The following is a 52,411-nucleotide window of genomic DNA, read 5'->3' as shown; positions in this document are numbered from 1 at the left end:
TGGCTTTAATACGTAAACTAAGCAAGTGAGCCGTGGTTTTGGTCACACTTTACAGATAAAAAGCAGGGAACCTTTGGCTTTAATACGTAAACTAAGCAAGTGAGCCGTGGTTTTGGTCACACTTTACAGATAAAAAGCAGGGAACCTTTGGTTTTAATACGTAAACTAAGCAAGTGAACCTTGGTTTTGGTCACACTTTACAGATAAAAAGCAGGGAAACTTTGGCTTTAATACGTAAATTAAGCAAATGAGCTGTGGTTTTGATCACACTTAATGCAAAGAGCCTTTAGATTTTATACATAACTTATGGATTTTAACGGCCCATTTATCTGTTCTATATACGATAAGAAAAACTTTTGCGTCCATACGTACATCAGGAAATCTTGCCGGCAGCCTTTTATCTTTACAGATCATCAAATATTCCGATGTTTTCCTGAGAATGTGCAAACGACAAAGACACTGGAATTAAATAAAGTGATAGAGAGATAAAATACTTGCATTTTAGCGTGATAATGCGTATAATAGAAAAGAACTGTATAAGTGTATACAATGATACAAAACGGTGACAAGGAGGATCAATCATGGTAAAACTTTACGATGGCGGTGTCTGGTTGGTGAATGGAACTGAGCTTGTGGAAGACGGTCCTGAAGCGGCAGCAGCAGTTGCACAGATGACAGGTGCAGCGTCTCTTGACAAGGAAGAGGCATCCAGACAGACAATGGCTTACTCTATCTTGGAAAAGCACAATACATCCGGAAATATGGATGATTTAAAAATTAAATTCGATAAACTGACATCCCACGATATTACATTTGTGGGAATCATTCAGACTGCAAGGGCTTCAGGGCTGGAAAAATTCCCAATCCCCTATGTACTGACAAACTGCCACAACTCTCTCTGTGCAGTGGGCGGAACCATCAATGAGGATGACCACATGTTTGGTCTGACCTGCGCAAAACGCTACGGCGGAATGTATGTGCCGCCCCATCAGGCAGTTATCCATCAGTTTGCCAGGGAGATGCTGGCAGGCGGCGGAAAAATGATTCTGGGATCGGACAGCCATACCCGATACGGTGCCCTGGGAACCATGGCTATGGGTGAGGGCGGTCCGGAGCTGGTGAAGCAGCTTCTGGGCAAGACTTATGATATACACAGACCGGAGGTTGTGGGCGTTTATCTGACCGGAAAGCCGATGCCGGGCGTAGGTCCCCAGGACGTTGCGCTGGCTATCATAGGCGCAGTGTTTGCCAACGGTTATGTTAAGAATAAAGTCATGGAGTTTGTAGGCCCGGGCGTTGCCGGACTCAGCGCTGATTTCCGTATCGGAATTGATGTTATGACCACAGAAACGACCTGCCTCTCTTCCATCTGGACAACAGACGATACCATTAAGGACTTCTATGAGGTTCACGGAAGAGCCGGGGAGTATAAAGAGCTGTCTCCCGGTGCAGTGACTTACTATGACGGAATGGTCTATGTGGACTTAAGCCGGGTGAAACCCATGATCGCCATGCCGTTCCACCCAAGCAACACCTATACAATAGAAGAACTGAATGCGAACCTGATGGATATTCTGGATGACGTGGAGAAAAAGGCACAGGTGAGCCTGGACGGCAAGATTCCGTTTACCCTGAAGGATAAAGTACATAACGGCAGACTGTATGTGGAACAGGGAATCATCGCCGGATGTGCGGGCGGCGGGTTTGAAAATATCTGTGATGCCGCTGATATATTAAGAGGTTCCAGCATCGGTGCGGATGCCTTTACTTTAAGTGTATATCCGGCCAGTACACCGATTTACATGGAGATCGCCAAGAATGGTGTCCTGGCAGATTTGATGCAGACAGGTGCTGTGGTCAAGACTGCTTTCTGCGGACCGTGCTTCGGCGCCGGGGATACACCTGCCAACAATGCCCTCAGTATCCGCCACTCTACCAGAAATTTCCCGAACCGTGAGGGTTCCAAGATCCAGAACGGACAGATTTCTTCCGTTGCACTGATGGATGCCCGTTCCATAGCAGCCACAGCAGCAAACAGGGGCTATCTGACCTCAGCAGCGGACTTTGATGTTAAATATACAAAACCCCGCTATTTCTTTGACAAAACGATTTACGAGAACCGCGTCTTTGACAGCAAAGGCAAAGCCGACCCGGACACAGAGATACAGTTCGGACCGAATATCAAGGACTGGCCTGAAATGCCGGCTCTCACAGAGAACCTGGTACTGAAGGTGGTTTCTGAGATTCATGATCCGGTTACCACAACAGATGAGCTGATCCCATCAGGTGAAACATCATCCTTCCGCTCCAATCCTCTGGGACTTGCCGAATTTACCCTCTCCAGAAAAGACCCTGAGTATGTACCGCTTGCCAAGGAAATCCAGGCTGCGGAGAAGGCCAGAGAAGCCGGAAACTGTCCGCTGGAAGCTGTACCGGAGCTGAAGTCCGTATGGGAGAAGCTGAAAACGGTATGCCCTGACATGGACAGCTCCAATACAGGTATCGGAAGCACTATCTATGCCGTAAAACCAGGCGACGGTTCGGCCAGGGAACAGGCTGCGTCCTGTCAGAAGGTACTGGGCGGATGGGCCAATATCGCCAATGAATATGCCACCAAGCGTTACCGTTCCAACCTGATCAATTGGGGTATGCTCCCCCTTCTGGTCCCGGCTGGCAGCCTGCCGTTTAAAAAAGGCGATTATCTGCTTCTTCCGGGAATCAGAAAAGCTGTTGAGGAGAAGGCTGAAGAAATCAAGGTTTACGTGGCAGGAGATTCCTGCAGGGAATTCAAAGTGAAAATCGGTGATCTGACAGATGATGAACGAGAGATCATTCTGAAAGGCTGTCTGATCAACTACTACAGAGGTTAACATAAATACCGTGCGGCACAGGATTTATCCGACAAAACCAGATATTTCTGGATTGGAGGATAAAATAATGTGTCGCACGGTGTTTTATTTTGGCAATTTTCAATGTTCAGAATTATTATGCTTTTCGTAAATTGTGTAGTAAATTCATATAAAAACATATAATTTACAGCTTAATAATGTTAAAAATATAACTTATAAAAAAACAAAACTTTTTTCAAAAAATATATTGACAAATAAAACAACCCATGGTAATATATAACCATCAAAAGAAAACACCAACACATTACTACATAACCAATTCTTAAACATAGAGAAGATAAATCTTTTTTAGGAAGTTGGCTACAAGGTACAAAAGATAAAACATTATATCTCCTTAAAGTGTATGGAGAATACATAATAGGAATCAGAGTAATGTTAAAACGTACTACATATGAGAGATCCATAAAGTACAAAAGAATAACAGTACCAAGGATAAAAAGTAATGTAAAAGGTGTTATTTGAAATATTGATAAGGAGGTATATTCCATTGGAAATAGCGAATATCAATTATCAATATGAGAGTGGTAAGGCATAGTTCCCTAGAGAAAGACCTAACTACATAAAGACCGAAGAAGAATCCTATTAAGAGGATAAAAAAGCGGTTAGGTGATATATCAAAAAGTGCCCTCATATTGAACAATTACCACAAAAGTAATAAAAAGGTTTCAAAATATATGTAAAGAAATATATTTTGAAAGAACAAAGTATTTATACATCATTCAAAGATATAAAAAATGCAGAAGATATAATAAGTTGTATTCGTTGAGATTAGCCTGTTGTATTTAAAAGTTCTTGAAAAAGAAGTAAATTATTTTATATCCCGAAGAAATGTATAAAGAAATGTTTTGAAAACAAAATAGCCCGAACTATTTGTTTAGAAGCTTTTTATTATCCATAATAGATTTGATATGAACTTTCAATAAATCTTATCAAACACCGGAATTTAAATATCCAAGAAGAGTGAAGACCATTTCAGAGAAGGCTTTATCAGAGTCCATAAAGGGATTTGGGTAGAACATTCAGATAAGAAATGAAAGGAAGCTCAAAGAGATTACGAATTCAGAGTGAAAGATTTATAAATAGGGAATGAGAAGATTAAAAGGAAGTATAGAAGAATAAGGAAAGAACAAAATAACAGTATTCATTCCGGATTTTTTATCAATACTAAGAAAAAGAAAGGAATAAAAAAATTGAATAACGCAGATCATTAGAACAACCGTTGTATCCGATAATAGAAGATATGACGGTTGTTCATTTTTGCCCATCCATGCTATAATACTCCCAGGCAAGTTATCCCTCTCCACCCACGCCCCGGCCCCGCTGCCCTGCATTCCCCGTCCCTTCAGCCAACAAAATAAATTTAGAAAAAGGAATTTAAACAACCATGAAAACACCCCCCATCTCCCAAATTATCCTACACGAAGACCCCCACATCCTAATCTGCCACAAACCTCCCGGTCTCCCTGTCCAATCAAAAAAAATCAACACCCCGGACCTGGAATCCTCCCTCCTCACCTACCTCATCTCAAAAGGCGAGCCTCCTTATTTGGCTGTTATCCACCGCCTCGACCAGCCCGTAGAGGGTATCCTGGTCTTTGCAAAAAACAAAGCCGCAGCCAAAGACCTAAACGCTCAGGTCCAGAACGGAAGTATGGAAAAATACTACCTTGCCGCTGTCAGCGGCATACCGACGAAAAAAGAATCCCGTCTTGAGAACGAACTTATAAAAGATGCTAACACCAACACCTCCAGGGTGACAAAACAAAAAACACCACAAAGTAAAAAAGCCATTCTGGAATACCGCGTATTAAAAGAAGCAGAGGATTGTTCTCTTCTCGAGATCCATCTTCTGACAGGCCGTCATCACCAGATCCGTGTCCAGATGGCATACGCCGGCCATCCTCTGCTGGGGGATACCAAGTACAATCCTCAGGCAGGAAAAGAAAAGGAATGGCAGTACATCGCGCTGTGCGCATATAAATTAATTTTTACCCATCCAAAGACAAAGAAAAAAATGGAATTCCAGGTAAAGCCCTCTGGAAATTTTCCTATAGTATAGGTAAGAAAAGTTCACACATACTGTTAGAGGAGAACGAAAAAGATAAGGTATGGTGAGCAGAAGATGAGATGGAAGAAAGCGGGTATAACAGTGGGAGTCATTGCAGGTGTATTTCTGGTCATGAAATACGCGGTACCTGTGATGCTCCCATTTCTTTTAGGCTGGCTTCTGGCACTCGCCATACTTCCGGCAGCCAGGTGGCTGGCACGGCAGAAACTCTGCAGAAAACTGCATTTTACAGAAGGCGGTGTGGGCGCAGTGCTGATTCTGCTTCTCTCCGTGGGAGGCATTCTTGGGGTTATGTGGCTTCTCCAGGCTCTGTCTGCACAGATCAGCAGGCTGATAGCGTTCTATCCGGTAATAAAGAGAGAATTCTGCCAGATCATAGGCCAATGCTGCAGACAGGTGGAATACACGGTGGGAATTCCGGCCCGGGAGAGCAGCCAGTATATTTATATGCAGCTCAGTAATATCAGCAGTTCCTTTTTAGATGGCAGTCAGTCCATGGAGGCTGCGGTCGGCTCCATGAAAAAGTGCGTGGTCCTGGTGGGAGGCCTGATTCTGTGCGTAGTATCCGCGGTTTTGATTCTGCAGGAGCACGGGGAGTGGAAAGAACGGTTTTCCGCCTGGCCTGTGTTTGTTAAGGCGAAAGCCCTTTTCAAGGACTTAAAGAGCGGAATTGCGGAATATTTCAAAGCACAGATCAAAATTATGGGAATCATTATCCTCCTCTGTATTGCCGGATTGTTCTTATTGGGAACGCCTCATTTTATCACTGCCGGGCTGGCGCTGGGACTTCTGGACGCACTACCCGTTCTGGGAACAGGTACATTTCTTGTCCCCGCGGCGCTTGTCCTTGCCTTAAGAGGAGACGCGGCCGGTGCAGTCGGCTGTATTGCCCTTTATCTTGTCACAAGCTGCGTCAGGCAGTTTCTGGAGCCCCGTCTGATAGGAAAGAAGGTGGGGGTATCGCCTCTCCTTGTCCTGTTATCGGTATATCTGGGGCTGTTTTTGTACGGAGGAGCCGGTTTTTTGCTGGGACCGCTCTCTGCTCTGGTAATATACGGGATTTTACGTGAATGGAATCTTCTTGATTAGAGCGTGTTTGGAAACTTTATAGATAATATGAATAGAAAAGTTCCTGAAATTTTTACGAAATTATTACAAAAAGCATATGGACTAATAAGTAGTTTCGTGTATAATGGAAACGTAGTTAATAGGAAGAGAAATGCATGTAAAAATCTGGTAAAGCCGTACACAGGTATGGCGTGAACCTTGGAGGAGAGGGCATGAAACGTACAATGGTTGCTTTATTATGCATCGCGCTGGCAGCGGGTTCCCTGGCAGGATGCGGTGGTAATAAGGATAAAAAAGAAGTACCCGTAAACACAGAGGCAAAGGCGGAAGACAAGCCGGAAGTGGGCAGCAAGGGGGACCCTCAGAAAGAAGAAGATACAGAAGAGGAACAGAAGGAAGAGGAAAAAGATAATACAGAAGTTTCCGGTGAGAATGAGAACAGCCAGGACGCAGAGGAAGAGAACGAGGCAGACATGTCTGAGGACCTGACTATGACCACTCTGAAAAGCAGTGCCGGAACCATTGATTATACATCCCTGGAAGGTCTGGAGCTGGAGGCCGGCGGTCATATAGCAGTGGTGGTTAAGAGCACAAAGACAGGCTACTGGGTCACTGTAAAAAAAGGCATGGAAGCAGCCGTCAAAGATTTAAATAAAAAACTGGAATATAAAGGTGACGATAAGATAAAACTATCCTTTGAAGGGCCGTCCGATGAGACTGATGTGGAGAGCCAGATCAATATTATCGACGCGGTTCTGGCTGAGAATCCAAATGTTCTCTGTCTGGCAGCCATAGATATGGAATCCTGTCAGGCCCAGCTTGAAACAGCAGAGGAAAACGGAATCCCCGTGGTTGTGCTGGATTCCGGTGTGGTGACCGGCACCGTAGATTCCGTGTGCTCCACAGACAACAAGGCAGCAGGCGCTGACGCAGCGAAAAAACTTGCGGAAGCTGTGGGCAGCAGCGGAGAGATCGCTGTTATGGCCCATATCGAAAGCTCTGAAAGCAGCCAGGACAGAGTCAAGGGATTTACAGATGAGCTCACAGCCAATTACCCGGATATTAAGATTGTTAATCTCTCCTATGAAAATGAGGAGACATCGGTCAGGGAGATGGCAGCAAAAGTGCTGGAGGATAATCCGAATCTGAAAGGATACTTCTGTACCAATCAGGTCACTGCGGATGATGTTCTGGAAGCGCTGAAAGAAGCAGAGAGAGAAGAAATTGCCGTAGTGGGGTTTGATGCCGGCAAGACCCAAAAAGAAGCGATCAAGGACGGAAGAGAGGCCGGAGTTATCGCACAGAATCCGTATGGCATGGGATATGCCACCGCAGTAGCAGCAGCCAGGGCTTGGCTGGGGCTGGAAAATGATTCCTTTATCAATCCGGGATATCAGTGGATCGATGCTGCCAGCCTGGATGATGAGAAGCTGAAGAACTACTTATACGAGTAAGATAAAGTCAAATTAAACAAAGACATTCGGGGAGATTGTGTAAATTCTATACAATCTCTCTTTTTTTGTCGGGATTACCAAAATAAGGCAACTTTTTTTCGTGTAATTCGGTTAAAAATATTGTGAACAAATTGACAAATTGCATAATTCATAGTAATATTTAAACTATGTGAAGGTGGTGATACTGTGATAGAAGGAACAATCAAAGAAATCCGGGATGCGGAGCAGGAGGCAGCAAACATCGTTGCGGATGCAAAGCGCCAGAGTGAAAAGATTTCTGAGGAGGCAAAACTGGCTTCCGAAAAATTGTATTCCGATATGATTTCCGAAGCGCAGCAGAAGGCGAAAAAATTAAGAGACTCTGCTGAAACATTTGGAAAACAGCAGACGGACGAGGCCCTTTTGGCGGCTGGAAAAGAAATCGAAAAGCTGAAGAGCGCGGCAAAAAGCCGGGAAAAAGAAGCGGTTGATTTGATTATTTCCGAATTAATCTGAGAGGAAGAAAAAGAAAACGAGTTAAAGGAGGGATGAGAGTATGGCAGTAATGCAGATGCAGCGAGTCAGTATCTGCGCGCTGAAAAGGGACCGGAAGGCCATCCTGGAAAAGCTGCAGACCATGGGCGTCATGGAAATGACCCAGGTATTAGACGATGAGTCAGGCTTTGAAAAGATGGATACCCAGGGGGCCAGAAACACTTTTGAGAAAAAAGCGAACTTGGCGGATTTAGCACTGGATATCCTGCAGGAATATGCACCGGAGAAAAAATCCCTGCTGTCCAGTCTGGAAGGAAAAAAACTGATTGAAAAAGAAACTTACAACCAGGTAGCGGTTCAGAAGGAAGAAATGATGGACATTGCTTCCAGAATAACCGGCTGGCAGAAAGAAATCGCGGAGTGCCGTGCAAATATCCAGAAAATGGAGAACCAGATCGAAGCACTGGCTCCATGGATGAGCCTGGATGTGCCCATGAATTTTGAGGGTACCGGTTCAACCAGCGCACTCATCGGTGCTATTTCAGGCGAAATGACACTGGAAGCGGTTTACAGCCTGATTGCGGAGTACGCTCCCGAGGCTGAAGGCGTGGATGTGACAGTCCTTTCTGCGGACAGAGATTCCACTTATATTGTTGTGCTGTGTCTGAAGAAGAACGCACAGCAGGTGGAGGATGCGCTGCGGCAGGGCGGTTTTGCTAGGCCATCTCAGATCGTCAGTGAAATACCGGCGGTCGAAAAAGAACACTTGGAGGCAGAGATCAGTGCGCTCCAAAAAGAAATTGAGGGATGTCAGAAGCATATTATTGAATATGGGGACAAGCGCGCAGACCTGCGTTTGATTTCTGACTATTTCCGTACAAGAGCAGAGAAATACGAACTCCTGGGACAAATTCCACAGTCCTCCAGGACCTTTTTTGTAAGTGGGTATATACCTAAAAAAGCGGTTCCCGCAGTGAAAAAGGCAATGGAAGAGGGCTATGATCTGGTCTTTGATGTGGAGGAGATACAGGAGGATGAGGAAGCCCCGGTGCTTCTGAGCAATAACGCGTTTTCACAGTCTGTGGAGGGCGTTTTGGAATCCTACGGTCTGCCGAAAAAAGGCGAGGTTGACCCAACGACGATCATGTCGTTTTTCTATGTATTTTTCTTCGGTCTGATGCTGTCTGATGCGGCATACGGACTGATCATATTCCTGGCATGTTTTATTGTACTGAGAAAGTACCCGCGCATGAGCCAGGGCATGCATAAGGCGCTGAAAATGTTCATGTACTGCGGTCTTTCCACTTTAGTGTGGGGTGTACTTTTCGGAGGATACTTCGGAGATGCCGTGGACGTGGTCGCGCGAACCTTCTTCCATGTGGATGTACCGGACGGCGGACTGATCAAGGCAGCCTGGTTCGTTCCGCTGAATGACCCAATGCGTCTTCTTATGTACGCAATGCTGTTTGGTGTGATCCATCTGTTCATGGGACTGGCACTGAAAGGATACATGCTTCTGAAAGATAAACAGTACATGGATTTCTTCTGTGATGTTATTATCTGGTATGTATTTCTGATCGGTTTGGTTATGATGCTGCTTCCAAGCAGTATCTTTGCATCCATCTCCCAGCTTCCGGAAGGAACTTTCCCACCGGCAGTTTCGCAGATCGGAAAGGTCATGGCGATCGCAGGAGCGGTAGGACTGCTTCTTATGTCAGGGCGTGCGAACAAGAATATCGCTCTTCGTCTGGCACTGGGCGCGTATGATATTTACAATGTAACAGGATGGCTGAGTGATGTGCTGTCTTACTCCCGTCTGCTTGCTCTTGGTCTGGCAACAGGTGTTATCGCATCTGTGGTAAACCAGATGGCAAGTATGCTGGGCGACGGTATCATTGCCGCTGTCGGTTTTATAGTGATTTTTATTGTGGGCCATTCACTGAATCTGGCTATCAATCTTTTGGGCGCATACGTGCATACAAACCGTTTACAGTTTGTCGAGTTTTTCGGCAAGTTTTATGAGGGTGGAGGAAGACCTTTCAACCCATTTAAATTAACTACGAAATATGTAGATGTTAAGGAGGAAACTTATTTATGAGTCAGTTAGGAATTGTTTACGCATTACTTGGTGCAGCATTAGCAGTATTATTAGCAGGTGCAGGTTCATCTATTGGTGTAGGTATTGCCGGTCAGGCAGCAGCAGGTGTTGTTACAGAAGATCCCAGCAAATTCGCTAAGGTTCTTATCATGCAGCTTCTCCCAGGTACACAGGGTATCTACGGTCTGCTGGTTGGTTTCATCACACTTTCCAAGATCGGTCTGTTAGGCGGAGGTATGCTGGATTTAACACCGCAGCAGGGCTTACTGGTATTAGCAGCTTGTCTGCCGATCGGTATCGTTGGTCTGATCTCCGGTAAATATCAGGGAATGACATCTGCAGCAGCTATCGGCATCGTTGCCAAGAAACCGGAACAGTTCGGTAAAGCTATGCTTTTCCCGGCCATGGTTGAGACATACGCAATTCTTGCTCTGCTGATTTCCATTCTTTCTGTAACGAACCTTTCCTTCTAATTAAAATATGGAGAGAAGTCCCGGCATGGGACAGAAATTACAGGACAGAATAGAAATAGTAAAGGAGAGCTAAAGAATGACTGGATTAGAAAAAATGAAAAGCCAGATTCTGGATGAAGCAAAAAGCTCCGCGAATGATATCATCGACCGTGCGCAGAAGAGCGCAGAAGCAGTTAAGCAGGAGATGAGAGACAAAGCGGAAGCAGAATGCGGACGTATCTCCCAAAAAGCGGATGCTGATGTTGAGAATATCAAGGAACGTGCCCTTTCCTCCTGCGACCTGCAGAAGAGAAAAGCACTTCTGGAGGCAAAGCAGGAAGTGATCTCTGATGTACTGGAGAAAGCTTACGATACACTGCTTTCTGCAGACGACGAGACATATTTCAACATGCTCCGCAAAATGCTGGACAAATTCGTTCTGGCTCAGGAAGGGGAAATCTGTTTCTCACCTGAAGATTTGAAGAGAATGCCGCAGGGTTTTGAAAAAGAAATTTCGGACATAGCTGAGAAAAAGGGCGGAAAACTGGTTCTTTCCAAAGAACACAGAAATATCCGCGGAGGCTTTGTCCTGATATATGGTGGAATCGAAGAAAACTGTACCTTTAAGGCCATGTTTGATTCCAAGAGAGGTGAACTTTCCGACAAAGTTCATGCATTATTATTTTTGTAAGCGATAACCGCAAGAAGGAGGAATTATCTTGATTGATACAAAATATACCTATGCGGTTGCGCGAATCCGTGCGCTTGAGACGGCGTTATTCACTTCTGCCACTCTTGACCAGCTCATGGCCTGCCAGACAGAGGAGCAGTGCCTGCAGCTTATACAGGAAAAGGGTTGGGGCGGCGCGGATACGCCGGTGAATGCAGAGGCAATATTGACCAGGGAGCAGGAGAAAATCTGGGAGAATATCAGGGATCTGGGTGTTGATATGTCCGTCTTTGATGTACTTTCCTATCCCAATATGTTCCACAATCTGAAGGCAGCCATCAAGGATGTGTGCACGGAGGAGAACGGCAAGTCAATGAACATCTACTATGATGACACTGCCATCTCCCCGGATGAAATGCTGGAGATCGTGCGGAGCAAGGATTTTTCCAGACTTCCCAAATATATGGCTGGCGCTGCAAAAGAGGCTTATGAGACACTGCTTCACACAAGGGACGGACAGCTCTGCGACGTCATTGTGGACAAGGCAGCCCTTGAGGCGATCTATGCAGCAGGCAAGGAAGCAAAGGACAGCATTATCAAGGATTATGCGGAGTCTACCGTTGCCATAGCTGATATTAAAATCGCTGTGCGTTCACAGAAAACCGCAAAAAATCTGGATTTTATGAAGCGCGCGATGGCGGAATGTGAGTCACTTAGTGTGGCACAGCTTTCCAAGGCGGCAGTGAGCGGCATTGATGCCATTGTGGAGTATTTGTCGGGAACTGCTTATGCGGAGGGCGGTAAGGCCATTGCAGAGTCCATGTCCGCGTTTGAACGCTGGTGTGACAACCGCATGATGCAGACCATGCAGCCTCAGAAATATCAGTCATTTTCAGTGGGACCTCTGGTTGCCTATGTGCTTGCCAGGGAGAACGAGATCAAAACGGTACGAATCATTTTGTCCGGCAAACGCAGCGGGCTTTCGGATGATTCTATCCGGGAAAGGGTAAGGGAAATGTATGTATAAGATTGCAGTTGTGGGCGATTACGACAGTATTTACGGGTTTGCTACACTGGGTCTGGATATATTCCCGGTAACATCCCGAAAAGAAGCTGAAGAAAAACTGGAGCATCTGGCAGCCAGCAAATATGGGATCATCTATATCACAGAAGCGCTGGCAGCAGAGTGCAAAAAGACGATTGATAAATTTCAGGAACAACTGCTTCCCGCCATTATCCTGATCCCCGGTGTTTTCGGAAACACGGGTGAAGGTGTGCAGGGAGTGAAATTATCCGTGGAGAAGGCTGTTGGCTCGGATATTCTTTTCAGCAATAATTAAAAGGTCCGGTATGCGGCAGCACGCCGCAGCACCCGGAATTTGAGCGGTAAAATACCGCAGATACGAACTAATTTAGAAAGCAGGTGATTCGTTCCGATGAGCAAAGGTACGATTAAAAAAGTTGCAGGACCGCTGGTTATCGCGGAAGGCATGAGAGACTCGAATATGTTCGACGTTGTCCGTGTCAGTAACCAGCGTCTGATTGGTGAGATCATCGAGATGCACGGTGATGAAGCCAGTGTTCAGGTATACGAGGAGACATCAGGTCTTGGACCGGGCGAGCCGGTTGAGTCCATGAATGCGCCTCTTTCCGTAGAACTTGGACCAGGTCTGATCACAAGTATTTACGATGGTATCCAGCGACCGCTGGATGAGATTATGAAGGTGTCCGGCACCAACTTAAAGCGTGGTGTTGAGGTTCCTTCCCTTAAGAGAGATAAGAAATGGAACTTTGTTCCTACTGTTAAAGTGGGGGACGAGGTACAAAACGGTGATATTATCGGTACGGTACAGGAGACCATCGTTGTTAATCACAAGATCATGGTTCCTTACGGGATAAACGGTAAAGTAAAAGAAATAAAAGCCGGTGAATTTACGGTGGAAGAAATCGTTGCCGTTATCGAGACTGCGGATGGTGACAAAGAAGTTGGTATGATGCAGACATGGCCGGTTCGTAAAGGCCGTCCGTATCTGAAAAAGCTGCCGCCGGAGATGCCTCTGGTAACAGGACAGCGAGTTGTTGATACTTTCTTCCCCATCGCCAAAGGCGGTGTTGCAGCCGTTCCGGGACCTTTCGGAAGCGGCAAGACAGTGATCCAGCATCAGCTTGCAAAATGGGCTGAGGCTGACATCGTGGTTTACATCGGATGCGGCGAGCGTGGAAATGAGATGACAGACGTTCTGAACGAGTTCCCGGAACTGAAGGACCCGAAGACAGGACAGTCTCTGATGGAACGTACCGTTCTGATCGCCAATACCTCCGATATGCCTGTTGCGGCACGTGAGGCTTCTATCTATACAGGTATCACCATCGCGGAATATTTCCGTGATATGGGTTACTCCGTAGCCCTGATGGCAGACTCCACATCACGCTGGGCCGAGGCTCTTCGTGAGATGTCAGGACGTCTGGAAGAGATGCCCGGTGAGGAGGGTTACCCTGCATACCTGGGTTCCCGTCTGGCACAGTTCTATGAGAGAGCCGGACACGTGGTTTCTCTCGGCAGTGACCACAGAGAAGGCGCGCTTTCCGTTATCGGTGCCGTATCTCCTCCGGGTGGTGATATTTCCGAGCCGGTATCCCAGGCAACCCTGCGTATCGTTAAGGTATTCTGGGGTCTGGATTCCGCACTTGCTTACAAGCGTCATTTCCCGGCGATCAACTGGCTGACCAGTTACTCTCTGTATCTGGACAATATGGCTGACTGGTTCAATGAGAAGGTTGCTCCTGACTGGATGGAAGACCGTCAGAAGATGATGAGCCTTCTGCAGGATGAGGCTGAACTGGAAGAAATCGTTAAGATGGTAGGTATGGATGCGCTCTCTGCAGGCGACCGTCTGAAAATGGAGGCTGCGCGCTCCATCCGTGAGGACTTCCTGCATCAGAACTCCTTCCATGAAGTAGATACCTACAGTTCTCTGCAGAAACAGTATCTGCTGATGAAACTGGTTATCGCATTTTATGAGCAGTCCAAGGAAGCGCTTGACAAGGGTGCTAATATCCAGGGGCTGATCAAGATGGATGTCCGCGAAAAGATCGGACGTTTCAAATATGTGACAGAAGACAAACTGGACAAAGAATATAAGGCAACAATGGACGAACTTGCTGCTGACATTGCCAATGTATTTGGGAAGGAGGACTTCTAATGCCGAAAGAGTATAGAACCATACAGGAAGTTGCCGGCCCTCTGATGTTGGTGCGCGGTGTTGAAAATGTACATTTTGATGAATTAGGTGAGATTGAGCTGGCAAGCGGTGAGACACGCCGCTGCCGTGTACTTGAGATCAACGGAAGTGATGCCCTGGTACAGCTTTTTGAGAGCTCCACAGGTATCAACCTGTCAGACAGTAAGGTGCGTTTCCTGGGACGAAGCATGGAGCTGGGTGTGTCTGAGGACATGTTAGGCCGTGTATTCGACGGTATGGGACGCCCGATTGATGATGGTCCTGAAATCCTTCCGGATGAGAGACGTGATATCAACGGTCTGCCTATGAATCCGGCTGCCAGAATGTACCCGGAAGAGTTTATTCAGACAGGTGTATCCGCAATTGACGGTCTGAACACACTGGTACGTGGTCAGAAGCTGCCTATCTTCTCCGCATCAGGTCTTCCTCATGCGCAGCTGGCCGCTCAGATCGCAAGACAGGCTAAGGTTCGCGGTACCGGTGAGAACTTCGCCGTTGTATTTGCCGCTCTTGGTATTACCTTTGAGGAGTCCAACTTCTTTATTGAGAGCTTTAAGGAGACAGGTGCCATCGACAGAACCGTTCTGTTCATCAACCTGGCAAATGACCCGGCTGTAGAGCGTATCGCAACACCTAAGATGGCGCTTACCGCAGCAGAGTATCTTGCATTTGAAAAAGACATGCACGTACTGGTAATCCTGACAGATATCACAAACTACGCAGATGCCCTGCGTGAGGTTTCCGCAGCCCGTAAAGAGGTTCCCGGACGCCGTGGATATCCCGGTTACATGTACACAGACCTTGCAACCATGTATGAAAGAGCAGGACGTAAGAAAGGAAGTAATGGTTCCATTACCATGATTCCGATCCTTACCATGCCTGAGGATGATAAAACCCATCCGATCCCTGACCTTACCGGATATATCACAGAGGGTCAGATCATTCTGAGCCGTGAGCTTTACAGAAAAGGTGTAACACCGCCCATCGATGTTCTGCCGTCCCTGTCACGACTGAAAGATAAAGGTATCGGTGAAGGCAAGACACGTGCTGACCATGCGAACACCATGAACCAGCTTTTCGCCGCTTATGCCCGTGGTAAAGAGGCAAAAGAGCTGATGACCATCCTTGGTGAGGCAGCACTTTCTGATATTGACCTTATCTATGCAAAATTCGCGGATGCTTTTGAGGCGGAATACGTTTCACAGGGTTATACCAGCAACCGTGATATTGAGGAGACACTGCGTATCGGCTGGAAGCTGCTCTCTATTTTACCGAGGAGTGAGCTGAAACGTATTGATGATAAGTTCCTTGATGAATATTACGGTAAACAATAATGCCGGCCGGCAGCAGGCTTAAGATGCCTGCTGTCCCTTTAGAAAATGCATAGAAAGAGGTGATTGTCTTGGCATCTACCCAGGTAAATCCTACCAGAATGGAACTTACCAAGCAGAAGAAAAAGCTGGTCACAGCCATCAAAGGCCACAAGCTTTTGAAGGACAAACGTGATGAGCTTATGCGTCAGTTCCTGGATCTGGCAAGAGAAAATATGGCTCTGCGCCTGAAAGTGGAAGAGGGTATTAAAGAGGCTAACAAGAACTTCGTGATCGCAAAAGCCGGCATGTCCGAACAGACACTGAACACAGCGCTGATGGCACCGAAACAGGAAGTATATCTGGATGCCGGCAAGAAGAATGTCATGAGTGTTGACATTCCTGTCTTCCAGTCCCAGACCAGAACCGCAGATGCAAATGACATCTATTCCTACGGTTTTGCCTTTACTTCCGGTGACCTGGACGGCGCGGTGAAATCTCTGGCAGACATCCTGCCGGATATGCTGAAGCTTGCGGAGATTGAGAAGTCCTGCCAGCTTATGGCTTCCGAGATTGAGAAGACCCGACGCAGAGTAAATGCTCTGGAACACGTTATTATTCCGGAGACACAGCAGAATATTAAATATATTACCATGAAGCTGGACGAGAGCGAGAGAAGTACGCAGATCCGTCTGATGAAGGTAAAGGATATGATGCTTGAAGAAGCACATCATTATAAGGAAAAGGACAGAGAACGCGCATACGGCGCGGGCTGATATGTCTGATGGTAGAATCCTGTTTCCCGGGAGAACTGACACATGGTCAGTCCGCTGGGAGACAGGATTTTTTTAAAAGGCGTCCCTGTACTGTCTGGGCGTCATGCCCGTATATTTTTTAAAGACAGAAATATAATGGCTCTGGCTGGAAAAAGACAGTATCATGCTGATCTCTGAAATAGAATACTGAAACACAGTCAGCAGGGACTTTGAGGTCTCCACCCGTTTCCGGTTCAGGTATTCCATAGGGCTCATGCCCATTTCCTCCCGAAAGAGGTGGGAGAAGCGGTCTTTGCTCAGACCGGCGGCACAGGCAATGTCAGAGAGGTATACTTTTTCCTGCTGATGGTCATTCATGTAATTGATGGCTCTGCGGATGGCAGGGGAATGACTGGTCAGGCCTCTGGCCTTTGCCGCGGCAGCCGTAAATTCTCCGGTGGCCTGGTCCCGCAGGGAGAGAAGGCGTGTGACAGAGGTGCATTTTTCAGATGCCTGGATATAACTGTCACTCATAGCATAAGCCATATCTTCCTCCACTCCTGCCTCCATTGCGGCTCTGGTGATCTGAGTAATGTGAGCGATGAAAAGATTCTGGGCATGGCGCAGCGGGTTGGGGGAAAGGATTCCCGGTTTTCCTGTGAGACTTAACTCGTTCATACATTCTTTTGCACGTACAACATCTCCTGAGCGCACCGCGTCCAGGAGATTTTTTTCGTATGAATAGGGTGTATGAAATGCGGCGGATTCTCTTCTGTGAAACAGGGTCTTCTGAACCGCAGCGGGAATAGGGGCAGACATTTTCAGATGATTTGCCTCCAGAATCTCTTCGGTATGAACTTTTTCCCGGAAGAACAGGCTGCAGGCCAGGGAAAGGAAATTGTAAAAGTATTCCTGTTCCATGACAGGCAGCGCTGACATGAGAGGAAAACGCATGTCAGGAGGCAGTGCGGAGAAATCCGGAAAGCTCTGTTTAAACTCCCTGTCGGAGAGCCGGGAAAAGAGGCAGGGGCCGAAATAAAGGGTAAAATTTCTGTCGGTCAATGCAAGGGGAAGAGCTGCACTGTAATATGCGTTGTTTTCCATGAAGAGAACAGGCAGGGGTACTGTATTTTTATGGGGCAGACTTTCCGGCAGCAGGGGGAGAGGGAAACGCTCCATGCCCTCCAGGTGCGGGAAGGTAAAACATATGCTGCTGTCAGGTGACAGGCAGCGTATGGGAATCTGTGTTAAATGATAAAGCAGACGGCAGTTATGGCGGATGCTCCGGATGTCCATTTTAAGTTCTCCTTCCATGGCAGCAGACAGTTTTTTTCAGTATACCAGAAAAAGAAAGTAGTGACAAGAAATTGATATAAACAGCATGATTTTGATATTATCCGGAGCATATACGTGGTATTTTAAGGATATAGCTCATCATGCGGCACAGCCGTTGGAGAGCATGATGAATTTATGCAAAGGAGCGAATAAGCATGAAACGTGATGTGAAAGCAATTGTAAAACAGATGACACTGGAAGAGAAGGCGGGGATGTGTTCCGGTAAGGATTTCTGGCATTTGAAAAGTGTGGAAAGGCTGGGGATTCCTGAGGTGATGGTCAGCGACGGACCTCATGGACTCAGAAAGCAGGATAAGGAGGCAGACCATCTCGGAGCAAATGAGAGTATCAAAGCCGTGTGTTTTCCTACTGCATGTGCGACTGCCTGTTCATTTGACCGGGAGCTTTTAGAGACTTTAGGTGAAACGCTGGGAGACGAATGTCAGGCGGAGAATCTGTCTGTTATTTTAGGCCCGGCAGTAAATATTAAGAGGTCACCGCTGTGCGGAAGGAACTTTGAATATTTTTCAGAAGACCCGTATCTGGCTTCACAGATGGCTGCAGCGCATATAAAGGGTGTGCAGTCGAAAAATGTGGGAACATCCATCAAACATTTTGCGGCAAATAATCAGGAGCACAGAAGAATGTCATGTTCCTCTGAAATAGATGAGAGAACTTTCCGGGAGATTTATCTGGCAGCTTTTGAGGCCGCAGTGAAGGAGAGCAGACCCGATACCGTGATGTGCTCTTATAATAAGATCAATGGAACATTTGCGTCTGAGAACCACAGACTGCTCACGGAAATTCTGAGAGATGAGTGGGGATTTGAAGGATACGTTATGTCTGACTGGGGTGCAGTGAACGACAGGGTAAAAGGACTGGAAGCAGGTCTTGACCTGGAAATGCCGGCAAGCGGCGGACATACGGATGCGGAGATTGTGGAAGCTGTGAAAACAGGTGTGCTTGATGAAGCGGTTCTGGATACAGCGGTTGAGAGAATCCTAAATATTATCTTCAAATTCTCAGATAACCGTCAGCCCGGCAAATTTGATAAGGAAGCAGATCACAATCTGGCAGCCAGAATCGCGAGAGAGTCCATGGTGCTTTTGAAAAATGATGGAATCCTGCCTCTGAAGGGAGAAGGACAGAAGATTGCGTTTATCGGAAAATTTGCAGAGAAGCCTCGGTTCCAGGGAGGCGGAAGTTCTCATATCAACTCCTTTAAGGTGACAAGCGCGCTGGATGCAGTCAAGAAATACGCGGATGTGTCTTATGCACAGGGATATGACGTGAAAGAGGACAAAGTGGATGAAGCCATGTTTGCTGAGGCAGTGGAGACGGCTGAACATGCGGATATCGCTGTGGTATTTGCAGGTCTTCCGGATGCGTTTGAGTCTGAGGGGTATGACAGGGAGCATATGAGAATGCCGGAGTGCCAGAACAGGCTAATCGCGGAAATCGTAAAAGTACAGCCGAATACAGTGGTGGTTCTTCACAATGGTTCCCCTGTGGAAATGCCGTGGGCAGATGATGTGAGAGGAATCCTGGAGTCTTATCTCTGTGGACAGGCGGTGGGGGAGGCCCAGGCGGATATTCTCTTCGGCAGAGCCAATCCATGCGGTAAGCTGGCAGAGACCGTTCCCTATAAATTATCCGACAACCCGTCTTATCTGAACTTCCCGGGTGATGGGAAGACCGTGGAGTACAGAGAAGGAGTATTTGTGGGATACCGCTATTATGATACCAAGGAAATGGCAGTGCGTTATCCTTTTGGCTATGGACTTAGCTATACTACATTTGAGTACAGCGATCTGAAGCTGTCAGCAAAGGAGATAAAGGATACGGACACTCTGACAGTTTCACTTAAGGTTAAGAATACCGGAAGTATGGCCGGCAAGGAGATCGTACAGCTTTATGTGGCAGATAAGACCAACGCTGCCAGCAGACCGGTTAAGGAATTGAAGAATTTTGCCAAGGTAGAGCTGGCCCCCGGTGAGGAGAAGGTTGTTGCTATGGAGCTGGATAAGAGAAGCTTTGCATGGTACAATACGGAAATTTCTGACTGGTATGCAGCCACCGGCACATATGAGATTCTTGTGGGAAGTTCCTCCAGGGATATTCTTTTAAAAGATGCGGTGCAGCTTACTTCTACAACGAAGATTCCTGTGAAAATCCACATGAACACCACCGTTGCGGAATTGCTCGCAGAGCCGAAGGCAAAAGAGATCATGAGCGGCCTGCTGAAAACCATGATGGCAAATATAGGTGCCGGTGATGAGGAAGGCAGTGCGGCAAGTGAAGCTATCTCACCTGAAATGTCTTTGAAAATGATGGAGAATTCACCACTCAGGACATTCAGAAGCTTTGCGGGAGTGAGCACACAGGAAGTGCAGGCACTGATTGAGAAGCTCCAGGCAGCCGTGGATCAGTGATGTGAGAACAGCAGCAAATATGAATCATAATTTTAACGGACAGGCGGGAAAGTATATTCCCGGCTGTCCGTTTGTGGTATACTGTATGTGGCATAATTATTGAGAAAAATAGCGGCAGTTAAACGGATGAGGAGGAATCAATATGTTTCGATGGGGAATTATGGGCGGCGGTTTTATATCATCCCAGTTCGCAAAAGGGCTGGAAGAAGTGGCGGATATGCAGGTGGAGGTACTGGCCTCCCGGTCCGGAAGGAATGATTACGGGATACAGGCAAAGAAATACTGCTGTTCCTATGAAGAACTGGTAAATGACAAAGATGTGGATGCTGTTTATGTGGGGACCATTCATCCTCAGCATCTGGCGTGCGTCAAAGCCTGCTTAAAAGCAAAGAAACCCGTGTTGTGTGAAAAACCGGTGACAATGAATGCCCGGGAACTGGAAGAGATCCTTGAGCTGGCAAAAGAGAATCATACCTTTTTTATGGAAGCTATGTGGACAAGATTTATCCCTGCAATGAGAGAGCTGAAAAAGGAAATACAGGCAGGTGTGTACGGAAAAGTGCATAATATGCATTTTACATTTGGCGGGCCGGCTAAGCCGGAGACAAGGCGTCTGTTTGAAGCTGAATTGGGAGGCGGTGCGCTCCTCGATGTGGGTGTTTACGGTGTAAGCGTTGCGCAGTATCTTCTGGGAGAAACACCCGATGTGATACACGCGTGGTCTGAAAAGAATGCGGAGACAGTGGATTTGAATACCTGTATCCAGATGACTTATCCCTGCGGATGTCTGGCGGATATGGTATTTTCCATCAATAGAAAAGTGGACAACCGGGCAGTGATCATCACGGATAAGGCTGAACTGGAAATTCCGTATTTCTGGCGTCCCAATACGGTCTATCTGTTTGAACCAAATGAGGATTTCCGTACGGATACGCTGAAAGAAAAAAGAGTCGTCGAAGTGGCCGGAAACGGATACCATTACGAGGCGCTGGAGGTAGAAAAAATGTTGAAAGAGGGCAGGACAGAGAGTCCGGTTATGCCCTGGGCGGAAAGCCTCCGGATCATGAGGGAACTGGATGAGATCAGAAGGATCTGCGGGATTTGCTATCCTCAGGATGCCAAGTAAAGTAAGAAAAAAGGAGATGAGACCGGATGTCAGAAGGGAAACAGAAGTTTTTGATCGGTACATATACGGAAACCGTTATATTCGGTGACGGAAGCCGTTTTAACGGCAACGGACAGGGGATATATGTGGCTGAAATAGATATGGCAGCAGGAAAAATGAAACAGGATCAGCTGATAGAAGGGATAAAGAATCCCTCCTATGTCTGTGCAGATAAAGCAGGAAAAAGGATTTACGCGGTGAGTGAGCTGGAAGAGTATGAAGGACTTGAAAGCGGAGCTGTCAGTGTTTATGAAACCGGGAAGGACGGCATGATGAGGCTGGTGGACAGAAAACCTTCCATGGGAACCAATCCCTGTCATCTTTATCTGGATGAGGAGGAGAGGATATTATATATCAGTAATTATGGCAGCGGTTCTGCCTGCGCATACAGGATAGGGGAAGACGGGCATTTCCGGGAACCGGCAATGGTGATACAGCATCAGGGACATTCCGTTGATGAGGAGCGGCAGGAGGGACCTCACGTACATTCTATCCATCCATGCCGTTTTGCCGAAGGTGTGCTTGTGTGTGATTTGGGGCTGGACAAAATAAGCCGTTGTGTGGTGCGGGAACAGAAGGGTGAATGGACTTTTACAGAGGTGGAGAGCTGGATGACAAAGCCCGGATATGGTCCGAGAATGCTGGTATACCATCCGTTTCTTCCCATGTTTTATGTAGTGCAGGAGATGGGAAACAGGGTTCTTATATATGACTATGGAAGCGGCACGCTTCAAGAAGTACAGGATGTTTCCAGCCTCATGGAGAAGGACAGAAAAATACCGAATACAGCGGCGGAAATCCGCATTAATTCTGCCGGGACAAAGTTATATGTTTCCAACAGGGGAGCTGACAATATCAGTGTATATGATGTGGACCGTGAGGGAAGGCTTGCGCTCACAGGCAGTATCTCCTCCGGAGGAAAGACACCGCGCTGCTTTGCAGCGGCAGAGGACAGAGATTCGGGGATTACATATCTGGTCATTGCAAACCAGGATTCCAATGAGATCATTTCGGTGAAGCATATGGATTTCAAAGAGGCGGCAGCGGAAGACAGTATGCAGGTGGGTAGTCCTGTTTGTATCTGGCTTCTGTAAGAAATGATGTCTGCCGTAGTACGGCAGATTTAAAATTGTTTTGGTTTAAAACAGAGAGTAAGGCGGCAGAATTACGCCTTAGAAGGAAGAGGAAAATGAAGAAGTCATACGAAATAGATATGTGCAACGGGCCGCTTTGGGGAAAGCTGCTGCTGTTTTCTGTGCCGCTTATTTTATCCGGTATTCTGCAGCTTTTGTTTAATGCGGCAGATATTGTGGTTGTGGGAAGGTTTTCTGGAAATCATGCTCTGGCAGCCGTGGGGTCTACCAGTTCTCTGATACAGCTTTTTGTCAATGTATTTATTGGGTGTTCCATTGGGACAAATGTTTTGGTCGGAAGGTTCTGCGGGGCGAAGGATTCTAAAAATGTAAGCGAGACAGTACATACATCTATTTTGTTCAGTATTGTCTGCGGCTGTATTCTTATATTTCTGGGTGTGGCGTTTGCCAGGCCAATGCTGGAGTGGATGGCAACACCTCCGGAGGTTCTGGGGCAGGCAGTGCTCTATATGAGGATTTTCTTTGTAGGGATGCCGGCTATGATGCTCTATAATTTCGGTGCAGCGGTGCTGAGAGCTACAGGAGATACCCAGAGGCCTCTTTATTATCTGCTTCTGGCCGGAGTCATCAATGTGGTGCTGAATCTGTTCTTTGTTATTGTCTGCGGTCTTGGCGTGGCGGGAGTGGCGCTTGCTACGATCATTTCTCAGGCAGTGTCAGCACTTTTGATTCTGCGCTGCCTTATGCATACAGAGGGAATGTGCAGGCTGGAACTTAGAAAGCTGAAAATACATAAAGACAAGTTAAAACACATTGTCCGCATTGGTCTTCCGGCAGGGATGCAGAGTGCCATTTTTTCCATATCCAATGTATTGATCCAGTCCTCTGTAAACTCTTTCGGAGCCATTGCCATGGCAGGAAATACAGCAGCATCCAATCTGGAGGGGTTTGTATATACCTCCATGAACTCTATTTATCAGGCTGCATTGAGTTTCACCAGCCAGAATATGGGGGCCGGCAATCAGAAACGGATCAGTCAGATTTTATGGAGGTGTCTGGTGCTTGTGACGGTCATCGGAGGAATCTTCGGATGTCTGATGGTATTATTTTCACCGCATCTTCTTGGAATCTACTCCTCGGATGCAGAGGTGATCGCTTACGGAATACAGAGGCTTAAAATCATATGTCTTCCCTATTTTCTCTGTGGTATCATGGAGGTGCTGGTGGGAAGTCTGCGCGGTATGGGATATTCGGTTCTGCCTATGCTGGTGTCCCTGACAGGGGCCTGCGGGCTTAGGATCGTCTGGATATTTACCATATTTGTATGGCAGCACAGTCTGTTTGTCTTATATCTGTCGTACCCTATAACCTGGGTGATCACTGCAGCGGCACACATGGTCTGCTGGTGTAAACTGCGGCAGATGATGAAAAAACGGCAGATGGCAGGATAGGAAAGGAGAGGTCAGTATGGGGATTTTTAAAATTGAAACAGGCGATATTACAACGTATCATGTGGATGCCATTGCAAACGCTGCAAATTGTTCTCTTCTGGGCGGCGGTGGTGTTGACGGGGCCATCCACAGAGCGGCGGGACCGGGGCTTTTGAATGAATGCAGAGCACTTGGCGGATGTGAGACCGGACAGGCAAAGATAACAAAAGGGTATCAGCTTCCTGCAAAATATGTGCTTCATACTCCGGGGCCTGTCTGGAACGGCGGCGCTTTCGGAGAGGCGGAACTGTTGAAAAGCTGTTATGAAAACTGTATCCGGTTAGCTCATGAAAATGGCTGCAGGACTGTGGCATTTCCATCAATCAGCACAGGGATTTACGGATATCCTCTGGAGCAGGCGGCTGAGATCGCAGTGAAGACGATTTACGAGGGACTGGAAAAGTATCCTGATATAGAAGAGATTATTATGGTATGTTTTAGTGAGAGGGTGGAAAAGGCTTATAAAAAAGCGTGTTATGATTCAGCCGGTTGAATTGTTATGTGGATCAGCCCATTAAAATTGTTGTTTGATGGGTGATGTCCTGTTGCTGCTTTTACGCACAGCCTGTGCAGGAAATGTGCAGAACTGATTGGATAGTTGCAAAAAACGTATGTATTGTGGAGAAAACAGACAGGTGAACAGGCACCAGGGATAAGACGGGAAAGGAATTAAGGGAAATGAAGAAATGGAAAAATTTATTAGCCGGGCTGGTGGTTCTGGCATTACTTTTGGTAGGATGCAGCTCCGTGGGGCAGACGGCGGATGGCAGCCATGCAGCGGGAAATGAGCAGACGGCGGATGGAAGTTATGCAGCGGGAAATGAGCAGGCAACAGGTGTCAGTCAGGCAACGGATGGTGAGCAAGCGGCGGGAAGTGGTCAGCCTATAGGCGAAGCAGAAGGCAGCGGCCGGCTGAACGTACATTATCTGGATGTTGGGCAGGGAAACGCAGCGCTTCTGGAATCTGAAGGTCACTATATGCTCATAGACGGAGGAAACAGGAAAGCATCCTCCTTTGTGGTAAGCTATCTGAAGCGTCAGAATGTGGAGTCTTTGGATTACATATTGATATCCCACTTTGATGAGGACCACCTGGCGGGAGCTATTGGTGCGCTCTACCAGTTTCCGGCAGGAAAAGTCATCACGGCTGATTATGAGACAGATTCTTCTATTTATAAGTCCTATCAGGATGCCATGGAGAAACAGGGGTACGAGGAGACGCATCCGTCCCAGGGCGATGTCTTTTCCCTTGGAAGTGCTTCCGTGAGGGTCATTTCTCCGATTTCTTATGGCCACGAGGACGAGAATGAGGATTCAGTGGGAGTGATTGTGGAAAATGGGGATAATCGTTTCTTTTTTGGCGGTGATATGGGGAAAACCGGTGAGAAACAGGTAATGGAATCCGGTGCAGATATTGCGGCAGATGTATTTCTTTTAAACCACCACGGTTCCTACCTGAGCAGCAGATTTCTGGAACAGATTTCCCCTTCCTATGCAGTGATAAGCTGCGGAGACGGCAACAGCTACGGACATCCCAGGCAGGATACCATAAAGCTGTTGGAGGATGACGGGATTCCCGTATTCCGTACGGACAAACAGGGAACGATCATTCTCCACAGTGATGGAAAAACAATATCCTGGGAACAGGAACCCTGCAACGATTATACACCCGGTACCAGGACTGCGAGCGGCGATAAAGAAGAGCCGTATGTGGAGGAAAATAACAGTGACGCAGAGCTCTGCGACTATGTTTTGAATACACATACAAAGAAGATTCATCTGCCTTCCTGCTCGTCGCTGAAAGGAATGAAGGAAGACAATAAAGCTTATTATAAAGGCAGCAAAGACGAGCTGATAGATAACGGATATGAGGCATGCGGGAATTGTAAGCCATGAGGCTGATTAAAAATAACGAATCAGTACAAACGATTGAATTTAAATGAAAAGAGGTGGAATTATGAAAGCATACCAGATGAAAATAGCAATTAAAAATTCCCATCCACCCATATGGAGAAGGTTTATTGTTCCGGCCGGACTGAGTTTTTCACAGCTCAGTATCGTTCTCAACGAGGTTATGGGTTGGTGCGGATATCACTTGTTTAAATTTGAATATTATCACTTGAAGATAAGTATTGAAGAGGAATGTGAAGACTTCGCAGATATGGATGATATGGAATATCTGGAGGCATCTGAAACAATCATAGATTCTTTTATGGAGCAGGAGGACTGGTTTTCTTATATATATGATTTCGGGGACTATTGGGAGCATAGGGTGACCATCGAAAAAGTCATAGAGGATTATGAGTTTGCCTATCCTGTTGTTTTAAAGTATAAGGGAGAAACACCGTATGAGGACTGTGGGGGTATTTATGGATATTATGATCTTCTGGAGATTCTGAAGGATTCCTCCCATCCTGAATATGAAAGTATGAAAAAATGGACAGAGGGACATTTTACTCCAAAATATGATTTGGCAGAAGTGAATGCATCGTTAAAGCATATGGCTTTGGAAAATAAGAAAAGCAGTCCCATGATCCAGAGTGAGATTTACGAAGATTTAACCAAGAAGGGAAGCGGTTTTAAAACTATTCAGGGCACAGCAAAAGATTGGGATTATAACAGAGATGAAGTCATGAGAACGGATGCATTATCTGAAATGAGTAATCTTATTAAGGAGTATGAGACGAAATACAGTCAGCTTAAAGAAGAGCTGGAAGCGAATTTGTCGGATGGATCACTCAGAGATATTTTAGAGGATTATCGGAAAGATGAGTTGCAGGAGATCTGTAAAATACATGGCATTTCCGGCTGCAGCAAATTATTAAAGAAGGATCTAATAGATTTTCTATATCAAAAGCTTCTGTCAAAGGAAGTCATGTGCAGATGTCTGTTGTATATGAATGATGTGGAATTGTCACTTATGGATAAAGAGGTTACCGGTGTGGATGAATCCGAAGATGTGTTGAATCTTGTGGAGAGCGGATATGCCGGAGCCACCTATATGGGAGCGGTGTACGTTCCGGAAGATGTGAAAGCTGCCTATTGTAAAAACTGTGATGAGGAGTGGAAAGAAGAGCGAAAAAGGGTACAGGATATCTTTCTCCATATCAACGCCTGCGCAGAGTTGTATGGAATCTGCCCCATAGAACGAATGATTTCCATGTATGAAAAGAACACGGGAAATACTATCTCAGAGACAGAGCTGCAGGAGTTTTGCATCCGAATCCCCGGATATTTAAAACGTTTTGAGATAGTTGGGAACGAACTGGTTCAGGAACAGGTGATAGAAGCAGATAGAATACAGTATCTTAAAAATATACAGGGAATTAAGGCTTATTATACTCCAACAATAGAAGAGATACAGACACTCGGAAGTTATTTCTATCTTCCTTTTGACAGGTATATGGATGCAATGGCAGATTTTTTCATGGGATTTTCGGAAGAGGAAGAAGAGGACGCCCGGGAATTATGCAGGAATATCCAGCGCATTATCCGTCTGGGGGGACAAATAGGAGATATAATGAGATATCTGGACAACGAGCTGATTATGATCGACGAGGAGGACTTCCCTCAGCTTGCAGAAATTCTGATGAGAGTCTGGAATCACACACGTATGCATATGAACCGGGGATATATGCCGGATGAAATGTCATATAACGGGGATGTAAAAACATTACAGGAAGAAGCAGACGAGATGGGATTTCAGCCGCTTCACGATGTGTCACGCGGAAAAGCGGAAATCATTGATTTTCAGGAAGAGCACAGGAAAAAGATATATCCAAACGATCCCTGCCCATGTGGTTCGGGCAAAAAGTATAAGCATTGTTGTGGTAAGAAAAAATAAAACGATGTTCCTTCAAGAATATAAGAAAGACAAGATGCGGAGGCAGTGTCCGGAATCTTGTCTTTTTCTTTAGGCATTTATAGTGAGTTTAGTCATCAACCAATATAGCATTTGGATAGATATGTTCCATGCGTTCATCGGTAAAATGTTTATCCAGAAAACGTGTGACTGCATTTTCGGCAGACGATATATTGGAGTGGCGTTCCGTGTACCGGTTAAGCGCAAGGCCTGACATGATCATGTTGAATACCATGAACAAGATCATAAGCCATGTGATGGGAACTCCGGCTTTTTTCGGGATTTTTTCTATCAGTGCGGACAGCCGCGGGTAAAGAATTTTCAGCCAGATGACTGCGGCAATGCCCCAGAAAAAACAGTAAAGCAGGTTGATACGGCCTCCCAGATTAAAAGGAATGTCACTGTAATCCCAGAACACAGTACCGAAAACCAGGTCTGTAAACACACTGCATATGTATTCATAAGCTCCGCCTAATACGGTACCGAAGATAAAAATATAACTGTCACTGCGATTGCGGTATTGATATAAAATAGCAGTCAGCAGTACACAGCCCAGGCCCCATACAATACTGAACGGCCCGTAGACGACACTGCTGCGGCTCATTAATTTACCGGTAGTTGCAAGGCAGAAAATGGTTTCCGTGATATCTCCAAGAAAAGCTCCGAGGAAAAACAGACAGACCAGTTTATAGAACGAACAGCCGACAGCAAACACACCGGCGCGCTCTTTGGCTGCCTCAAGCTGCCGTTCCTTTTCCTGTCGGGCAGCTAATAATTCTTTCGCCTCCAGGCTGGGATAAGCCTTAGCCATATGTTTCTGTACCCATCCGGTCAGCCCTTCGCCCATCATATCTGCAGCCTTTTGCAGATTTTCAGATACACCCTCAATGATAGAGAGTCTTCGCAGCCTGGAATGAACGGCTTTGATAGCCATAATCGTTCCTGCCAGATCGAGACAGAGAACCGCGTACAGGACAATTAACAATATGGTTCCCAGGTTGGAGGGAATCAAGACGAGCAGTTCCTTCAGGGATGGGTTGATAAAGGAGATACAGACTACGGCAGAGATTCCCCACACAACCGTGTATGGAAGGTTGACATAACCTCCAAATTGAAATCTTTTCCGTGAGTAATCCCACCATTTCCGATGGAATATTTTCTCCAGAACAAAACCGGTAGAAAACGTGATAACAGATGAAAGAATCACCCCGCCCAGAAAAAGAAAAAACAGGTGATTTCTGAGTTCGGGCAGAAAGACAGCAAATGCCACTGCCCCGAAACCATAAGCCGGACAATAGGGGCCGAATAAAAAACCTACGTCAATGAACCGATGCTCCCTGACCGCCGCAACCGATGTGCCGATTGCCCAGCCAATGAAAGAATAGAGTAAGTAAAACCATAGAAGTTGGTATAGTGTGTAGTTCAAGTTATGCCTCCTTTTGGGTGATGCCGGATGATGAGGGTTTTAGTATACCATATACGCGGGGGGAAGGGATGTCAAGTGTAAGTGTAGAGAGAATTTCCGGTGCGAATTGAGAGGGAGCATGGATTTATCGGGAGATTCGCACTTGTAGTGGGGCTGAAAATGGAAAGAAGGGGTGGTGGGGAGTGAGAGGAATCTGTGGAAATTAATTGTAAATATGAGAATAATATGATATTATATACAAGATGTAGTGAGGATGTTTGTGTATTTTTGCTATCGCTGCCTGCGCGGTGGCGTGGATTGAAATTACATACACCCGATCAGGCGTCAGCGCATCCAGATCGCTGCCTGCGCGGTGGCGTGGATTGAAATAGCGGACTGTCAGAAGAACAGCAGCAAATGATCATCGCTGCCTGCGCGGTGGCGTGGATTGAAATCCATTCTGGATAAGGCAAAAATCTTTTTCCACCTATCGCTGCCTGCGCGGTGGCGTGGATTGAAATTGTCCTCCTAAAATTCATTTCCGTCTTTATCTCATCGCTGCCTGCGCGGTGGCGTGGATTGAAATACCGGGGCGTGATCGGTTTACGGGTGACCGGCCTATCGCTGCCTGCGCGGTGGCGTGCATTGAAGTAGGTTGACGTTAAAGACACCGGCATTGGAACCGTATCTCTGCCTGCGCGGTGGCGTAGATTGAGTTAAACCTGACCCCCCGGTGCCGATGTCCATATATGATCGCCCCCTACGGCGAAATACAATCAAATATCCTACACTACATTAACTAATAATTTGCATTGACATACAACCAAATTTCCCGGCATACATTGTAAAAACAACGTTTCCGGGAGATTTTTCCTTGAAAAGTTATATAGAAGAACGTGCTATATCCATAGCCAACTACATCATTGAAAACAACGCAACAGTCCGCCAGACCGCCAGGGAGTTCAAGGTGAGCAAGAGTACAGTTCACAAGGACGTAACCGAGCGTCTGCTGCAGCTTAATCCTTCACTGGCAAAGTGTGCCCGCAAGGTCCTTGACGTGAACAAGCAGGAGCGTCATATCCGGGGTGGAATGGCTACCCGGGAAAAATATCTGCACAAGGTGCAAAATTAACGAAAGAGACTCTTGTTTTGACAAAAATATGGGCGTATAATTGTTCCTATCAAAATACAAAAGCTTATTGTGAGGGGAAAACAAATGAATCGATTCTTTTCAAATGCGGATTTGCGGAAGCTGATCATACCGCTGATTATCGACCAGTTTCTGCAGGCGTTTGTAGGACTTGCCGATTCTATCATGGTGGCCAGCGTAGGCGAGGCTGCCGTGTCAGGTGTATCCTTGATCGATACGGTTATGGTATTGATCATCAACATTTTTACAGCACTGGCTACAGGAGGAGCCGTTATCGCAGGACAGTTCATCGGGAAAAAGAAAGCTGAGCATGCCTGCCTGGCAACCAACCAGCTGCTGTCCTTTACCCTGAAAGCATCCTGCATCATTATGGTGCTTGGATATCTTGGGAAGAACCTTATTATCAACGGAGTGTTCGGCAGGATTGAAGCAGACGTTATGTATAACTGCAATGTGTATCTGCTGATTGTATTTGCGTCTGTGCCCATGATTGCCCTGTACAATGCAGGTGCGTCTATTTTCCGTGCCATGGGAAATTCAACCATTGCAATGAAGACGTCCCTGCTTATGAACGCCATCAATCTGGGCGGAAATGCGCTGCTCATCTACGGATTCCACAGAGGTGTGGAGGGTGTGGCAATTCCCACACTTGTATCAAGAGGTGTTGCCTGTGTGGTAATGCTCTGTCTTTTAAATAATCAGAGCAGGATTCTGCATATCCACCATCCGTTTTCATTCAAAACAGACTGGATGCTTCTGAAGAAAATATTATACATTGGTATACCAAACGGTCTGGAAAACAGTATGTTCCAGCTTGGAAAAATTTTGGTGCTCAGTATTGTTACGGGATTCGGAACCGCGTCCATTGCGGCAAATGCTGTGTCCAACAATGTGGCCACATTTGCAGTCCTGCCGGGAATGTCCATAGGATTTGCGCTGCTCACAGTGGGAGCACAGTGTGTGGGAGCCAATGATTTTGAGCAGGTACATTATTATACGAAGAAATTGATGAAGGTCGCCTATATTTCCCTGATTGGAATCAATATACTGCTCATGCTTGTAATGCCCTTTATCATCAGGGCTTACGGACTGTCAGCGGAGGCCAGTGGCTACGCTTATAAAATACTGATATATCATTCCATATGCGTAGTGACCATATGGCCGTTGTCTTTTTCGCTGCCAAACACTCTGCGTGCAGCGGCAGATGTACGTTTTACCATGCTTTTGGCCATTGTTTCCATGTGGATTTTTCGTATCGGATTCTCAGTGCTGCTGGGTGTAAAGCTTCACTGGGGCGTATTTGGCGTGTGGGTGGCTATGACGATTGACTGGCTTTTCCGCGCTGTCTGCTTTACCATTCGATATATCAGAGGAAAATGGCAGCATCAGTCACTTGTCTGAGGATATACATCTGTTTCGGATGCATTCATCCGCGGCAGTGTAATATATGAAAATACAAAAGGAGAAAATATCGATGAAACAGGATATGATTGTCATTCTTGACCTGGGAAGCACAGAGAACACCGTACTGGCGAGAGAAATCCGTGCTATGGGTGTTTACAGTGAGATTTATCCCCATGATATTACAAAAGAAGAGCTGGAAAAGCTCCCGAATGTGAAAGGTATTATCATTAACGGCGGGCCAAACCATATAGTTGACGGCGTTCGCATTGATGTAAGACAGGAGATTTATGAAGCTGGCAGTCCGGTAATGGCAATTGACCATGAACCGGCGGCCTGCAGTGAGAAATATCAGGACCTGAGCGAGGAACAGAGGGCTGAGATCCTGAAAAAGTTCGTTTTTGATACCTGTAAAGCGGAAGCAAACTGGAATATGAAAAATTTCGTCGCTGACCAGATCGAGATCGTCAGAGAACAGGTTGGCAATAAAAAAGTTCTTCTGGCATTATCCGGCGGTGTGGACAGTTCTGTAGTTGCAGCACTTCTGATCAAGGCTATTGGCAAACAGCTTACATGTGTCCATGTAAACCACGGCCTTATGCGCAAAGGAGAATCTGAGAGCGTAGTGGAAGTATTCAAAGACCAGATGGATGCGAATCTGGTTTATGTGGATGCCTCTGAGCGTTTCCTGACAAAGCTTGAAAATGTAGATGATCCGGAGCAGAAGCGTAAGATTATTGGTGCTGAATTTATCCGTGTCTTTGAGGAAGAGGCGAGAAAGCTGGAAGGTATTGAGTTCCTGGGACAGGGAACCATCTATCCTGATATTGTTGAGAGCGGAACCAAAACGGCTAAAATGGTGAAATCCCATCACAATGTAGGCGGCCTGCCGGAAGATTTACAGTTTAAGCTGGTAGAGCCTTTGAAACAGTTATTCAAAGATGAAGTGCGCGCATGCGGCATTGAGCTGGGACTTCCGGAAGAGATGGTGTACAGACAGCCGTTCCCGGGTCCGGGACTGGGCGTGAGATGTCTGGGCGCGATTACCAGGGAACGTCTGGAAGCAGTACGTGAATCCGATGCGATCCTTCGTGAAGAATTCAAAAATGCAGGACTGGATAAAAAAGTCTGGCAGTATTTCACAGTGGTTCCTGATTTCAAATCCGTCGGTGTGCGTGACAATGCCAGATGTTTTGAATATCCGGTAATCATCCGTGCAGTCAACACTGTGGATGCCATGACTGCTACCATTGAGGAAGTTGACTGGAAGGTACTTCTGAAGATCACAGACCGTATCATGAAGGAAGTTAAAAACGTAAACCGTGTCTGCTATGATATGAGTCCAAAGCCGAACGCTACGATTGAATGGGAATGATCCAAAACGCTGAGGTCAAATGTGGAGATATTTGTGGTTAAACTTACAAATTAAAACGAAAGAGAAATGTGGGTAAAATATGAACAGTAAAATGTTTCAAGAACCAAAGGCTCCTGTAAAACTGCCGGTCATGGAAGACGTGTCTTCTGTACTGGAAGCTGCGAAGGTTTCTGAGGAAGAAATTACAGGCTGCTGTTTTAAAGGAGTGTTTATCACTAAGTTTGATGGGAAACTGCTTCGTTTCAAAAGGGTAGCTTTTGAAAACTGTAAGTTTATCGGCTGTTTTTTCGATGAGGCCAGTTTCACTGATGTACGTTTTAAAAACTGCGATTTTTCCAACACCAGCCTCACGGATGTCTATTTTAAGAGATGTTCCTTTCAGTCCTGCAAGGCAGTTGGAGCTGATTTTTACGGCAGCCTTATGCGGCATGTGTCATTTCTGGAATGTAATCTTTCAGATATGAATCTGGACGCATCCAGAATGAGCTATGTTAAAATAAAGGACACGAATATGGAAGAGTCAAGCCTGAGCAAATGTGGGCTGGACAACATGGACTTACATCAGGTAAAGTTTGCCGGCACCAGCTTTTTCAAGACTGCGCTCAAGGGCGTGGATATGTCTGACTGTGATATGGACAAAATCATCATATCCGACGGCAAGGAGGAACTGAGAGGTGCTGTGCTCAATATGTCGCAGGCCATAGTCTGCGCAAAGCGGATGGGAATTGTGATCAAAGAATTCGAGACAGAAAACTAAATAAAAAATTAGCATTGACTAATGGGCCTGCTCTGGCATAAAATAACATAAACTTCTTTGCACTGCATTTATACTACAGTACAAACTGAGCAGGCACGGATGCTGGGCATCCGTATAGCCGGGTCACTTTTAGTGACAGCAGATGAGCATAGGGCATCTGTGGGACAGTAGATTACTTTATTGTTCCGCAGGTGCTTTTTAAATGGTTGGAAACAGCCCGGGTATTAAGAAGCAGCAGAGAAAGTTATGCAGTATCAAGGAAACAATACCGGGGAGGATTTAAAATGGAACAGGTAAGGAAAGAATTCGTTACGGATGAAAAGGCAAAGAAAATTGCACTTCATGTATCCGGAGTCAGTGTGGCAGGTAATGTGCTGCTCTCTCTCTTTAAACTGCTTGCAGGTATTATCGGTCATTCCGGTGCAATGATCTCTGATGCGGTACATTCTGCTTCCGATGTATTTGGAACGATCATCGCAGTTCTTGGGATCAGCATTTCCAAAAGAAAATCAGATGCCAACCATCAGTACGGACACGACAGACTGGAGTGTGTGGCTGCCATTGTGCTGGCTGTGATCCTGCTGGCCACGGGGCTTGGAATCGGGATCAGCGGTGTGGAAAAAATCATAAAGGGAAACAGTAAAGGGGCGGCGATACCGGGCGTTATCGCACTTGTGGCAGCTGTCGTTTCCATTGTGTTCAAGGAGTGGATGTATTGGTATACCAGAGCAGCAGCCAAGAAGATCAATTCCGGCGCTTTGATGGCAGAAGCCTGGCATCACCGTTCCGACGCGCTTTCTTCTGTCGGAGCATTTGCCGGTATTTTGGGCGCAAGATTGGGTTATCCTATTTTAGATCCCATTGCCAGTGTGATCATATGTTTATTTATAGGAAAAGCGGCTTATGATATATTTAAGGATGCCATAGATAAGATGGTGGATAAATCCTGTGATGATGAGACTCTGGAACAGATGCGCGGCATTATTTCAAAACAGGCCGGCGTGCTGCATATTGATATGCTGCATACGAGGCTTTTCGGAGCAAAAATGTATGTGGATATTGAAATTTCCGCGGATGGCACGCTTTCCCTTGAGGAAGGACATGAGATAGCCCAGAAGGTGCATGATGCCGTTGAAAAGGAGTTTCCGCTGGTAAAACACTGTATGGTTCACGTAAATCCCGTATAAAATACAGTTAAGTAAGGTTCACGAAGAATGCGGCTTTGCAGGGGCGATTTTTGTCAGATATTCTGTTTTTAAGATATGGAAGGGAAAATTTCTTGTAAATTGAAGCGGGATATTTTATAATGAAATCTAGTTTTGAGGAATGCAAAAGAACAGGAGGGCACTTTTTTGAAGAGAGAAACCGTAATTGTACTTGATTTTGGCGGCCAGTATAACCAGTTGATAGCAAGACGTGTTCGGGAATGCAATGTATACTGTGAGATCTATTCTTACAAGACAGATATTGAGAAAATAAAAGGAATCCAGCCTAAGGGAATTATTTTTACCGGAGGTCCTAACAGCGTGTATCTGGAGGATTCTCCCACATATACAAAAGAAATCTTTGAGCTGGGAATTCCGGTTCTGGGAATCTGTTATGGTGCGCAGCTTATGATGCATCTGTTAGGCGGTCAGGTAGGCACAGCGCCTGTCAGGGAATATGGAAAGATCGAGGTTACGGTGGAACAGTCTTCCAAGATGTTTGAGAACGTGTCCGAGAAGACAATTTGCTGGATGAGTCACAATGACTATATTGCGAAAGAAGCACCGGGATTTGAGATCATTGCCCATACATCGGACTGTCCGGTTGCAGCAGTGCAGAATCCGGAAAAGAACCTGTACGCGGTTCAGTTCCATCCGGAAGTGCTGCATACACAGGAAGGGAAGAAAATGCTTTCCAATTTTGTTTATAATGTGTGTCAATGCTCCGGTGACTGGAAGATGGATTCCTTTGTGGAGGAGAGCATCAATGCCATCCGTCAGAAGGTTGGAGACGGCAAAGTGCTGTGCGCGCTTTCCGGCGGTGTGGACTCTTCTGTTGCAGCGGTTATGCTGTCAAAGGCAGTTGGAAATCAGCTTACCTGTGTGTTTGTGGACCATGGTCTTTTAAGGAAGAATGAGGGCGATGAGGTTGAGGCGGTATTCGGACCGGAAGGCCCTTATAACCTGAATTTTATCAGAGTAAATGCGCAGGAACGTTTTTATGAGAGATTAAAAGGTGTGGAAGAGCCGGAAGATAAGCGGAAAATTATCGGTGAAGAGTTTATCCGCGTATTTGAGGAAGAGGCGAAGAAGATCGGTGCAGTTGACTTCCTGGTGCAGGGAACGATTTATCCGGATGTTGTGGAGAGCGGAGTGGGCGGAGAGTCCACTGTGATCAAATCTCACCATAATGTGGGCGGCCTGCCGGATTACGTTGATTTTAAGGAGATTATCGAGCCGCTCCGTGACCTGTTTAAAGATGAGGTGCGCAAGGCCGGTCTTGAACTGGGGATTCCGGAGTATCTGGTGTTCCGCCAGCCGTTTCCGGGCCCGGGTCTTGGTATCAGGATCATTGGAGAGGTAACTGCGGAAAAAGTGGAAATGGTGCAGGAGGCTGATGCCATCTGGCGTGAGGAAATCGCCAATGCAGGACTGGATAAGGAGATTGGACAGTATTTCGCAGCATTGACGAATATGAAATCTGTGGGCGTTATGGGGGATGAGAGAACCTATGACTATGCAGTGGCGCTGAGAGCGGTTACTACTACGGACTTCATGACAGCTGAGAGCGCAGAGATTCCCTGGGATGTGATTGGGAAGGCGACAAGCAGGATTGTGAATGAAGTGAAGCATATTAACAGGGTTATGTATGATTGTACCGGGAAACCGCCGGCTACGATTGAGTTCGAATGATTTCAGAGTCCCGGAAAAGCCCGGAATGACTGGGTTTTCTAAGGTTTGATGCCCTCCGTGGCAACGATTTGGCAACATTTTTTCATTATTCATAAAAAGAGAGCTAACTGATTTTGATTAGTCAGTTAGCTCTCTTTTTCTTTTTATTATTGTCCTGTGCAACAAACGACCTCTTTCGTGGCCTACAAGTGAGAGGGTCAAGCGAGATCCTGGGGCGGCGTCTTCACATAGTTCTGGGTCTTGTCAAACTCCGGATAGTGGTAGCGCCACTTGTCGTAATCCTCCTTAGAAATCTCGCCCGCCTCCAGCATGGCGGCGGCCTGCTGCCAAGAGCAGAGCATCTCATGCAGACGGGCGGCATCCTTGTTCTTCCGAACATCGACCTTTAAGCAGACCTCTCCGTCCATCTCGCTGACCTTAAGGCCGTAGTTGTCCTCCAGGGTGAACAGGGTGTGCATGAGCCCCACATAGGAGTCTATATCCGGGACAGAAAGCGCATGGGGAGAGACATCCAGCACCTCAGCCAGAGCAGCGGTCAGGTCTGCCTTTGGGGTTCTTGATCCTGTTTCGTACTGTGCAAGGCGCACATCAGCAGACTTTTCTGGGAATCCCAGCGTCATGCCGAGATATTTCTGTGTCATCCCCCGCAGGAGACGGAAAAAGTGAATTCGTTCACCAATCGCCATATCATCCACTCCAATCGTTGGTTGTCTTTAGAAAAGCGTAGCAGAAATGCTTAGTAAAGTCAAGAGAATCCTAAACAATTTTATTTAATTTATTTTGCGTACTCCGATTGACATAAGCTATTATGCTTAGTATAATGGCAATATGCAAAGCATATTTGCTTAGTTGGAATAACTGAAGAAACTTTTTTCAAAATTCTTGGGTGCAAAATCTGAAAAAAGTGGCAGTAGAGAGTGAGGAGGTCTTTATGAAAAACAAAATTGGCAGGCAAAAGCAACCAACAAGGAAAGGAAGGTATTTTATTTATGCAGAAACAGAGTTTTATGCGAGCAGACGAAGTTGCTCAGGAATTGGGCATCTCCAAATCCCACGCCTACAAGGTGATCCATGGGCTTAATGAAGAATTGCAGGAGAAAGGGTATCTGACCATTTCCGGCCGAGTCAATCGAGAATTCTTCAGGGAGAAGTATTACTATACCAAAACGGCAAAGGAGGAATCATAATGGCAGTTTACAAGGAAGAAAAAACCGGCACCTGGCGGGCAGTTTATCGCTATACCGACTGGAATGGTGAGCGGAAACAGACCCAGAAGCGCGGTTTTAAGACGAAACGAGAGGCGCAGGCATGGGAGCGTGAGCAGGTTCATAAAACCAGTGCCGACCTGGATATGAACTTCAAAAGCTTTGTGGAACTTTACACAGCGGATATGAAGGCCCGGCTCAAGGAAAACACTTGGGCCACAAAGGAGCATATTATCCGCACAAAGCTTCTCCCCTACTTCGGCAAGCTGAAGATGTGCAACATCACTGCCCAGCAGATTATCACCTGGCAGAACGAGATGCTGAACCACAAGGATGAAAAGGGACAGCCCTACTCGCCTGTGTATCTCAAGACGGTCCACAACCAGCTCAGCGCCATCTTCAACCACGCAGTTCGGTACTACAACCTCCGGGAAAATCCCTGCAAAAAGGCTGGCAGTATGGGGAAAAAGAAAAACCGAGAGATGATGTTCTGGACCAAGGAGCAGTATTTGAAATTTGCCGAAGTGATGATGGACAAGCCGCTGTCCTTCTATGCCTTTGAGATGCTTTACTGGTGCGGTATCCGAGAGGGAGAACTTCTGGCTTTGACCCCGGCAGATTTTGACTTTGAGAAACGCACTGTCACCATCAACAAATCCTATCAGCGGCTAAACGGACAGGATCTGATTACCATTCCAAAAACTGAAAAGAGTAATCGGATCATCACTATGCCGCAGTTTCTGTCAGAGGAAATTCAGGATTACCTCAAAATGCTCTATGGCATTGGCGCAAATGACCGAATGTTCACCGTCACCAAGAGTTATCTCCACCGGGAGATGGATAGAGGCTCCAAAGAGGCCGGAGTCCCGCGCATCCGAATCCATGATATTCGTCACAGCGCAGTTTCGCTTTTGATCGACATGGGGTTCTCCGCCACAGCCATCGCAGATCGGGTAGGACATGAGAGCATCGACATCACTTACAATTATGCACACCTGTTTCCGTCCAAACAAACGGAAATGGCAGATAAATTGAATATGGAAAGGAGCAATTAAAAATGTCAGCAAAAAATTTGGATAAGCACAACCGTTGGAGGAACAAGACCGTAGCCTTCCGGGTCTCCCCTGAGGAGGATGCCCAGATTGAAACAGCAGTCAAGCTCACCGGACTGACCAAGCAGGATTATATCATTCGTCGGCTGCTCTGCCGGGATGTGGTAGTACAGGGAAATCCAAGAGTCTATAAGGCACTGCGAGATCAGCTGGTTGCTGTGCTGGACGAGCTGCACCGGATTGAAGCCGGGCAAGGCGTAAATGAGGAACTATTGGACACCATCCAGATGATCACAACCATTATGAAAGGAATGCAGGAGGATATTGCCTATGATTGATGAAAAAAAGAAAATGACCACCCAGGACTCATCTGTTGGCGCAGACGATGGGCAGTCAATCTCTAAAAACTCTGACATTAGTATAACCACTTCCAAGGGAGAAATCAACGATGAAGTTATAAATCCTCAGGAAAGCCTGGAGGAAATGTACCGCAGGATACAGCGCATGAGCGACCCAACTTACCTGCACACTGTAACCCTAGACGAACTGATGGACAATGTGTTTGAGGTAAAGTCTGCAGTGATTGAAAACCTGCTCTATACCGGAGCATATATCCTTGCCGGAGCGCCCAAAATCGGCAAGTCCTTCCTGGTGGCACAGATCGCCCATCATGTCAGCACTGGGCAGGATTTGTGGGGCTACAAGGTTCATCAGGGAACAGTCCTCTATCTTGCTCTGGAAGATGACGAAAGCCGTTTGCAGCGCAGGATGTTTCGTATGTTCGGTGTGGAGGGGACAAGCTCTCTCCACTTTGCTACCAGTGCCAAGATGATTGGCAGCGGTTTGGATGAACAACTTGAAAAGTTTGTCCGGGAACACAGAGACACCAAATTGATTATCGTGGATACACTTCAAAAAGTCCGGGAGATGGTGAGCGATAACTACAGTTATTCCAGCGACTATGAGGTGATTGGAAAACTGAAACAATTTGCAGACCGGCATGGAGTTTGCATCCTGATCGTTCACCACACCAGAAAGCAGCCTGCGGGAGATAGCTTTGAGAAGATTTCCGGCACCACCGGACTGTCTGGCTGTGCAGATGGGGCACTCATTATGCAGAAAGAAAAACGAACTGACGGAAAGGCCACACTGGAAATCAGCGGACGGGATCAGCCGGATCAGCGGCTGTATTTAAGTAAAGATCAGGAGCGTTTGGTATGGCTCCTTGACCATGCGGAGAATGAGCTTTGGAAGCAACCTCCGGATCCGGTGCTGGAAGCGGTAGCGAAAATCGTATCTGACAAGAACCGCGAATGGGAAGGCAGCCCAACAGAGCTTTCTGAAGCCCTCCAGTTGAATATGGCAGTAAACCGTCTTACTAAGCATCTGAATGTAAATGCCAGCCGCCTGCTGGAAGAATATCAGGTGAAATACGAAAACAAAACAAAGCACTCAGGACGGCGCATCCGGCTGACCTACATGGTAATAGAAGCACCTATGGTTGAAGTAATCAAGTAAAGCGCGACGCTTGCAACGGTCGCGACGGTGTTTTGAGGAGTACTCCCAGCACCGTTGCGACCGTCGCCACCGTTGCGGGAAAGAAGATATGAGGTGGTGTTTCGCCACCCCATCTTTTCAGGTGATCCCTATTTTAGGGCGTACCATGTAATCATTAAGGGGTAGCCCTCATGACTTGAAACCGGGGCACAGGGTGCAAAGTAAAAGCGAACGATAGGAAAACATTTTGCCCACCCATATAGCGAGGGTTACTGTGTTCCGCGGCAGCCATAAGGCAGTAAGGGTGGAACGATTTGTTCCAGGGCATCTGAAAGGAGACGGCGTTTTGGCGTACCCTTTCAAAGCGTTCGCAGAACGCGCAGCCACAGAATGAAATTCTGTGTTCAAAGGGGCTTGGGGGCTCTGCCCTCAACAAGCAGACGGCAGGAAATGTGAGTGTGTATTAACACACGCATTGCTTGCCGGATTTGTGTGTGGCTATCCACACGCATTGCTTGCCACAATAATCCCGAAAACTTCTTTTCTGCCTGTTTCTATGTTAGCTAGCTCAATAATTGTTGATTTTTCTCAGATTTAGACTATTGGGGTTATGGCTCGATAGTATATGTATTTCTGTTTCTGAACAGATATCTGAACGCATGCGCCGAGCAGAAACAATGTGACTGATTCCTGTATCCAACCATCTAATGATTACATTATTAAATCTCATAGAGGTTAAATCTGAATTGGCGATTGAAATAATCACGAATTCGTGATAATATATTATTGCAAATTTCATCATAGGAGGTGTAGTATGGCGATTTGTTACGACAAACTTTTTCACCTAATGATAGACCGAAAAATTTCTAATGTTCAATTAAAAAATATGGCAGGGATTAGTGCTAATGTAATTACTCGCCTTAAACGTGAGGAATATGTATCAATCGAAAGTATTGAAAAAATTTGTTTGGCGTTAAACTGTGGTGTGGATGATGTTTTAGAGTTTAAGCTTAATGAAAAATGAGAGGATAAGAATAATGAAACCTGTTTTAACAATTCGAGATTTAATTTTAGAGGCGGAAGCATTTTGTGAACGACTTTCTGAGGAGAACCACACCGAACTCATCGGTGTAACTGATGGAAAGGCTGTTGGTACATATGTAGAGCACAGATTTCAAACCTATTTGGATAGAATGTATGATGTTGAAATTGGTAGTAGCGCAAAGGGAATTGATCTTCCTGGAGAAGATATCCTGACTGATATCAAGGTCACATCTATCACTCAACCTCAGTCAAGCTGTCCATTTAGGAATGCTCGCCAGAAGATTTTTGGGTTAGGCTATAACTTATTGGTGTTTGTTTATGATAAACATGATACACCCAATTCTTGCACGCTTACCTTTACTCACTGCACCTTTATTGACAAATGTAGAACTGCTGACTATACGATCACTTGCAGATTGCGTGAAATGCTACATGATGGAGCGTATAAAGAAGACATCATTGGATTTTTACAAGATAGAAATGTCCCAGGCGATGAAATTGTATACGACGACTTAGCTGAAGAAATTCTTGATCACGAACCGATGCAAGGTTATTTAACCATCAGTAATGCGTTACAATGGAGATTGCAATACCGCAGAGTTATTATGCTAAACAATAGTGTTGATGGAGTTATAAACTATGAGTGGTAAAAGAGAGTTTGGAGACTACCAAACTCCCATCGATTTTGCAGAAAAGGTATGTTTATATCTCAAAGAGAAAAAAGGCATTGCCCCAACAGCTATATTGGAACCCACATGTGGAATTGGAAATTTTCTGAAGAGTAGTTTGGTTTTTGGAGCAGGCGAGATTGTCGGAATCGAGATTAATCCCGAGTATTGTGCTCTTTGTCGAGAGAATGTTACCGATGAAAGAATACGAGTTTTAAACGAGAACTTTTTTGGAACCGATACAAGAAGCCTGTTTCAGAATTCCCAAAATTGTCTTGTTATAGGAAATCCTCCATGGGTTACTAATAGCACATTATCTTCAATGGAATCTACCAATCTGCCACAAAAGAAGAATTTCAAAGGTCTGAAAGGCATTGACGCAATCACAGGTTCAAGCAATTTCGACATTTGCGAGTATATCATTTTACAATTGATTGATGAGTATAGAGATACAGATACGACATTAGCTATGCTTTGTAAAACAGCGGTTGCACGGAATGTGTTTGTTGAGCTGAAAAGAAACAAAATTGGTTTTTATGAATGTGAAGTTGTTGAGTTTGATGCATCCAAAGTTTTTAATATTAGTGCAAGTGCCTGCTTACTCATTATAGCATTGGGTAAGACTAAAAACTCACCAGATATTTGCAATGTACGTAACTTTGATGATGTTGACCATGTAATTTCAAATTTCGGTTATAAGGATGGTCAACTCTACAGCGACACATCTTTTTCGCCTTATAATTTTGATGGAACAAGTTGCTTTGAATGGCGGCAAGGTGTAAAGCATGATTGCTCTAAAGTTATGGAACTTACATGGAATGAAGAATCGTTTGTAAACGGGAGAAAAGAACTGGTAGATATTGAAAAGAATATTGTATACCCTTTGATTAAGAGTAGCATGTTCAAGAAACCAATAATCAACTCGTTTAAAAAATATGTGATTGTTACGCAGAGAAAAGCAAAAGAGCCTACGGATCATCTACAGTTGGACGTTCCGAAGACATGGGCATATTTACAGCAACACTTAGAAGATTTCCAAAAACGAAAAAGTTCTATATATGCTCATGCACCTGAGTTTTCTATGTTTGGTGTAGGTGATTATTCTTACTCTCCCTATAAGGTAGGTGTAAGTGGATTTTATAAGCAGCCGTTGTTTTCTGTACTGTATTCGGATGATGGGATTCCGGTCATGACTGATGATACAAGTTATTTTATCTGCTTTGACCATTATGATACAGCTTATGTGGCAATGTTGCTTCTAAATAGTGCTCCTGTACAAGCTTTTTTGAAGAGCATTGCGTTTTTGGATGCAAAGCGTCCCTATACAAAGAAAATTCTTGCACGGTTGGATTTCAAAAAAATGATTGATACACTCACGATTGCAAATTTGCAACTTACGGAAGAACAATTAAACCTTGATTCGTATGTCACAGAGGCAATGTACAGAGCATTTCAAGAACTCGTTCATTAACAGAATGAGATAAATATATTGCTATGTTTTCTTTAATATAGCGGAAAGGAAAAAATATGATTTTAGACAGTTTTCGAGTTACAGAATTCCGTTCTGTTCAAGATAGCGGCTGGATTGATGCTGAGCAAATCACAGCATTGATTGGAACTAACGAGTCGGGTAAAACAAATATTTTACTTCCATTATGGAAATTGAATCCGGCGAACGAAGGTAAGATTGATCTAAAGGATGATCTACCAAGGGACAAGTACCATCTTTACAGAGCAGCAGAAAAGAAGCCAGTATTCATCTATGCTAAATATCGGTTGTTAGACCAAGAGCAGCAAGACTTGTCTAAACTAAGTGGACATACTACAGATGAATTTGTAGAGATTATTGTATCAAAGGACTTTGACGGAAACTTATTTTGGGAGTTCCCTTTAGAACAAGCAGCCAATCCTAATGCTGAGGAAGAAGCCAAAAATGTGTTGCAGAAATGTAAAGACACACTAATTGCAGCATCGGAGTCAACTGCCAAAGCGGAAAATGAACGTCGAGAAAAAGCCAAAGATATATTGGACGGGGCATTGAAGCAACTCAATAGTAATAGCGATATCATAACGGAGTTAAAGGACATTGTAACAGAGCTCAAATCTTTTGAAGAGGATGTAAAAAGTTCTGTCGCTTGCAGCGTTATTGATGATGCGTTGCATTGCATTTCTACTCTCCTTGAAAAGGCATCCATGCCAACGCTTGCTGAAACCAAGAAAGTTCTCGATTATCTTAAGGCAAATATGCCTAAGTATGTGTACTATTCAAACTATGGAAATTTGGATTCACAGATTTATTTGCCTCAAGTCGTTCAGAATATTGGAAGGACGGATTTAGGCGCAAAAGAAGCTGCTAAAGCTCGTACATTAAAAACTTTATTCAAATTTGTCAAGCTTGATCCTCAGGAAATAACCGATTTGGGATCTGAAAGCTCCGGAAGTCTTAATTCAGAAGAAATTGAGCGTATTGCTAGTAAAAAAGAAGAACGTGAGATTTTATTAGCTTCCGCTTCAACGGCCTTTACAAAATCATTTAATGAGTGGTGGAAACAAGGAAACTATACCTTTGAATTCCAAGCAGATGGAGGTTTCTTTAGAATTTGGGTTTCTGATTCTATCAGACCGGAAAGAATCGAGCTGGAATCCAGAAGTACGGGCTTGCAATGGTTTTTCAGCTTTTATCTTGTGTTTTTGGTTGAGAGTGAGCAGCATCATCAGAATGCGGTACTTCTTTTGGATGAACCAGGAGTAACACTTCATCCGTTGGCCCAGAAAGATCTGTTCGTTTTCTTTGAAAACTTAGCAACGAATAACCAAATGTTATATACTACACATTCGCCGTTCATGGTGGATTCAAATCATCTGGAAAGAGTGCGATCTGTATATATTGATGCAGAAGGAAAAACGGTTGTTAGTCCTGATCTACGTGCATCAGAGCGACTAAAAGGAAAAAATCAACCACAATCAATTTATCCGGCTCATGCAGCTTTAGGATTATCCGTATCTGATACATTGCTTGTAAATTGCAATCCAGTATTAGTAGAAGGAGAGTCTGATCAGGTCTACCTTTCTGCGCTAAAAAATCTGTTAATTTCAAAAGGAAGTATTTCACCACTTAAGGAGATTGTATTTATTCCTACCGGTGGTGTCAAAGGTATAAAAGCAACTTCCGCAATTTTATCTGGGACAACTTCATCAAAACCGCCTGTTTTAATTGATGGTGATAAGCCGGGTATTAAAATGGCTACAGAGCTAAAATCAGATTTTTATGCGGCTGATAAAGATAAGATAATCAATATTTCTGACTATACACCATTGGAAAATGGTGAAATTGAAGATATTTTTCCGAAAGAAAAACTTGCTCGAGTTATAGCTAAATTCTTACCACGCCCTGAGGAAGTCGATGAAGATTTCGATGACATTGTAGTTGAAGATAAGCCTGTGTGTGATCAAATTGAAGAATTTGCCAAAAAGCATGAGATTACTTTGGAACAGGGTTGGAAGGTTAGACTTGCGGTTACTGTAAAAAGAGATATCCTTAAAGGAACGGATAAAGTAATCAGTATAGATGACCCCGAATACGAAAGAGTAGTCGAACTATTTAAGAAGCTTTGATTGAACATCGAGAACGAAGGTGTATATATAGGGGACAGTAATTTGGCAACACCATGGCAACAAAAAATCAGATAGCCTCTACTATCTGAATAATGGAAAGAATACCAATACTCTGAGCTAAATCTCATAAGCAAATCTGTTTAGAAAACATCTAACAGGAGCGAGTTCGAATAGTAAACAGAAAGCCGTGAGGCCGCATAAACAGCGGGTTTCACGGCTTTAACTATAGGTCGTGGTACTATTTTGGTACTATTATAATAATCAGAATATTTAGTGCTTTATTTTGCGAATAAAGAAATCATTTTTTATTGTATCATTTTTATAAGTATTATAGAGATTAGTATCAAGAGGCCAGAGCGTTTGTTCTTAAAGGAACAGGCGCTTTTTTAGTAGATATTTAGGGAGAGGTTTTGGATGGAAGGAATAAACAGCAGTTAAATCATACGATATCAATACTTTACATACAAACTATAATACTTTATTATAAGTTGTATGAAAGTAAGGTGATGAAATGACAAAGAAATGTTGGAACAGCTCTCAAAAGAAAAGGATCCTGAGGACAGCAGATGCTCAGACATTAGAAATTTCCAGGCCCTACTTTTTAGAATTTATCCAAAAGCACGGGTATGAAAAGATGGCCCACGGCATCTATCTGTCCCCGGATGCCTGGGAGGATGGGATGTATATCCTGCAGTCCAGATGTCCGCATGTTGTTTTTTTCCACGAGTCTGCTCTATACCTTTTGGGGCTGACAGACCGGGAACCTATGCAGCATACGGTGACGATGAAAAGCGGCTATAAAACGACAAATCTAAAGGGGATTTAAGGCCTGCAGACGGAAATGTGACCTTTGAGAATCACAAGACACACTTTGATAAAGTGTTCCTACAACAGTACGGTGATCAATGTGATCAAATAAAAGGAGTAAAAATAGGCCCAATACTTCAGAAGAGAGAAGTGTTGGGCCTATCATGTAATATGATTTTCCGAATGCTTTCTACTTTACCTATCACTTTTAAGCCCTTCCAGCTTTCTTTCCCCGTAAGATAATCAATCTCTCTCTTAACCATGCCATGGAATGTGGGGAATATACAATGTCCAGGTAGATTCCTTAACTTTCCGTAAATTTTTTTGCAAATTGGTATTTTTTCTTCTATACTTAAATCACATAGTCTCCTATAATTAAATGTAACTGATCAGTGCCCTCACAGATACAGGCAAAAATCCATGCAAAATCGCCTTTGGCGATGGGATTTTTGCTTGGCTGCTAAACGCTTTCTTACGGTCAGCGCAGTAAATGCGCAGACCTATTGAATAGTTACAATTAAATTACAAATTGATGGAGGTACTATGGATGATGGAGATAAATAAGGACCAATGGTGGAAAAAGGCTGTGATATACCAGGTGTATCCACGGAGTTTTCAGGACAGTAACGGTGACGGGATTGGGGATATTAATGGGATTATAGAGCGGCTGGGATACCTGGAGGATTTAGGGATTGATGCTATATGGCTGTCTCCTGTGTATCAGTCGCCGCAGGATGACAATGGATATGATATTTCCGACTACCAGGATATTGATCCTATGTTTGGGACCCTTGATGATATGGAGAGGTTGATTAAGGAGGCGAAAAATCATCATATCCGGATTATTATGGACCTGGTTTTGAACCATACGTCGGATGAGCATCGGTGGTTTTTGGAGGCGAAAAAAAGTAAAACAAATCCCTACCACGATTATTATGTGTGGAGGGATGGTGTGGAGGGCACGCCGCCCAACGATATGACTGCCTGCTTCGGCGGCTCTGCATGGGAGTGGGTACCGGAAGTACAGCAGTATTATTTCCACCAGTTTTCAGTCAAGCAGCCGGATTTAAACTGGGACAATCCCAAGGTGCGCCGGGAAATATATGATATGATTTACTGGTGGATGGAAAAGGGCGTGGGTGGATTTCGGCTGGATGTGATTGACCAGATTGCCAAGGAGCCGGATAAAAAGATTACCAATAATGGTCCCCGCCTGCACGAGTATCTTCGTGAAATGAGCCGGGAAACGTTCCAGAAGGGTGATTTGATCACAGTGGGCGAAGCCTGGGGAGCGACCACAGAAAACGCTAAGCAGTTCAGTAATCCGGACGGCAGCGAGCTTTCTATGGTGTTCCAGTTTGAGCACATTGGTCTGGACCAGCAGGAGGGGAAAGAGAAATGGGATTTGGCCCCGCTGCCGTTTTTGAAGCTGAAGGAAATATGGAACCGCTGGCAGACAGAGCTTAACCGCTTCGGCTGGAACAGCCTTTTTTGGAACAACCATGATTTGCCCCGAATTGTGTCACGGTGGGGAAATGATAAGGAATACAGGGCAGAGTCTGCAAAGATGCTGGCAACGCTTCTGCATGGTATGCAGGGCACGCCGTACATCTACCAGGGCGAGGAGCTGGGCATGACAAATGTGCAGTATGCCATTGAAGATTACCGGGATATTGAAATCCGCAATATGTATCAGGAGCGCTTAGCCAAAGGTTATGAGGAGGCCGACATTATGCGTTCCATCCATGCCAAGGGCCGGGATAATGCCAGGACGCCAATGCAGTGGGATGACACAGAAAACGCGGGCTTTACCCAAGGTATTCCCTGGATAAAGGTTAACCCAAACTACAGGGAAATCAATGCAGAATCCCAGGTAAACGATCCTTGTTCCATATACAATTATTATAAAAAGCTGGTGGGTCTGCGCAAGGAATATGACGTCTTTGCTGAGGGAAGTTTTCAAATGCTTTTACAAGACGACGAGGATATTTTTGCGTATTTAAGGCAGGGAGAAACAGAGAACCTTCTGGTTATCTGTAATTTCTACGATAAGACCTTGAAGTGCCCCCTGCAGGAGAGCTGGGGTGAAGGTACACTGTTGATCTGTAATTATGAGGATAGGAGTGATATGTCTGTTCTCCGGCCATATGAGGCCAGAATATATCTCCTTCAAAGATAAAATATTAAAGGCTGGTGCGCTGGGGAGGAAATTGGTATGTACCGTTTGATGATTGCAGATGATGAGGATGACGAGCGCATGGGAATAAAATTCCTCATGAAAAAGTGTGGCTTCGGCTTTGACATCACAGAGGCCGCAGACGGCAGGGAGGCGTTGGAAAAGCTGAAGGAAAGTGCTGTGGATATTCTTTTTACAGATGTCAAGATGCCCTTTATGAACGGCCTGGAGCTGTCTGCTAAGGCCAGGGAATTAATCCCTGAGATACAGATTATATTTTTCAGCGGATATGATGATTTTGATTATGTGAAGCAGGCGTTGTCCCTGCAGGCAGTGGACTACATATTAAAACCAGTGAATCCTGAAGAGTTTGAAAAGACTATCCGGCTGGTGGTGGAGAGGATGGAGCAGAAAAATGCTCTTTTGCAGCAGAACCAGCAGGCGCAAAAGTCATATATATTGTCCAGACTGTTAAATAAAATGCCTTATGATAAGCTGAAAGGCAAATATCTCGATAAGGATTTGGCATTTCTGGAGAAATATACAAGGATGATTCTCATGGAGTTTGAGGATGAATTTTTCGGAAACAGGGCAGAGGATATCTATGAATTGCAGGATAAAATAAGGGAGCAGCACAAGTTGCCCTTTGACATGATTGACCTGAATCCTTCCCAGGGTATCCTTCTATTAAAAGGGGGTGAGTATACAGAGAAAGAATACAGGCAGCTGGCGCAGTGTATTCACCTGTTGGTAGAGAAAGAATACCAGGAGCAGTGTTATTTTTCCGTCAGTCCCCCGCTTCTTAAGCCACAGGATATCGGAGTGGTGTATGCACAGGCGGAAGGGTATCTGGAGGACCGCTTTTTCTACAAAGGAATCTATGTATATCCGGTTGATGAGAACAAAAGGGAAGTGGAAGCCAATTCAGAAAAAGAAGAGCAGTTCCTTCGGGAAATTGAGCGGGATGTGAAGTGTAAAGACGGGTACAGCCTTCGTAAAAATGTGGAGCAGCTCATCGAAAAGTGCAGGAATAACAGCTTTCAATCTTACATTTATACACGGTTTATCTGTGCCAATTTACTGAAAATACTTTTTCTGGGACTGCCTGGTGAGGACGAGCAGCTTATCGCAAATGTGGAGCAGCTATATACGTATAGCAGCTTCCAGGATATAGAGTTTCTCCTTGAGCAGGTATTAAAAAAGCTGGAGGAAAAAATGACGGTTGAGGAGTCACCTAATCATGTGATATCCATCGTGGAACAGTATATCCGTCGTCATTATATGGAAGGTTTGAGCCTGGATATTCTGGCAGATAAGGTGTATTTAACACCTCATTATCTCAGCAGCATATTCAGCCAGGAAAAGGGGATCGGCATTAACCGGTACATCAAAAACGTGCGAATGGAGAAGGCCAGGGAACTGCTGTTGGGCACCAATATGAAGATCAGTGATATCTGCAGGATGGTGGGATATTCCAACCTCTCCTATTTCTGCAAGGCTTTCCGCAACGAATATGGTATCACACCTGAAAAATACAGAGAACATTAAGGAAATCAAGTGGCATGAAGAAGCTAAAGCAGTGGTATAAAAATTTGAAATTCCGCAAAAAGGTATTGCTGGGATATATGGCCGTGAGCTTGATTCCGGTGATTATTTTGGGTGTTTTTTCTTATGTACAGGTGCGGAATCTCCTGCTTGCCCGTGAGGAGCAGGTTTTGGAGGAAACTTTACAGCAGAACGTGACAGCATTGGATGGAAGCCTGACTTCATACAAATATTTCATGGACAGCCTGGTCTGGAATTCTAATCTGGAGCAGGCTCTTGCCGCGCGGTATGATACGAATTTCCAGATGTTTCTGGCATATCGGGATGTGATTGACCCAATGCTTTCCAACATCCGAAATCTGAACCCCGCTGTTGAAAGAGTGACCATATACAGCTCCAATGCAACCATATATTCTCACGGAGAGAGCCTGAGGCCCCTGAATGAGATTGGTATTTCCACAGAGGAATTGAAGGACAGTAAGATACATTGGTATTATAAAGACAATAAGCTGGAGCTGTACTGTAAAATTTATTCTGAGAAGAAGTCAGAGCAGAATATCATTTATATGGAGATAAGCGACAGGCAGACCTTTGCCAATCTGAAAACACTTTTTGAAGAGGATTTCGGCGTCTTGATCACAGATACAAATGACAATCCAGTGTTCTCTTACCTTGCGGGGCAGGGAGAGCAAATTGCTGCCGTGAGCAAGAAGGAAGTCCTCCGGTCTGGCCGCTGCGTGGTGAAGGAGGACCGGATCGGCGTGTGTGAATGGGGAATCCTCCTGTACAGGCCGGTGGGCGCGGTTTCTGCGGCAGCGAAGGGCATTACGGTTTTAGTGCTGCTGGTGATCATAATCTGTATGGTCCTTATTATTTTAGCCAGTTCTATCCTTTCCAAGAGCGTAGTGAAGCCATTGGGAGAGCTGATGCACAATGTGGAACAGGTGGAGGACGGCCATCTGGCAGTGGACATTAAGGCGGAATCTTCCGACGAAATTGGCCGCCTGATTCATAGCTTCCGCAAAATGGTGGAGCGTCTGAATTATATGGTAAACGAGGTTTACCAGAGTAAGATAACCCAGCAGGAATATGAGATGAAAGCTCTCCAGGCTCAGATCAATCCTCACTTTTTGTATAACAGTCTGTCTTTGATTAACTGGAAGGCAATCATGGCAGAGCAGGAGGAAATCAGCGAGATGGCACAGCTTCTTTCCACTTTTTACAGAACCACCCTGAACAAGGGGAAAAATGTTATTACGGTAAAGGGAGAATGGGATAATACCTGCTCCTATATCAGGATTCAAAGGATGATGCATTCCGGAAAATTTGAGGCGGAGATGGAGATGGAAGAATCTATCCTGGAGTATGAGATGCTCAATCTTCTGCTGCAGCCTCTTGTGGAAAATGCTATTATTCATGGCTTGGACCACAAGGAAACGGAAGGGCCGAAGCAGCTTCTCGTGAGAGGGCGCAGGGAGGAAAATACTCTTGTTTTTGAGGTGACTGACAATGGATGCGGGATACCAGAAGAGGTTTTGCCCTATATTCTCACATCCAAGACCAGCGGCTATGGCGTGCAGAATGTGCATCACCGCATACAGCTTTATTATGGAGAGCAATTTGGGCTGGTATATAAAAGTGAACAGAATAAAGGAACCACGGTTCTGCTGACCATTCCCATCGTAAATGCGGGATAAGAATAAAAGGGAGATACTTCTTTAAGAGAAGGTCTCCCTTTTACGATGGCGGAAATTCCCCTGAAAGCTCTGCCTTATAATTCAGGGAAAATGTATTGTAAAACGGTAATTTGTGTCGTTTACGAAAACGGGGAAGGTACCATATAATAGGGGTATAGCAAGGAACGGCCGTTATAAAAAGCAACAAAACATTATTGTCTGCGGCGGCAGACAGCATTATAGATAAAAGGAAAAATCAGGAG

General features: G+C 45.4%; 41 protein-coding genes, 1 CRISPR repeat array and 1 riboswitch. Of the genes, 38 read left to right on the top strand and 3 right to left on the bottom strand.

All coding sequences use genetic code 11. The features are described 5' to 3' along the window. The first annotated feature begins 581 nt into the window (after positions 1-581). The 13 genes from WMO65_RS23960 (at position 582) to WMO65_RS23900 (ending at position 16,521) form a co-directional block, all read left to right on the top strand. Positions 582-2,870 (top strand): hydratase, encoded by a 2,289-nt coding sequence (locus WMO65_RS23960; RefSeq protein ID WP_103731543.1) that lies wholly within the window; start codon positions 582-584, stop codon positions 2,868-2,870. A gap of 1,423 nt (positions 2,871-4,293) precedes the next feature. Beyond that, positions 4,294-4,968, top strand: a complete 675-nt coding sequence (locus WMO65_RS23955; protein ID WP_103731856.1) for an RluA family pseudouridine synthase — start codon at positions 4,294-4,296, stop codon at positions 4,966-4,968. 63 nt (positions 4,969-5,031) lie between these two features. Beyond that, a complete protein-coding gene (locus tag WMO65_RS23950) occupies positions 5,032-6,066 on the top strand; it encodes an AI-2E family transporter (protein ID WP_033139170.1) in 1,035 nt (344 codons plus the stop codon). Between the two features lie 191 nt (positions 6,067-6,257). After that, a complete protein-coding gene (locus tag WMO65_RS23945) occupies positions 6,258-7,499 on the top strand; it encodes an ABC transporter substrate-binding protein (RefSeq protein WP_033139169.1) in 1,242 nt (413 codons plus the stop codon). 186 nt (positions 7,500-7,685) lie between these two features. Next, on the top strand, positions 7,686-7,994 hold the full coding sequence (locus WMO65_RS23940; RefSeq protein ID WP_033139168.1) for an ATP synthase: 309 nt from the start codon (positions 7,686-7,688) through the stop codon (positions 7,992-7,994). A gap of 40 nt (positions 7,995-8,034) precedes the next feature. Beyond that, positions 8,035-10,071: a V-type ATP synthase subunit I gene (locus WMO65_RS23935; protein WP_148392545.1), complete on the top strand. Its 2,037-nt coding sequence runs from the start codon at positions 8,035-8,037 to the stop codon at positions 10,069-10,071. Continuing rightward, positions 10,068-10,544, top strand: a complete 477-nt coding sequence (locus WMO65_RS23930) for a V-type ATP synthase subunit K (RefSeq protein ID WP_018593354.1) — start codon at positions 10,068-10,070, stop codon at positions 10,542-10,544. Before WMO65_RS23935 ends, WMO65_RS23930 begins: the two co-directional genes overlap by 4 nt. A 76-nt stretch (positions 10,545-10,620) precedes the next feature. Beyond that, positions 10,621-11,214, top strand: a complete 594-nt coding sequence (locus tag WMO65_RS23925) for a V-type ATP synthase subunit E (protein ID WP_148392544.1) — start codon at positions 10,621-10,623, stop codon at positions 11,212-11,214. Between the two features lie 28 nt (positions 11,215-11,242). Beyond that, entirely contained in the window at positions 11,243-12,220 is a 978-nt protein-coding gene (locus WMO65_RS23920) for a V0D/AC39 family V-type ATPase subunit (protein ID WP_103731860.1), read from the top strand. After that, on the top strand, positions 12,213-12,533 hold the full coding sequence (locus WMO65_RS23915; protein WP_033139164.1) for a V-type ATP synthase subunit F: 321 nt from the start codon (positions 12,213-12,215) through the stop codon (positions 12,531-12,533). Before WMO65_RS23920 ends, WMO65_RS23915 begins: the two co-directional genes overlap by 8 nt. Positions 12,534-12,629: 96 nt before the next feature. Continuing rightward, positions 12,630-14,396, top strand: a complete 1,767-nt coding sequence (locus WMO65_RS23910; protein ID WP_033139163.1) for a V-type ATP synthase subunit A — start codon at positions 12,630-12,632, stop codon at positions 14,394-14,396. Beyond that, positions 14,396-15,769, top strand: coding sequence for a V-type ATP synthase subunit B (locus WMO65_RS23905; protein ID WP_033139162.1), 1,374 nt, complete (start codon positions 14,396-14,398; stop codon positions 15,767-15,769). Before WMO65_RS23910 ends, WMO65_RS23905 begins: the two co-directional genes overlap by 1 nt. Before the next feature lie 68 nt (positions 15,770-15,837). Further along, a complete protein-coding gene (locus WMO65_RS23900) occupies positions 15,838-16,521 on the top strand; it encodes a V-type ATP synthase subunit D (RefSeq protein ID WP_033139161.1) in 684 nt (227 codons plus the stop codon). A 72-nt stretch (positions 16,522-16,593) separates the two neighbouring features. On the opposite strand, the gene WMO65_RS23895 is transcribed toward WMO65_RS23900, so the two are convergent. Continuing rightward, positions 16,594-17,796 (bottom strand): helix-turn-helix domain-containing protein, encoded by a 1,203-nt coding sequence (locus tag WMO65_RS23895; RefSeq protein ID WP_187370584.1) that lies wholly within the window; start codon positions 17,794-17,796, stop codon positions 16,594-16,596. A gap of 194 nt (positions 17,797-17,990) precedes the next feature. Here WMO65_RS23895 and WMO65_RS23890 point away from each other — a divergent pair, with 194 nt between their 5' ends. The 7 genes from WMO65_RS23890 (at position 17,991) to WMO65_RS23860 (ending at position 27,860) form a co-directional block, all read left to right on the top strand. Further along, entirely contained in the window at positions 17,991-20,267 is a 2,277-nt protein-coding gene (locus WMO65_RS23890; RefSeq protein WP_148392542.1) for a glycoside hydrolase family 3 C-terminal domain-containing protein, read from the top strand. Positions 20,268-20,409: 142 nt separating this feature from the next. Continuing rightward, positions 20,410-21,393, top strand: coding sequence for a Gfo/Idh/MocA family protein (locus WMO65_RS23885; protein WP_148392541.1), 984 nt, complete (start codon positions 20,410-20,412; stop codon positions 21,391-21,393). Between the two features lie 26 nt (positions 21,394-21,419). Continuing rightward, positions 21,420-22,526: a lactonase family protein gene (locus WMO65_RS23880; RefSeq protein WP_148392540.1), complete on the top strand. Its 1,107-nt coding sequence runs from the start codon at positions 21,420-21,422 to the stop codon at positions 22,524-22,526. Positions 22,527-22,621: 95 nt separating this feature from the next. Then, positions 22,622-23,977, top strand: a complete 1,356-nt coding sequence (locus WMO65_RS23875) for an MATE family efflux transporter (RefSeq protein WP_033139186.1) — start codon at positions 22,622-22,624, stop codon at positions 23,975-23,977. A gap of 16 nt (positions 23,978-23,993) precedes the next feature. Continuing rightward, positions 23,994-24,509, top strand: coding sequence for an O-acetyl-ADP-ribose deacetylase (locus WMO65_RS23870; protein WP_118743625.1), 516 nt, complete (start codon positions 23,994-23,996; stop codon positions 24,507-24,509). A 185-nt stretch (positions 24,510-24,694) separates the two neighbouring features. Further along, positions 24,695-25,912: a ComEC/Rec2 family competence protein gene (locus tag WMO65_RS23865; RefSeq protein ID WP_148392539.1), complete on the top strand. Its 1,218-nt coding sequence runs from the start codon at positions 24,695-24,697 to the stop codon at positions 25,910-25,912. A gap of 61 nt (positions 25,913-25,973) precedes the next feature. Further along, entirely contained in the window at positions 25,974-27,860 is a 1,887-nt protein-coding gene (locus tag WMO65_RS23860; protein ID WP_187370583.1) for an IS1096 element passenger TnpR family protein, read from the top strand. 88 nt (positions 27,861-27,948) lie between these two features. Here WMO65_RS23860 and WMO65_RS23855 read toward each other — a convergent pair whose 3' ends face one another. After that, positions 27,949-29,304, bottom strand: a complete 1,356-nt coding sequence (locus tag WMO65_RS23855; protein ID WP_148392538.1) for a putative ABC transporter permease — start codon at positions 29,302-29,304, stop codon at positions 27,949-27,951. Positions 29,305-29,576: 272 nt separating this feature from the next. Beyond that, positions 29,577-30,001: a CRISPR direct-repeat array (repeat unit 32 nt; unit sequence ATCGCTGCCTGCGCGGTGGCGTGGATTGAAAT). A gap of 156 nt (positions 30,002-30,157) precedes the next feature. On the opposite strand from WMO65_RS23855, the gene spoIIID reads away from it, so the two are divergent. From spoIIID to guaA (WMO65_RS23825), 6 genes are all read left to right on the top strand, one after another. Beyond that, complete coding sequence (spoIIID, locus tag WMO65_RS23850; RefSeq protein ID WP_033139152.1) at positions 30,158-30,415, top strand: sporulation transcriptional regulator SpoIIID; 258 nt, start codon at positions 30,158-30,160, stop codon at positions 30,413-30,415. Positions 30,416-30,499: 84 nt separating this feature from the next. After that, positions 30,500-31,834, top strand: coding sequence for an MATE family efflux transporter (locus WMO65_RS23845; RefSeq protein ID WP_052098778.1), 1,335 nt, complete (start codon positions 30,500-30,502; stop codon positions 31,832-31,834). 73 nt (positions 31,835-31,907) lie between these two features. Beyond that, entirely contained in the window at positions 31,908-33,209 is a 1,302-nt protein-coding gene (gene guaA / locus WMO65_RS23840) for a glutamine-hydrolyzing GMP synthase (RefSeq protein WP_148392537.1), read from the top strand. 79 nt (positions 33,210-33,288) lie between these two features. Further along, a complete protein-coding gene (locus WMO65_RS23835; protein ID WP_054350520.1) occupies positions 33,289-33,966 on the top strand; it encodes a pentapeptide repeat-containing protein in 678 nt (225 codons plus the stop codon). Between the two features lie 75 nt (positions 33,967-34,041). After that, positions 34,042-34,136: riboswitch (NiCo riboswitch) on the top strand. 114 nt (positions 34,137-34,250) lie between these two features. Next, positions 34,251-35,153: a cation diffusion facilitator family transporter gene (locus WMO65_RS23830; protein WP_033139148.1), complete on the top strand. Its 903-nt coding sequence runs from the start codon at positions 34,251-34,253 to the stop codon at positions 35,151-35,153. 165 nt (positions 35,154-35,318) lie between these two features. Continuing rightward, a complete protein-coding gene (gene guaA / locus WMO65_RS23825) occupies positions 35,319-36,863 on the top strand; it encodes a glutamine-hydrolyzing GMP synthase (protein ID WP_148392526.1) in 1,545 nt (514 codons plus the stop codon). 197 nt (positions 36,864-37,060) lie between these two features. On the opposite strand, the gene WMO65_RS23820 is transcribed toward guaA (WMO65_RS23825), so the two are convergent. Then, complete coding sequence (locus WMO65_RS23820; RefSeq protein WP_148392525.1) at positions 37,061-37,549, bottom strand: helix-turn-helix domain-containing protein; 489 nt, start codon at positions 37,547-37,549, stop codon at positions 37,061-37,063. A gap of 303 nt (positions 37,550-37,852) precedes the next feature. On the opposite strand from WMO65_RS23820, the gene WMO65_RS23815 reads away from it, so the two are divergent. The 12 genes from WMO65_RS23815 (at position 37,853) to WMO65_RS23760 (ending at position 52,169) form a co-directional block, all read left to right on the top strand. Further along, positions 37,853-38,050 (top strand): helix-turn-helix domain-containing protein, encoded by a 198-nt coding sequence (locus WMO65_RS23815; RefSeq protein WP_148392524.1) that lies wholly within the window; start codon positions 37,853-37,855, stop codon positions 38,048-38,050. Further along, a complete protein-coding gene (locus tag WMO65_RS23810; RefSeq protein ID WP_148392523.1) occupies positions 38,050-39,123 on the top strand; it encodes a site-specific integrase in 1,074 nt (357 codons plus the stop codon). Before WMO65_RS23815 ends, WMO65_RS23810 begins: the two co-directional genes overlap by 1 nt. 2 nt (positions 39,124-39,125) lie before the next feature. After that, on the top strand, positions 39,126-39,458 hold the full coding sequence (locus WMO65_RS23805; RefSeq protein WP_148392522.1) for a plasmid mobilization protein: 333 nt from the start codon (positions 39,126-39,128) through the stop codon (positions 39,456-39,458). Beyond that, the gene (locus tag WMO65_RS23800) at positions 39,451-40,638 is read left to right on the top strand and encodes an AAA family ATPase (protein ID WP_148392521.1); all 1,188 of its coding nucleotides are present in this window, start codon (positions 39,451-39,453) and stop codon (positions 40,636-40,638) included. The genes WMO65_RS23805 and WMO65_RS23800 overlap by 8 nt, the downstream gene beginning before the upstream one ends. Positions 40,639-41,431: 793 nt before the next feature. Beyond that, positions 41,432-41,641, top strand: a complete 210-nt coding sequence (locus tag WMO65_RS23795) for a helix-turn-helix domain-containing protein (RefSeq protein ID WP_148392520.1) — start codon at positions 41,432-41,434, stop codon at positions 41,639-41,641. A 13-nt stretch (positions 41,642-41,654) separates the two neighbouring features. Further along, positions 41,655-42,311 carry a type II restriction-modification system restriction endonuclease gene (locus WMO65_RS23790; RefSeq protein WP_148392519.1) on the top strand — a complete coding sequence of 219 codons (657 nt, stop codon included), beginning with the start codon at positions 41,655-41,657 and terminating at the stop codon, positions 42,309-42,311. Next, the gene (locus tag WMO65_RS23785; protein ID WP_148392518.1) at positions 42,301-43,800 is read left to right on the top strand and encodes a methyltransferase; all 1,500 of its coding nucleotides are present in this window, start codon (positions 42,301-42,303) and stop codon (positions 43,798-43,800) included. Before WMO65_RS23790 ends, WMO65_RS23785 begins: the two co-directional genes overlap by 11 nt. A 56-nt stretch (positions 43,801-43,856) precedes the next feature. Then, positions 43,857-45,944, top strand: a complete 2,088-nt coding sequence (locus WMO65_RS23780; RefSeq protein ID WP_148392517.1) for an AAA family ATPase — start codon at positions 43,857-43,859, stop codon at positions 45,942-45,944. 511 nt (positions 45,945-46,455) lie between these two features. Then, positions 46,456-46,770, top strand: a complete 315-nt coding sequence (locus WMO65_RS23775; protein ID WP_148392516.1) for a type IV toxin-antitoxin system AbiEi family antitoxin domain-containing protein — start codon at positions 46,456-46,458, stop codon at positions 46,768-46,770. A 531-nt stretch (positions 46,771-47,301) separates the two neighbouring features. Next, positions 47,302-48,930, top strand: coding sequence for a glycoside hydrolase family 13 protein (locus WMO65_RS23770; protein WP_412337329.1), 1,629 nt, complete (start codon positions 47,302-47,304; stop codon positions 48,928-48,930). 36 nt (positions 48,931-48,966) lie between these two features. After that, positions 48,967-50,475 carry a response regulator transcription factor gene (locus WMO65_RS23765; RefSeq protein WP_148392514.1) on the top strand — a complete coding sequence of 503 codons (1,509 nt, stop codon included), beginning with the start codon at positions 48,967-48,969 and terminating at the stop codon, positions 50,473-50,475. Positions 50,476-50,489: 14 nt separating this feature from the next. Continuing rightward, entirely contained in the window at positions 50,490-52,169 is a 1,680-nt protein-coding gene (locus WMO65_RS23760) for a sensor histidine kinase (protein ID WP_148392513.1), read from the top strand. Positions 52,170-52,411: the final 242 nt, after the last annotated feature.

It is taken from the genome of Blautia caccae (assembly GCF_040095955.1).
Lineage (GTDB): Bacteria > Bacillota > Clostridia > Lachnospirales > Lachnospiraceae > Blautia > Blautia celeris.
Note: the sequence above shows the minus strand (reverse complement) of the source record. Positions and strands in the feature narration are given on the sequence as shown.

Excerpts from the sequence above, each read along its gene's own strand:
- WMO65_RS23960 (WP_103731543.1), top strand. The coding sequence starts at position 582 with ATGGTAAAACTTTACGATGGCGGTGTCTGGTTGGTGAATGGAACTGAG.
- WMO65_RS23955 (WP_103731856.1), top strand. The coding sequence starts at position 4,294 with ATGAAAACACCCCCCATCTCCCAAATTATCCTACACGAAGACCCCCAC.
- WMO65_RS23950 (WP_033139170.1), top strand. The coding sequence starts at position 5,032 with ATGAGATGGAAGAAAGCGGGTATAACAGTGGGAGTCATTGCAGGTGTA.
- WMO65_RS23945 (WP_033139169.1), top strand. The coding sequence starts at position 6,258 with ATGAAACGTACAATGGTTGCTTTATTATGCATCGCGCTGGCAGCGGGT.
- WMO65_RS23935 (WP_148392545.1), top strand. The coding sequence starts at position 8,035 with ATGGCAGTAATGCAGATGCAGCGAGTCAGTATCTGCGCGCTGAAAAGG.
- WMO65_RS23930 (WP_018593354.1), top strand. The coding sequence starts at position 10,068 with ATGAGTCAGTTAGGAATTGTTTACGCATTACTTGGTGCAGCATTAGCA.
- WMO65_RS23925 (WP_148392544.1), top strand. The coding sequence starts at position 10,621 with ATGACTGGATTAGAAAAAATGAAAAGCCAGATTCTGGATGAAGCAAAA.
- WMO65_RS23915 (WP_033139164.1), top strand. The coding sequence starts at position 12,213 with ATGTATAAGATTGCAGTTGTGGGCGATTACGACAGTATTTACGGGTTT.
- WMO65_RS23910 (WP_033139163.1), top strand. The coding sequence starts at position 12,630 with ATGAGCAAAGGTACGATTAAAAAAGTTGCAGGACCGCTGGTTATCGCG.
- WMO65_RS23905 (WP_033139162.1), top strand. The coding sequence starts at position 14,396 with ATGCCGAAAGAGTATAGAACCATACAGGAAGTTGCCGGCCCTCTGATG.
- WMO65_RS23895 (WP_187370584.1), bottom strand. The coding sequence starts at position 17,796 with ATGGACATCCGGAGCATCCGCCATAACTGCCGTCTGCTTTATCATTTA.
- WMO65_RS23890 (WP_148392542.1), top strand. The coding sequence starts at position 17,991 with ATGAAACGTGATGTGAAAGCAATTGTAAAACAGATGACACTGGAAGAG.
- WMO65_RS23885 (WP_148392541.1), top strand. The coding sequence starts at position 20,410 with ATGTTTCGATGGGGAATTATGGGCGGCGGTTTTATATCATCCCAGTTC.
- WMO65_RS23880 (WP_148392540.1), top strand. The coding sequence starts at position 21,420 with ATGTCAGAAGGGAAACAGAAGTTTTTGATCGGTACATATACGGAAACC.
- WMO65_RS23875 (WP_033139186.1), top strand. The coding sequence starts at position 22,622 with ATGAAGAAGTCATACGAAATAGATATGTGCAACGGGCCGCTTTGGGGA.
- WMO65_RS23870 (WP_118743625.1), top strand. The coding sequence starts at position 23,994 with ATGGGGATTTTTAAAATTGAAACAGGCGATATTACAACGTATCATGTG.
- WMO65_RS23865 (WP_148392539.1), top strand. The coding sequence starts at position 24,695 with ATGAAGAAATGGAAAAATTTATTAGCCGGGCTGGTGGTTCTGGCATTA.
- WMO65_RS23860 (WP_187370583.1), top strand. The coding sequence starts at position 25,974 with ATGAAAGCATACCAGATGAAAATAGCAATTAAAAATTCCCATCCACCC.
- WMO65_RS23845 (WP_052098778.1), top strand. The coding sequence starts at position 30,500 with ATGAATCGATTCTTTTCAAATGCGGATTTGCGGAAGCTGATCATACCG.
- guaA (WP_148392537.1), top strand. The coding sequence starts at position 31,908 with ATGAAACAGGATATGATTGTCATTCTTGACCTGGGAAGCACAGAGAAC.
- WMO65_RS23835 (WP_054350520.1), top strand. The coding sequence starts at position 33,289 with ATGAACAGTAAAATGTTTCAAGAACCAAAGGCTCCTGTAAAACTGCCG.
- WMO65_RS23830 (WP_033139148.1), top strand. The coding sequence starts at position 34,251 with ATGGAACAGGTAAGGAAAGAATTCGTTACGGATGAAAAGGCAAAGAAA.
- WMO65_RS23820 (WP_148392525.1), bottom strand. The coding sequence starts at position 37,549 with ATGGCGATTGGTGAACGAATTCACTTTTTCCGTCTCCTGCGGGGGATG.
- WMO65_RS23815 (WP_148392524.1), top strand. The coding sequence starts at position 37,853 with ATGCAGAAACAGAGTTTTATGCGAGCAGACGAAGTTGCTCAGGAATTG.
- WMO65_RS23810 (WP_148392523.1), top strand. The coding sequence starts at position 38,050 with ATGGCAGTTTACAAGGAAGAAAAAACCGGCACCTGGCGGGCAGTTTAT.
- WMO65_RS23805 (WP_148392522.1), top strand. The coding sequence starts at position 39,126 with ATGTCAGCAAAAAATTTGGATAAGCACAACCGTTGGAGGAACAAGACC.
- WMO65_RS23800 (WP_148392521.1), top strand. The coding sequence starts at position 39,451 with ATGATTGATGAAAAAAAGAAAATGACCACCCAGGACTCATCTGTTGGC.
- WMO65_RS23795 (WP_148392520.1), top strand. The coding sequence starts at position 41,432 with ATGGCGATTTGTTACGACAAACTTTTTCACCTAATGATAGACCGAAAA.
- WMO65_RS23790 (WP_148392519.1), top strand. The coding sequence starts at position 41,655 with ATGAAACCTGTTTTAACAATTCGAGATTTAATTTTAGAGGCGGAAGCA.
- WMO65_RS23785 (WP_148392518.1), top strand. The coding sequence starts at position 42,301 with ATGAGTGGTAAAAGAGAGTTTGGAGACTACCAAACTCCCATCGATTTT.
- WMO65_RS23780 (WP_148392517.1), top strand. The coding sequence starts at position 43,857 with ATGATTTTAGACAGTTTTCGAGTTACAGAATTCCGTTCTGTTCAAGAT.
- WMO65_RS23775 (WP_148392516.1), top strand. The coding sequence starts at position 46,456 with ATGACAAAGAAATGTTGGAACAGCTCTCAAAAGAAAAGGATCCTGAGG.
- WMO65_RS23770 (WP_412337329.1), top strand. The coding sequence starts at position 47,302 with ATGGAGATAAATAAGGACCAATGGTGGAAAAAGGCTGTGATATACCAG.
- WMO65_RS23765 (WP_148392514.1), top strand. The coding sequence starts at position 48,967 with ATGTACCGTTTGATGATTGCAGATGATGAGGATGACGAGCGCATGGGA.
- WMO65_RS23760 (WP_148392513.1), top strand. The coding sequence starts at position 50,490 with ATGAAGAAGCTAAAGCAGTGGTATAAAAATTTGAAATTCCGCAAAAAG.